Here is a 56,342-nt window from a genome sequence, read left to right as displayed (position 1 = left end):
CCAGCGCGGGGTGAGGTAATGGCGGTGGGTCAGCCGGGTTTCGCCCTGCCCCGGGCCATCCAGCATCAGCGCGTCGATACCACGCGCCGCGAGCGCTTCCCCGACGCTGTCGAAATCCATGGCCCAGCCTTCGACGCCACCGACGACGACGGCCGAGCCGACGGCGGGACCGTCGCTGGCCAGGAGCCAGCCGGCCAGCGGGCCACCCGGGGTCTCGATCGTGACCCGTTCACGGTCACCGCTCAGCTCGGCGGCCCTGGCGTACTGCTCGGCGGCGTCGCCGAAGATCGTCCGCCGCTCGTCGGTGTCGGCGAGCATCATGATCTGGCTTATCCGCAGCAAGGCCGACGAACGGCGCAGATACGCGATCCGGGTCGGCCGGGGAGCGGGGCCGGCGTCATCGGCGCGCCGCAAACACGTGCCGGCGAGTTCGGTCGCGGCCTCCTGCCAGCGCTGCCCGCCGAGCACCCTGGCCCGCAGTTCGACCGCATCGGAGTAGTCCACGCCGTAGCCCATCGTGCGTTCGAGCGAGAACTGGCGCAGCGCGGCCTGCGACTCGGCGGGCAGTGCCGCGAGGGCCTCTTCGGTCTCAATGCGTCGCCCCGTATGCTCCCGCCGCACGATCGCCAACTCTTCGACGGCTTGTGACTGCGTCGTCATTCCTGATGCTCCTCGTTGTCGGGGCCATACCCTGCTGTGACCGAAGGCACGATCGGGCTCGCGATTCCATCCTCGGGTCCGGCCGGAATTCCGTCCAATACCAGTTCTGACCAGTGGACATAGGCCGCGCCTATCGTGTTACGGTCGGCGCCGTGCGCCTGCGCCAGCTGGAATACTTCGTCGCGATCTGCGAATCCGGTTCGTTCAGCGCGGCCGCGAACGAGTTGCTGGTCGCGCAGCCTTCGCTCTCGCAGCAGGTCAGGGCGTTGGAGGGCGAACTGGGCGCGGAGCTGCTGGAGCGTGGCCGGCAGGGAGTGGCGCTCACGGCCGCGGGCCGGGTCTTCCTGCCCAAGGCGCGAGCTGTACTGGCGGCGGTGGACGAGGCCCGAAAATCGGTGACCGACCTGGTGGGCGGGTTCGTCGGGGAACTGCACGTGCTCACGGTCCGGTCGGTGGCGTCCGGGGTGCTGCCCGCGGGAATCGTGCGCTGGCACGACGAATATCCCGCTACGGTGCTGCGCCTGCACGACTACTCCCACCGTCGTGACCTCGAGGCCGCGATGCGCGCCGGGCAAGGGGATCTGGCCATCGGACCGCGGCCGCGGGATTGGGACGGTCCCGTCGAAACGCTCGGTTTCGAAAGCCTGGTGGTGGCTGGTCGCGGGCCGTACGACACGCCGCGGGCCTCGGTGGCCGAACTCGGCGCCGCCAAGTGGGTCCACTTCGAATCCGAACAAGGGATGTCGGAAGTGCTCGAGTGGGCGGCCCGCTCGCTCGGGTTCACCCCGCGGGTCGTGGCGCGGGTCGGACAGGTCGCCGCCGCGCTGCGCCTGGCGGTCGAGGGAATCGGATACACGATCATCCCCGCCAACGCCGTCCCGCACGGCTGGAGTCAGCACGTGCGCCCGCTGGAACCGACGCTGTACCGGGAAATGACCGCGTACGGCCGCGGTCCGATGGTCCAGCTCGCGCGGCGGTTCGTGGATCTGCTGACGTCCGTGGAGCTGCCTTTGGTCACGCCGGAGGAGCTGCCGTCGGACGCGCTCGTCTGCTGAGCTGTTCAATGGGGGCCGGCTGCGCGATGCGCGGCCAGCGGGTCGAAGCCGAAGTCGCCGTCCGGATCGCGCCACACCGAATGCGCGTGGTTGGCGCCGCGTTGGGTGTTGTCGTATTCGACGAGTAAGCGCGGCCCGGTGAGCCGGTAGTAGTGCGGTTTGCCCGGCGCGAGGTCACCGGCCCAGGCCAGATGCACGAGATCGAGGTTGTGGTCGTCGAGGTAGTGCCGGCGATGCGCCTCCGCGATCGGAAGCGGGGCGCGATCGGTGTACGTCGCGAGCAGTTTCCGCAACAGCCCACGCTGCTCGGCGGTCAGCTCGACGCCGGCGACGCCCTGGGGTTCGGAAGGCAGCGCGAGCAGGGCGTGGTCCGCGTCGGTGTAGCCGGACCCGCTTTCGGCGGCTTCGTCGATCCGATCGACCTGCGCGGCCAGCCGTGGTGTCGGCAGCCGGCCGCGGAACAGGTTCTGCATGTGCATCATCCGGTCCCCGGCGCGGATACGGGCGCGGTTTCCGGAAACGATGTCCGAGATCGCGCGCGGGTGCAGGAGCGCGCGGGCGCGTCCGGCCGGCGGCAGGGACTCCATCAGGCTGCGCGCCAGATCCTCCGCGCCGCCGATGGGACGCAACGTCCCGCCGAGCAACGGCGACGCCGCGGGGTCCGCCCCGAGAAACGATGGCGTCGCCGACGCGATCCGCCCGTCACGCACCAGAAGATTTACCGACAGGTGGTGCCCGCCGACGCGCCAGCCCCAGGTGGGATCGCCGGGCCGGCCGAACACGCGGACCCAGTACAGGCCCGGATCACGGCCCCGTTCCCGGCCCCAGTCGACCTGCCATCCCTCGAGCTCGTCGAGGATGTTCTCCAGGCCCATCACGACACACGCGGTCGTATAGGCCTGCCGCGTCATTCCGGTGGCCAGCAGCCGCATCGCGAGGCTTTGCTGGCGCGGGGCCAGTTCGCGCAGCGCGACCCCGCCGTGGTCGGTCGGCGTGTAGAACCACCGGACCCGCTCGGCCTCGACGGCGGGATCACCGAGCGGAGTTTGTTGTGCGCGGGCAAGGATTCCTGGCGCCAGTGAAGCCAGGAATTCGGACGCGATGGCTGCCATCTGTTCGACGGCCGAGTGTTCGTCCATGCTCGGGTCACCTCAGATTTCGCTGTCGGTGATATCCAGCATGACCTTGATCGCGTCCCCGCGCCGTTCGGCGTAGGTGTCGAACGCCTCGGACACTTCTTCGAGCGGAAAATGGTGCGTGACAAGGATTTCCGTGTCGAGGCGTCCTCGGGCGGCCAGCGAGACGGCACGCGCGAGGGAACCGGCGCCCTCACCGCGCACGGTGCGTAGCGTGATGTCGTTCATCACGGCGTGGTTGAGGTCGGTGGTCACGGATTCGCCGAAGAAGCCGACGAGCACGATCGTGCCGCCACGCCTGGTCATGCGCAGTGCTTCGTCGACGGCGGGCGCCGCACCGGAACACTCCAGCACGACATCGGCGCCTTCCCCAGCGGTGGCTTCGCGGATCAGCGCGACGGCATCGTCGTCATGCGTGTTCAGGGCGAGGCCGGCACCCAGCGCCCGACCGAGTTTCAGCCGGGATTCCCTGGTGCCCACCAACGCGACCAGCTCCGCGCCGAGCTCCTTCGCGACCTGCGTGGCGAGCAACCCGATCGGCCCCGGACCGAGGATGGCGACCCGGGCGCCGACCAACAGGCTGCCCAGCACGTCGAAGGCGTGCATGACGGTGCCCACCGTGGTCAGCACGACGCCGGCGTCGAAGCTCAGGTGATCAGGGAGGCGATGCAGGGTCGAGACGTGGTTGAGGGCGTAGTCGGCGAAGCCTCCGTTGACGGTCATCCCCTGGGTGCGGTGCCCTTTTTCGCGACGACCACTGTTCAGGCAGGCCGTGTAGGACCCGGAAAGGCAGTTGGCACAACGCATGCAGCCTCGGTGCGCCTCGGTGACCACCCGGTCGCCGATCCGGAATTCGTCCACTGTGGACCCGACGGCCACCACGCGGCCGGCGTATTCGTGGCCCGGCACGAAGGTTCCGGGCGGCGGGCCGCCGTCCGGGAAGAACGCCCGGCTGCGGATCTTGAGGTCGGTACCGCACAACGACGCGCGATGCACCCGCACCAGCACGTCCTCGGGTCCCGGTTCCGGGACGGGCAGTTCACGTACGCTGATCCGGCCGGGGTCGGCCAGCACGGCCGCCCGCATCACGCCCGGGATCGCGGCCATCGGCGGTCCTCACTTTCGGTTTGCGGTTCGCACCAGTTTGCGTGCGGTGTTTCCGTGGTGTCCAAGACGATTCGCCCCGGGGCTCGATAGCCGTTTCCTATGGCCGCGGCGAGAGTTTGATATTTGCGCCCCGAACCTACGAAGCGCTTTGGTGGAACGGGAAAGCGGAAGGAGTTCGATGGATCTGGGTATCGCGGAACGGGTCGCGCTGGTGCACGGCGCCGGTGGCGGGCTTGGTGGTGCGGCCGCCGTCCGGCTCGCCGGGGAGGGCGCCGTCCTGGCGGTCGCCGACGTGCGGGCGGAGGCGGCGGAGGCCACGGCCGAGGTGATTCGTGGCAAGGGTGGGCGTGTCCTCGCGCTGGAATGGGACCTGGGTGACCTTTCCACGATCGAGCCGAACATCGGGCGGATCGAGGATGAACTCGGGCCGGTGGACATCCTGGTGAACAACACCGGTGGCCCGCCGCCGACCGCGGCGCTCGGCAATTCCCCGACCGCGTGGACCGAGCATTTCCGGTCCATGGTGCTTTCGGTGATCTCGATCGCGGACCGGGTGGTCCCGGGAATGCGTGACCGCGGCTGGGGGCGAGTGGTGACCAGCACGAGTTCCGGTGTGGTGGCACCGATTCCGAACCTTGGTCTGTCCAATTCCCTGCGGGCCGCGTTGGTGGGCTGGTCGAAGACGCTGGCCCGCGAGGTCGGCCGGGACGGCGTCACCACGAACATCGTCGTGCCGGGACGGATCGGCACCAACCGGATCCGGGCACTCGACGAGAGCAAGGCGGCGCGCGAAGGCAAGGCTGTGGACCAGGTCGCCGACGAAAGCACGGCGTCGATCCCGCTCGGCCGGTATGGCGACCCCGCGGAATATGCCGCGGTCGTGACTTTTCTCGCGAGCGCACCGGCTTCCTACGTCACCGGCACCCTCGTGCGGGTCGACGGCGGCCTGATTCCCAGTATCTGAGTGGAGTGACGTTGATCGACAGGACCAGCCATGGTGTGTACACGATCATGCCGACGCCCTTTCATTCCGGCGGCGAGGTGGATCTGGATTCGCTGCGCCGTCTCGTCGACTTCTACGAGGCCGCCGGGGTGGACGGGCTCACGGTGCTGGGGCAGTTGGGCGAAGCGCCGAAGCTGACGCACGCCGAGTCGGTGGAAATCGTGCGCGTTGTTCTCGACCGGACCCGGCTGCCGGTGGTCGTCGGCGTGTCCGCACCGGGTTTCGGCGCGATGCGGACGCTGACCGAAGAAGTCATGTCCCTGGGCGCATCGGGGGTGATGATCGCGCCACCCGCGAATTTGCGGACCGACGACCAGATTGTCGGTTATTACACGCAAGCTGCCGCGGCGCTCGGTCCCGGCGTGCCCATTGTGGTGCAGGATTATCCGCTGACGTTTTCCGTCGTGATGTCGGTACCGGTGTTGTGCCGGATCGCGCGCGAGGTGCCTTCGGTGGTGATGCTCAAGCACGAGGACTGGCCGGGCCTGGAGAAGATCGGGGCGCTGCGGGCGGCGGAGGAAAAGGGCGAGCTCCCGCGACTGGCGATTCTGTGCGGAAACGGCGGCCTGTTCCTTGATTTCGAAATGCGCAGGGGAGCGGACGGTGCGATGACCGGATATTGTTTTCCCGAACTTCTGCTGGACGTCGTTCGCCTGGCCGGGGAAAAGCGGACGGAGGAATTGCACGATATCTTCGACGCGCATCTGCCGTTGATCCGCTATGAGCAGCAACCGGGGGTCGGGCTGGCGGTCCGCAAGCACGTCTTGCGGCGGCGGGGTCTTCTTGCCAGTGACACCCAACGGAAGCCGGGCCGTTCGCTGAGCGCGGTCGAACGTGACGACGTGGACCTGTTGCTGGCACGCCTTGCCCGGCGCGATTCACGGGCACGGTTATGATGCCGCGGTGGTCGATACGAACGAAGCGTCGCTGAGCGCCACAGTCAAGGCATATGACGACATCGCGCCCGAATACATCGAGTTCATCGGGGACGGGCTCGCTTCGCTTCCGTTCGATCATTCGGTGCTCGCCGCTTTCGCGGGACTGGTGCGGCAAGACGGGTCCGGCCTCGTAGGCGATCTGGGCTGCGGACCGGGATACATCGCACGCCACTTGCGGGATCTGGGAATCGACGTATTCGGCGTCGACCTTTCGACACGATTCATCGAGCACGCGCGCAGCCGTTATCCGGATATCGAGTTTTCCCTCGGCTCGATCGCTGCATTGGACACGGCGGACAATACACTTGGCGGGATCGTCTCGTGGTACTCGATCATCCATGCCCCACCCGCCGAAGTCCCCGGATATTTGGCGGAATTCCACCGGGTACTCGCGCTGGGCGGATACCTGCTGCTCGCGTTCTTCGAATCGGAAGGTGGCCCGGTGGCGCCGTACGACCACCGGGTCACCACGGCTTATCGCTGGCCGATCGACGGCTTGATGGAGGTGGCACGGGCCGCCGGATTCGCCGAAGTCGGCCGGATGCTACGCCGGCCGCTGGAGGGTGAACGCTTTCAGCGCGGCCACCTGATTCTCCGCAAGATCTAGCGAAGAGCCGCGCCACCGACGATTTCCGCGGCAATTCCGGGAATTGCGTCAGCGGTGCCAGTGGCGGCCGCCGCCGCGTGGCCAGTTCTGGTACGGGTTCTGGTAACCGCCCGGGTTGACCGGCCACACATACGTGCCCGCCGGCAGTTTCGGCGGGGCGACCCGCGGCGGCGCCGCTGCCGTCGGCTTCGCCGGTGCGGGCTTCGCCGTGCTCGGCAGTTTGCCCGTGAACCTGCCCTGGTCCGGCTGCTTCGCCGGGGCGGTCGCCGGGATTGCCGCCGTGCTCGCCGGCGCGGCGGAGGCAAGCGTCACGACCTGCGCCCCCACCGGAGCCGATGCCAGTAGCCGGCCGGACTCGGGGGTGTTGTTGCTCGGCACCGGACCGGCGGCCCGGTCGCCGCCATCGGAACCCGGCGGCTGCGCGTTCGTCAGTGCCCAGCCACCCGCCAGCACGGCACCCGCGAACGCGAGCCCGGCAATCTTGAGACCGGCCCGCGCCGGGCGGTTCTTCTCGGCACGCGGCTCGGCTTCGAGCAGTGCGGCGACCGTGGTCTGGTCGTAGCGGTACTGGGTGGCGGTCTCGTCAACCGGCGGGAACGCCGGGAGGGTGCCTTCGAGCCCGCCGGGACGTGCGCGGCGGTGCGGGACCTGGCCGGTGCGGGCACCGTTGCGGGCCAGCAATTCGGCGACGGTGGTCGCCCCGGACGTGGCGTCGAGACTGTGGGTCGCTGTCGTCACGGAGCGTTGCCCTCCTCGTCCTTCGTCTGGGTGACCGCAGCTTAGCTGGCCGCGTCACCCTATCGTGGTCCGCGTCCCCGCGGGCAAGAGTTTCCGGGCGGAAATCCAGGCCCACGCGCATACTGGGCGCGTGCCCGGGGACTGGATCCTGCACGTCGACATCGACCAGTTCATCGCGGCTGTCGAGGTGGCGAGGCACCCGGAGCTGCGCGGACGCCCGGTGATCGTCGGCGGCGCCGGAGATCCGACCCAGCGGGGAGTTGTGGCGACAGCGTCGTACGAAGCACGCGAATTCGGTGTCCAATCCGGGCTGCCATTACGCACCGCGGCCAAGCGCTGCCCCGATGCGGTGTTCCTGCCGGTCGACAAACCGGCTTACGAAGAGGTGTCCGAGCGGGTCATGGCGACCGTGCGCCGGTTCCCCGTCGTGGTCGAGGTGCTCGGCTGGGACGAAGCCTTCGTCGGCGCGAGCACGGATGATCCCGAGGCGCTGGCCGCCGAAATCCGGCGTGCGGTCGCCGAGGACACCGGCATGTCGTGTTCGGTCGGCATCGGCGACAACCGGTTGCGCGCGAAGACCGCGACCGGGTTCGCCAAGCCGGCGGGCGTGTACCGGCTGACTCAGGACAACTGGTCCAAGGTGATGGACAGCCGTCCCACCGAGGCGTTGCAAGGCGTCGGCCACCGGACCCGGAAAAAGCTGGCCGAACTGGGCATCGAGACCGTCGGCGAGCTCGCCGTTGCCGACCGGGACGTGCTGGCCGCGCGGTTCGGGCCGACGATGGGGCCGTGGTACCGGCTGCTCGCGCGCGGCGTCGGTGACCGCGAGGTCAGCGCGACGCCCTACGTGCCGCGTTCCCGCAGCCGCGAGGTGACCTTCCAGCAGAACCTGACCGATCCCGCTCGGATCGCCGCTGAGGTCGCCGACCTGGCGCGCCGGGTCGCGGACGACGTCGTCGCCGAAGGGCGGCCGGCGGCGCGTGTCGCGGTGAAGATCCGGTTCGCGCCCTTCCTGACGCAGACCCGAAGTCTGACGCTGGAAGCGCCGACGAGCGATGCGGATGTCCTGCGGGCAGCGGCGTTGGCCGTGCTCGGCCGGTTCGAGGACAGCCGCCCGGTACGCCTGCTCGGCGTGCGCGCCGAGTTCGGGTGCTTTCCGCCTTTTGTCCGGAATACGCGAAAATCCCCGCCAACGGCGGCTGGTTAGTTGGTGATCACCCAAATAGGGTGCGGCCCATGGCACAGTCGTCAGCGGGCGCGCGTCAGCGCCTCACCTCCGATCAGCGGAACTCCTTCCTTGCCGCGGTGCTGGGCTGGACGATGGACGCGTTCGACTACTTCATCGTCGTGTTCGTCTACGCCGATATCGCCAAGAGCTTCGGGATGCAGAAGGCCGACGTCGTGTTCATCACGACCGCGACCCTCATCATGCGACCGGTCGGGGCCTTGCTGTTCGGGCTGTGGGCCGACCGGGTCGGCCGCCGGATTCCGCTGATGGTGGACGTCATTTTCTATTCGATCGTCGGTTTCCTGTGCGCGTTCGCGCCGAACTTCACGGTCTTGCTCATTCTGCGGCTGTTGTACGGCATCGGGATGGGTGGCGAATGGGGACTCGGCGCCGCGCTCGCAATGGAGAAGATTCCGGTGAAACGGCGCGGGTTCTTCTCCGGACTGTTGCAAGAAGGCTATTCCTTCGGCTATTTGCTGGCCTCGCTCGCGTCGCTGGTCATTCTCCACTGGGCGGGTCTTTCCTGGCGGTGGCTGTTCGCGTTGAGCATCGTCCCGGCGCTGATCAGTCTCATCATCCGCGCTCGCGTCAAGGAATCCGAGGTGTGGGAGAGCGCGCGGGAAAGGCTGCGCGTGACCCGTACGTCCATAAAGGACATTCTGCTCGACCCGAAGATCATCCGCCGGTTCATCTATCTCGTGCTGCTGATGACCGCGTTCAACTGGATGAGCCACGGCACGCAGGACGTCTACCCGACCTTCCTGTCCTCACACACCTCTGGTGGGGCAGGCCTTTCCACGACGACGGCGACCTGGATCGCGGTGGTCTACAACGTCGGAGCGATCACCGGTGGCCTGGTTTTCGGCTCGCTGTCGGAACGTTTCGGCCGTCGCTACACGATCGCGTTCTGTGCGGTGCTGGGATTGCCGATCGTGCCGTTGTTCGCGCTGTCGCAGACCGCGGCGCTGCTGTGCCTCGGTTCGTTCCTGATGCAGGTCGTCGTGCAGGGTGCGTGGGGCGTGATCCCGGCGCACCTGACCGAGATGTCGCCGGACGCGATCCGCGGTTTCTACCCCGGCGTGACCTACCAGCTGGGGAACTGCCTTGCCGCGTTCAACCTGCCGATCCAGGAAGGCCTCGCGGAAAGCCACGGTTACCCGTTCGCGCTGACCGTGACGATCATCCCGGTGCTGCTCGTGGTCACCGTGCTGACGCTGGTCGGCAAGGAGGCGAAGGGCATCAGCTTCGGGTCTTCGCAGGTTGCGTCGGCCCCGGTCACGACCGAAAGTTGAGGCATGGAAGCGACGCGGCTGGCCGAAGCGGTCCGGGCGGGCGAACTCGACCCGGTCCGGCTGACCGAGCGGGTACTCGACGGCATCGAGGCGGCCGACCGCGTCGTGGGCGCGTTCCGGAAGGTGCGGCCGGAGGCCGTCGCCGAGGCGCGGGAGCTGGCGCGACGGTCTGATCTGGCGCGGTTGCCACTGGCCGGAGTCCCGGTCGCCGTCAAGGATGTCACCGAGATCACCGGGGAGTACGCGTCCTCGGGTTCGGCGGCCACCACGACCGAACTGTCCACAGAGGACTCATTGGTGGTGCGGCGGCTACGTGCGGCGGGTGCCGTGATCGTCGGCATCACCAGGGTGCCCGAGCTGTGCTGCTGGCCGATGACCGATTCGCCGGACGGGATCGCGCGCAACCCGTGGCAGCCCGCGTACACCGCCGGCGGGTCGTCCGGTGGTAGCGCCGCCGCTGTGGCCGCGGGGCTGGTGCCGGTCGCGCACGGCACCGACGGGCTCGGCTCGATCCGGCTGCCCGCGGCGATGTGCGGGCTGGTCGGTATCAAGCCGGGCGCGGACCTGCTCGGCGAAGGGGGCTGGTACGGCATGTCGACGCACGGCAGCCTCGCCACGACCGTCGCCGATGCAGCGCTGTTGCTCGGGGTGCTGGCCGGTCGTCCAGACCTCGCGCGGGTCGGCGGGCCGGGCAGGCTGCGGGTCGCGGTGTCGAGCGAGGTGCCGTTGACCCGTGCGCCGGTGCCGAAACCGTTGCGGGACGCCGTTGATCGCGTCGCGGATGTGCTGACCGCTGCGGGCCACGCGGTCGAGCGTGCGACGCCGCGGTACGGAATCGAGCCGGCGCTGGGGATATTGGGCCGCTGGTTCGCGGGCCCGGCGGAGCACGCGGATGGTCTGGACAAGACGCTGTTGCAGCCGCGGACGCGGACGCACGTGCGAATCGGTGACACCCTGCGTAAGGCGCGGTTGATCCGGCCAGGCACGAAAAACCGTTGGCTGGCCAGGGCGGCGGAGTTTTTCGGGCGCTACGACATCCTGGTGACGCCGGCACTCGCCACGCTCCCGCCGAAAGCCGCCCGGTGGCACGAACGCTCCTGCCTCGCGAACGCCATCCCGTCGATCCGGCTGGCCGGCTTCGCGGGCCTGTGGAACCTGGCCGGCTACCCGGCGATCTCCGTCCCCGCCGCGCGGCACGGTCACGACCTGCCGATCGGGGTACAGCTGGTGGCCGGCCCCCAGGGGGAGGCCCGGCTCTTGGCACTGGCGGCCCAGCTGGAGGCGCACAACCCCTGGCCCCGGTTACCGGGTTAGGCGCGCGGCGTTCCCGGCAGGTCGCCGCCCTGCAGGGAACGTGCGCCCACGCCATCACCCCGACCCAATGGTCGAACCACTCACCGCGCTACGGCCGGCGAACCGCTACTTGTTCTTGAGCGATGCCGGCTGCACGGGCTCCTGCGCCGGTTTCGTCGGCGTGGCTTCCTTTTTCTCCACCGGCTTCACGACCTTCGTCGGTGCGGCGAACGTCGCCAGCGGCTTTTCCTGCGCGGGGTTCGTCGGCGCGTCCACCGGTGCGGGGCGGCTCATGTCCACCACCGACTCCTTGCGCAGCGGCGTCAGCGAAGCCTGGCTGCCCGCCAGCACGTCGTTGGCCTTGCGCAACCGCGAGAGTGCCTGTTCGCTCAGCGAGTTGAGCTGCTGCACCTTCCGGTTCGCCTCGTCCTCGCGGCGCTCGGCATCCGCCGTCGCCTCCGCGACGAGCCGCTTCGCCCGCGCTGTCGCCTCGTCGACCAGTCGCTTCGCCTCCGCCGTCGCCTCCGCGAGCCGGCGCTCGGCTTGGTTCTTGCTCGCCGTCTGCTGGTCGGCGATGTGCTTCTCGAGCGCGGCTCGCTGCGCGGTCATCGACGCCTCGAACTCGTGCTCGATGGTGCGCCGTTTGCGCTCCGCCTCGATGTCCAGCGCGGCCCGCCGGTGCGCCGCCTCCGTGGTCAGCTTGCGGACCTCGGCCTTCGTCGTCTCCAGCGCGTTCTTGTGCTCGGTGTCGAGCGCCTGCGCGGTGGTCTCGAGCTGGTCGATCAGCTTCTGGTACCGCTCACGCAGCTTGCTGGACACATCGGTGCTCGACGCCCAGTGCTCCTCCGCCGCGACCTGCGCCCGGGACACGATCTCCTCCGCACGCGCGTTCGCGAGGTCCACCGTGCGCTGCATCCGCTCGTCAAGATCCTCGAGCCGCTCCGGCGGCCGCTTCAACTCCTCGACCCGCGTGCGCAACCGCTGGATCTCGGCGCGGGCGTTCTCCAGTTCCCGGGACATCGTGCTCGCCTGCGCCATGGCCGCGTCACGATCGGCCATCAGACGGCGGAAATTCATCTCGACATGATCCAGGTACTGCAGCACCTGGCCACGGTCGAAACCGTGCCACGCCTGGTTGTAGTCGCGTTTCAGCGGGAGCAGGGCGTTGTCTCGCTCGGGAACCATGCCGACGAAGGTACCCGCGTACACGGTGTTAGCGCCGTCAGGTCAGTGTGTGTCCGTGCTCAATGGACTCACCCACTTGACTTACCAATGGAAGCCGCGGGTGAACTTGATCAACCGGGTCGCCGCTTTGGACAGATGGCGTTCACCCTTGCCGAGCTTGATCTCGCCGCTGCCGCCCGCCGCCGCCGAGTCCGGGAATATGCGGTAACCCTCGTACGCCACCGTATCCACGAGTCCCGGCAGGAACGTGTACGCGGCTTGGATGAGATAACCCTCCGGAGTGCCGATGTGCTTGGGCCGGTCCTTGAGTGCACGCACGACCATGTTCGCCGCCTGATCGGGTGATTTTGTAGGAAACGCGTCGTAGATCTTCGTCGGCCGGATCATCGGGGTGCGCACGAGCGGCATATGGATGGTGGTGAACGTGACGCCGTCGCCGTGGGTTTCGGTCGCGGCGATCTTGCTGAAATAGTCCAGCGCCGCCTTCGACGCGACATATGCGGAGAACCGGGGTGCGATGCCCTGCACACCGATCGACGAAACATTGACGATATGCCCGAACTTGCGTTCCGACATATGCGGCAGCACGGCCAGAATCAGTCGCACGGCACCGAAATAGTTGATGGCCATCGCGCGCTCGTAATCGTGGAACCGGTCGTACGACAGTTTGATCGACCGGCGGATCGACCGGCCCGCGTTGTTGACCAGCATGTCGATCCGGCCGTGCTCTTCGATGATCTGCTTGACCAGCTTGTTGATCGATTCCTCGTCGGTCAGATCCGCCGGGTACACCGACGCGCTGCCGCCGGCCGCGACGATCTCGTCGCGCACCTCCTCCAGTTCGTGCCGGCGGCGGGCCACGAGCAGCGGCACCGCGCCCTCGGCCGCGACCTTGAGCGCGGTGGCGCGGCCGATCCCCGACGAGGCGCCGGTGATGATCACGCGCCGCCCGTCGAGTTCGCCACGGGTGCCGTGCGTGCGGGCGCGGAACGGGTCGAGATGCTCGCGCCAATAGCGCCACAGCACGTCCGCGTACTTCTCCAGCCGCGGCACCTCCACGCCGCTGGACGCCAGTTCCTTGCGGGTCGCCGAGGAAGCGAACACCGACGGGAAGGAAAAGGTTTCGAGCAGCACCGGCGGAATGCCCAGCCGGGCAAGGAAAGCGTCACGCACCAAGGACACGCCGGGCACGTGCTCGCTCAGCTTCGCCAGTTGCAGGATGCCCTTCGAGACGCGTTTGTCGAGCTGCAGGTTGATCGTCGGCGCACCGGCGGCCTTCGCGAAGGCGTTGTACACCGACACGACGGACTGTGGCTTCGGGCTGACCAGGTGGAAGGTGCTGCCGTCGAGATTCGGTTTGCGCACCAGGGCGACGAGCGCCTTGGCCACGTAGTCGACCGGGACGATGTTGGTATCGCCCAGATCCGGCCCGGCGAGCGGCACGTTCGGTATCCGGTTGAGCTTGTCGATGGCCGTGAACAGGTAGTACGGACCGTCCACTTTGTCCATCTCGCCGGTCTCCGAGTGTCCGACCACGATGGCCGGACGGTAGACCCGCCACGCGACGTCGTGCTGCTCGCGAACCAGTCGCTCGGCCTCGAACTTCGTCCGGTGGTAGGCGGTGGGCAGCCGCTGGCCGGCGTCGAACATGTCCTCGGTGAACACGCCCTCGTGATCGCCGGCGACGGCGACGGACGACACGTGGTGCAGACAACCGGCGTGCACGTCGGCGGCGAGTTCGACGACCTTGCGGGTACCGTCCACATTGGCCTGAATGCTCGTCTCGTCGTCCGCGGTGATGTCGTAGAGCGCGGCGAGATGGATGAGATGATCGACCTTGCCGCGCAGCTCTTCGCGGGTCTGCTCGTCGACGCCGAGACGCTCGGCCGAAAGGTCACCGGTCACGAGCGCGACCTTCTCCGGATGCGGCCACCTCTGCACGAGTTCCGCGAGCCGCTCGCGGGAGGAGGCGCGGACCAGAAGATGGACCTGCTCGGTGTCCTCCTTGGCCAGCAGGAGCTCGGTGAACTGGCGGCCGATGAGGCCGGTGGCGCCGGTCACGAGATAGCCGGGCATGGTGCCGCCCTTCGGTTGCGTGCGTGCGAGACCTGTGGGGCCACATTGTGCTCGTCCCGCGGCCCGGGGACCACTACTAGCCTGGTACGGCGATCATGACGTCGGAAGAGTGGGTAAAGTCGCCTTTACTTGACGGGAACTGGTCGGCGGCCGCGGTCGTTGGACCTGTTGCAGGTGCCAGGAGATCCAGGAGGATCAAGGTGCGTTCCACAAGCAACCCCGCGTTCCGGAATTTGCCGGCGAACGCGGGTTACGGCCAGTACGGGCCGAACGTAGGTTTCAACCAGCCGCAGGGCGGCGTGCCCGGTTACGGCGGGCCGCAGGTGCCCACGGGTGCCGCCGACCGTCCGATGACGGTCGACGATGTGGTCATCAAGACCGGGCTTTCGCTCGGCACGGCCCTGGTCACCGGCGTGCTCGCGGCGATATGGGCACAGGGCCAGGCCGACACGCGGGCCACCGGTGCGCTCGTGGGCGTCATGTTCGTCGCCATGCTCATCGGTTTAGGGCTGGCGCTGGTGATGGTCTTCCGGCAGAAGCCCAGCGGTCCGATGACGTTGCTCTACTCGGCGGCCGAAGGTGTTTTCCTCGGTGTCATCACCGGGCTGTTCGAGATGCTCTACCCGGGTATCGCGCTCCAGGCGATCCTCGGCACCGCGGGCGTGTTCGTCGCGATGCTGGTGGTCTACAAGACCGGTGCGGTCAAGGTCACGCCGAAGCTGACCAAGTGGATCATCGGCGCCACCGCCGGCGTCATCATCCTGATGCTCGCGAACCTGCTGCTGTCGCTGTTCGGGGTGAACATGGGGCTGCGCGACGGCGGCGCGCTGGCGATCATCTTCAGCCTCGTGGTGATCGGGATCGCGGCGTTCAACTTCCTGCTCGACTTCGACATGGCCGACCGGATGATCCGGGAGGGCTACCCGTCGAAGTGGGCGTGGTTCGCCGCCTTCGGCCTGATGACCACGCTGGTCTGGCTGTACCTGGAAATCCTGCGGTTGCTGTCGTACCTGCAGAACGACTAGCGACCATCCGGAAGAAACAGAGGACGCTCATCACGGATGAGCGTCCTCTGTTGTCTTTCCGGCTCAGCTCAGGCGCTCGAGCACCATCGCCATGCCCTGCCCGCCGCCGACGCACATCGTCTCCAGGCCCCACTGCTTGTCGTGGTGCTGCAAGGAATTGATGAGCGTCGAGGTGATGCGGGCGCCGGTCATGCCGAACGGGTGGCCGACCGCGATCGCGCCGCCGTTGACGTTCAGCTTGTCCAGATCGATCCCGAGGTCCCGGTAGGACGGGATGACCTGCGCCGCGAACGCCTCGTTGATCTCGACAAGGTCGATGTCCGAAATGGACAGTCCGGCCTTGGCAAGCGCTTTCTTCGACGCCTCGACCGGCCCATAGCCCATGATCTCCGGCGACAGCCCGCTCACCCCGGTCGACACCACACGCGCAAGCGGGGTCAGGCCGAGCTCCTTCGCCTTGGTGTCGGACATGATGACCAGCGCCGCGGCACCGTCGTTGAGCGGGCAGCAGTTGCCGGCGGTGACCCGGCCGTCGGGGCGGAACACCGGCTTGAGCCCGGCCACACCCTCCAACGTCACGCCGGGGCGCGGGCCATCGTCCTTCGACACAACGGTGCCGTCGGGCAGCGTGACCGGCGTGATGTCCTTGGCCCAGAAGCCATCCGCGATGGCCTTCTCCGCCAGGTTCTGCGAGCGGACGCCGAATTCGTCCATCTCCTCGCGCGAGACGTTCTTCAACCGCGCCAAGTTCTCCGCGGTCTGGCCCATCGCGATATAGACGTCGGGCAGCAGGCCGGACTCGCGCGGGTCGGTCCAGGAATCCGCGCCCTCCGCCGCGACCTTCGCGGTACGGGCCTCGGCGTCGGCGAACAGCGGGTTCTGCGTGTCGGGCCAGGAATCCGAGCTGCCCTTGGCGAAGCGGGACACGGCCTCCACGCCCGCGGAGATGAACACGTCGCCCTCGCCCGCCTTGATGGCGTGCATCGCCATGCGGGTGGTCTGCAGGCTGGAAGAGCAGTACCGGGTGATGGTGCAGCCGGGCAGGTGGTCGTAGCCGAGCTCAACGGCGACGACGCGGCCCATGTTGAAGCCCGACTCGCCGCCGGGCAGGCCACAGCCCAGCATCAGGTCGTCGATGTCCTTCGGGTCCAGCTGCGGAACCTTGTCGAGCGCGGCCCGGACCATCTGCGTGGCGAGCTCGTCCGGGCGCAGGTTCACGAGTGATCCCTTGCCGGCCCGTCCGATGGGCGAGCGGGCGGTCGACACGATCACTGCTTCAGGCATGGCGGACACTCCTTCGGGTCAGACTAAGCGCGTGCTTAGCCACATCCTGCCTCTTTCCCGCCGCTGGGCAAACCCGGAAGCGACGTGGACCACGGTCCAGTCGCCGGTCCCTCGCCCACCGCCACCCTCAACGGAAGCTCTCCGAGCGGCTAGCCTTCCCCTTGTGGAGTACTACGAACACGTCATCGACCTGGTGGGCAACACTCCGCTGGTCAAGCTGAACGCGCTCACCGAGGGCCTGCAACCGCTGGTGCTGGCGAAGGTCGAGTACCTCAACCCCGGCGGCAGCGTGAAGGACCGCATCGCGCTGCGCATGGTGGAAGCTGCCGAGGCCTCCGGCGCGCTCAAGCCGGGTGGCACGATCGTCGAGCCGACCTCGGGCAACACCGGCGTCGGGCTCGCGATGGTCGCCCAGCGCAAGGGTTACCACTGCGTCTTCGTCTGCCCCGACAAGGTCAGCGAGGACAAGCGCAACGTGCTCAAGGCGTACGGCGCGCGCGTGGTCGTCTGCCCGACCGCGGTGCCGCCGGAACACCCCGACTCCTATTACTCGGTATCGGACCGGCTCGTCGAGGAGATCGACGGCGCGTGGAAGCCGAACCAGTACGCCAACCCGGAGAACCCGGCCAGCCACTACCACTCCACGGGGCCGGAGATCTGGCGGCAGACCGAAGGCCGGATCACGCACTTCGTCGCGGGCGTCGGCACCGGCGGCACCATCTCCGGTACCGGCAAGTACCTCAAGGAAGTCTCGGACGGGCAGGTCTCGGTCATCGGGGCGGACCCGGAGGGTTCGGTGTACTCCGGCGGCACCGGGCGGCCGTACCTCGTCGAAGGGGTCGGCGAGGATTTCTGGCCGCAGACCTACGACCGCGACATCGCCGACGAGATCATCGCGGTCTCCGACGCCGAGTCCTTCGACATCACCCGGCGGCTCGCGCTCGAAGAGGGGCTGCTCGTCGGCGGTTCGTGTGGGATGGCCGCAGCCGCCGCACTGCGCCTGGCGAAGCGGCTCGGCCCGGACGACGTCATCGTCGTGCTGCTGCCCGACGGTGGCCGCGGGTACCTGGGCAAGGTCTTCAACGACCAGTGGATGTCGGCGTTCGGCTTCCTGTCCCCGGACCGCTCGGGCGCCACGGTCGGCGACGTGCTGAGGGCGAAGACGGGCGCGCTGCCGGATCTTGTGCACACGCATCCGAACGAGACCGTCGCCGAGGCGGTGGCGATCCTGTCCGAGTTCGACGTCAGCCAGATGCCGGTGGTCAGCGCGGAGCCGCCGGTGATGGCGGCCGAGGTGGTCGGCGCGGTCATCGAACGAGATCTGCTCGAAGCGCTGTTCACCGGCAAGGCCAACCTCGCCGACCGGCTGGACCGGCACATGTCCGCGCCGCTGCCGACGATCGGGGCGAGTGAACCGGTCGGCGCCGCGATGAAAGCTCTCTCCAGCGCGGACGGCGCGCTGGTGCTGCTCGACGGGAAACCGGCCGGTGTGGTGACACGCCACGACTTGCTGGGCTTCCTGGCGGGCAGAAATGGGTAGACTTATCGTCCTTTTCGTCCGGGCCGTTACGAGCATCGTGACCGGGCATCCGCTAGCGTGTGCGCCCAGAGCACACACAGCCTTTCAAGGGGGTTCCAGGCCCACATGAGCGCTCCGCAGCCACCGAACCAACCCTGGGGTGGGGGGCAACAGCCGCCTCAGGGCCCGCCGAGTGGTTCACAACCGCAGCAAGACAGTCCGTTCGGTTCGTCGGAGCCGACTCAGGTCGTGCAGACCGGCCAGCAGCAGGGCGGCTCCTTCGGGGAGTCCGCCGAGCCGACCCAGGTCGTCCAGCCTGGCCAGCACGTTGAGCACACCGAAGGCGAGGCGAGCACCGGCGGGGAGTCGGCCGGTGACACCTCGGGCGCCAGCCCGGCCCCGTCGTCGATCCCGTACGCGCCGCCGCCGAGCGCCGCGGACAACCCGGCCGCGCTCGGTCAGCAGCCGGGCGCCTTCGGGCAGCCGCCGCAGGGCTTCGCGCAGCCGGGTCAGCCTCCTCAGCCGGGCCAGTTCGGGGCGCCTCCCGGCGGTTTCCCCGGTCAGCCGCCGCAGCCCGGTCCGTACGGTCAGCCGCCACAGGGCTTCGGGCAACCGGGTCAGCCCGGCGGGTTCGGCGGACCGCCCGGGTACGGCGGGGCCTACGGCGCGCCCGCCGGTGGCGGTGCCAACCCGCAGCAGCTGTTCGGCTGGATCGCGGCCGGTGTGGTCGCGGCACTCGGCCTTGCCGCCGCGATTCTCGCCTTCACGCTCATGGGCGATCTCAGTAGCGGCACGTCCGACTGTGAGAGTGCCGGGCTGAACCCGCAGTTCTGCGCCCAGCTCGCAGAGCAGGCGAGCGGCAAGATCACGCAGGGCTGGATCTACACCATCCTGATGGCGCTCGGTGCCCTTGCCGCTGTCGGCGGTGCGGTGTTGCTGTTCTTGAAGAACAAGATCGCGAGCTTCCTCACCGCGGGCGGCGGCGCGGTGCTGTTGATCGGGGCGCTCATCTTCCTCATCGCGCTGAGCAGCCCGACCCGGGTGGTGCTCAACCTGGTCTTCGGTGTGCTGATCGCCGCCGTCGGCGTGCTGGCGCTCCTCCCGCAGACGGCCCAGTTCGTGGGGCTCGGCGGAAGCCCCGGTCCCGGCGGACCGGGCGGCCCCGGCGGGTTCGGCGGTCCGCCCACCGGCGGGTACCCGGGCCAGCCCGGCGGGTTCGGTCAGCCGGCGCCGTACGGCCAGCCGCCGCAGGGTTACGGTCAGCCGCCGGCACCGCAGTACGGTCAGCAGCCCTACGGGCAGCCCCCGTATGGCCAGCAACCGGGCGGCCCGGCGCCGGGCAGTGGCGGTTTCCCGCCGCCGGGCGGTGGATTCCCGCCGAGTGGTGGGTTCCCGCAGCCGAATCCGTACGGCCAGCAGCCGGGTCCCTACGGTCAGCCCGGCCCGTACGGGCAACCGCCGCAGCAGCCGGGTCAGCCCGGACAGCCGCCGCAACAGTCCTGGTGACAGGCTGAAAACAGCTCGATGCCCCCGGCCGGAAGGCCGGGGGCATCACTGTTTTCCGGCGCCCGCGCGCGGTTAAAGTGACCGCACCAGCCGCGCTCTCCTCTGGGGGCACCGTGACCAACCTGTACGGCCGGCCCGCACGAGGGCCGGTCCCAGCGCGGCGACCCCGTGGCGTCACGGCGATTCTCGGTGGTCTGGCCGCGCTGGCGCTGGCCGGCGCGCTCGGCTACCTGCCGGTCAGGGTGTTCATCGACTTCGGTATCGACGACCTGCCGAAGGACGCCAAGATCGTCCTCGGGCTCTACTTCGGCGCTGCGTTGATCCTCTTGCTGGGGGCGCTCGGCACGTTGTTCCGCGCGGTCGCCGGGGCGGTGCTGCTCCTGATCGGCGCGCTCGCCACGATCGGCGCGGTCGTCACCGAGCCGCTGCTGCTCTATCCGGACTACTTCACGCAGTTCTTCGCCGCGATGTTCCGGTTCGAGCCGGAGAACGCCTTCGTACGGGTCGCGGCGACCGTCGGCGGGCCGGTTGTGCTGGTGCTGGCAGCACTTCCCGCGACATTCCGGTATCTGCGGTACGAGCCGGGCGACTACCCGAGTCCGGCGCAAACCCACCCAGAACGCAGCCACCCACCACCGGACTGGTAGGCCATGAGCTATGGAATCTCGGCCTTCGCGCGGTGGCGGTACCGGCATTCCCGCGGCGGTGCTCGCGTTGCTGGGCGGGATCTTTCACCTCGTCGGCGTCGCCGGCGGTTCGGTGATGCTCGCCGGGGACGGTGATCTTGGCCGCGCGTTGCTGACGTTCCTGCTGCACCTGATCGTCGCGGCGATGTTGATCATCGGCGGGGTGGGGCTGATTCTCGCCAAACCGTTCGGCCGTGCCTGCACCATCGCCGGCGCGGTACTGGCCCTGTTGCTGTACGTATCGGTGCTGGTCCTGGGCGCGTTCGGGGTCTACTTCCTCGGCCTGGGGGACCGGTCGCTGCCGATCGGCTGGACCGCGGTGCTGTGCGTGCCCGCCGTGGTGACGATCGTGCTGGCCGGGCTTCGGCCCACCGCACGATGGGTCACCAGCGGTTGGTCGTAACCTGGGCGGCATGACTGGAGACGCTTCCCGGTTCGGTTTCGGGACCCGTGCGATTCACGCAGGTCAGGACCCTGATCCCCGGACCGGTGCGGTCATCGTGCCGATTTACCAGACCTCCACCTACGCGCAGGACGGAGTCGGGGGCACGCGCGAGGGTGACTACGAGTACTCGCGTACCGCGAATCCGACCCGCACCGCGCTGGAGCAGCAGCTCGCCTCGCTGGAAGGGGCCCGGCACGGGCTCGCCTTCGCGTCGGGCATGGCGGCCACGGATGCCGTGCTCCGCACCACGCTGCGTCCCGGCGACCACCTGGTGCTCGGCAACGACGCGTACGGCGGCACGTTCCGGCTCATCGACAAGATCATGACGCACTGGGGTGTCACGTACACCGTCGCGAACCTCGCGGACGTCGACGCGGTGCGGGCCGCGGTCCGTCCGGAGACGAAGCTCGTGTGGTGCGAGACCCCGAGCAACCCGCTGCTCGGTATCGCCGATATCCCGGCGCTAGCCGCCGTCGCGCACGGCGCCGGGGCACGACTGGTCGTCGACAACACGTTCGCGACGCCGTACCTGCAAACCCCGCTCGGTCTCGGTGCCGACATCGTCGTGCACTCGACGACGAAGTATCTCGGCGGGCATTCCGACGTCGTCGGCGGTGCGGTGCTGACGAACGAGGACGAGCTGCGTGAGCAGTTGTTCTTCCTGCGCAATGGCGCGGGCGCGGTGCCAGGCCCGTTCGACGTGTGGCTGACGCTGCGCGGGGTCAAGACGCTCGCGGTCCGCATGGAGCGGCACTGCGACAACGCCGAACGGGTCGCCGAGGCGCTGGTCGCGCACCCGAAGGTCGCGCAGGTCTACTACCCGGGGCTGCCCGGGCACCCGGGGCACGAGACGGCCGCGAAGCAGATGCGGCGGTTCGGCGGGATGGTGTCGTTCCGGCATGTCGACGGCGAGCAGGCCGCGCTGGACACCTCGGCGCGCACGAAGCTGTTCATCCTGGCCGAGTCACTGGGCGGGATCGAGTCGCTGATCGAGCACCCCGGCCGGATGACCCACGCCAGCGTCGCCGGTTCGATGCTGGCTGTCCCCGCCGATTTGCTGCGCCTGTCCGTGGGGATCGAGGACGCCCAGGACCTGGTCGCCGACGTGCTCGAAGCGCTGGGTTAGAGAATGTATGCGAGTGGTTTGCGTAACGGTGCGGGTGGCGGAACCTGAGGCGGCCCCTGGCTCCGGGATCGCCTCCTCATGTATGCCGATACACCACGTCGGCGCTGTCCTCGCCAGGAACCACCTCAGAACCCGCGCCGGGGCCAGTTGCCTGCCCACCGCAAGCGGCTCCGCCGCTTAAGAAAAGAACCTAGGGGCGGTAGTTGCCGGAGAACTGCCCGGCGGTCGGATGCTGGGTGGTGTGCAGCTGCTCCAGCGTGGTCTGGTCCACGCAGCCACCGACGAGCTCCAGGTGGTTGTCGTGGCGGATGTACTGCGCGGGATCACCGCAGGTGGCGCGATCGACCGTGTAGAACGCGGCGCCGGTCAACGCCAGCGCGGAGGTGATCGCCGCGGCCAGAGGCAGCGCCCCGGCTGAACGACTGATCCGGCGAGAGCCGCCGTCCGCCCCGTTCCGCCTTCGCATCGTTACTCCCTGATTCCTGTCCCGGCCGGCTCCAGGGTACCGAAACCGCGTGAACCGCCGTGGCATCATCCCGTTATGCGATTGGTGAGCCCGGACCGGATCAGTGCGGCGCGCAAGCTGCTCGAGGGCGTCGTCCGGCTGACTCCCTTGGAACACGCGCGCGATCTGGAAAAGGTTCACACGACCGCGGTCCATCTCAAGTGTGAAAATCTCCAGCGCACCGGCTCGTTCAAGATCCGTGGCGCGTACACCCGGATCCACGGGCTCAGCCAGGAGGAACGCGGGCGCGGTGTGGTCGCCGCGAGCGCCGGTAACCACGCGCAGGGGGTGGCGCTCGCCGCATCGCTGCTCGGTATCAAGTCGACGGTTTTCATGCCGATGCGGGCGCCGTTGCCGAAGCTGGCCGCGACCCGCGGTTACGGCGCCGACGTGCACCTGCACGGCGAGGTCTTCGACGAGACACTCGCGGAGGCGGTGGCCTTCGCCGAGCAGACCGGCGCGGTGCTGATCCACCCCTTCGATCACGAGGACGTGATCGCCGGTCAGGGCACCGTGGGGCTCGAACTGCTCGAACAGGCACCGGACATGGGCACGGTCCTGGTGCCGGCCGGCGGCGGCGGTCTCGTCTCAGGTATCGCCGCCGCGGTGAAAGCGCAGCGGCCGGGCACGCGGGTCGTCGCCGTGCAGGCCGAAGGCGCGGCGGCGTTCGTCTCCTCGCTCGCAGCCGGGAAACCCGTGCGGCTGCGCCAATCCCACACGATGGCCGACGGGATCGCGGTCGGCGAGCCCGGCGCGCTCACGTTCGAGCATGTGAAAGCCCTGGTCGACGATGTCGTGACGGTGACAGAGGAATCGCTTTCCCGCGCGGTGCTGCTGTGCCTGGAACGGCGGAAGCAGGTGGTCGAGCCCGCGGGTGCGGCGGCCGTCGCGGCGCTGCTGCAGTACCCGGGCGAGTTCCCGGGCCCGATCGTCGGCGTCCTGTCCGGCGGCAACGTCGATCCGCTGCTGTTGCTGCAGATCATTCAGCACGGGATGACCGCGGGCGGGCGCTATCTTTCGTTGCGGTTGAAGGTGCCGGACCGGCCGGGCGTGCTCGCGACGGTGCTGTCGCGGATCAGTGAACTGGGGGCGAACGTGCTGAACGTGGAGCACTCCCGGGTGTCCGGCACGCTCGCACTCGGCGAGGTCGAGGTCGCGCTGAACCTGGAAACCCGTGGCTCGGAGCACTGCCGGGAAGTCACCACAGAGCTCGAAAATCTCGGCTACACCCTCGTCTCCGAACAGTCCTTTTAGGAAGATCCGTGGACGCACTCGACGCGAAGCTGCTGCTCCTGCTGACCGACGCGCCCCGGCTCGGGGTCCTCGAATGCGCGCGGCGCCTCGGTGTCGCACGCGGAACCGTGCAGGCACGACTCGACCGGCTCACCGAGCAGGGCGTGCTCGACGGGTTCCCGCCCCGGGTGGACCTGGCCGGGATCGGTTACGGGCTCACCGGGTTCGCGGTCATCGAGATCGCGCAGGGCAGCCGGGAAGAGGTCTCCGCCGGGCTCGCCGCGATCGAGCAGGTCTGCGAAGCACACGCGACGACCGGGCAGGGTGACCTGTTCGTGCGCATGGTCGCCCGCGATCACGAGGATCTGCAGTCCGTGATCGACCGGATCGTCGCGCTGCCGGGAGTGCGGCGTACCAACACTTCGCTGGCGCTGACCACGCCGATCCCGCTGCGCGTGCGCCCGCTGCTGGAGCGAATCGCTTACGACGACACGAAATCCAAGTAGCGCTTCGCCGAGCGCTGCACGATCTCCTCGCCGTCAGCGCGGATGACCGCGTCCCACCACGCGCCGTAGATCGCCTCGAACCGGTAGCCCGCAAGGATTTCCGCCGCGCGGCGGACGACCGGCGGCCGCTCCGGGATGAGATTCGGGTAGCTGTACATACTGTGCCAACGGTTACCAAGCCGGCCGGCAGTCACGGCGATCGCCGAAATGTAGCTCTGCTGGCGGTTGGTCGGCCCGGCCTACTTTCGGCCGGCTTGGTACTGCGACGAATTTGCGGTCCGGGATGACCTGCACGATGTCGCCGGACAGCAGCGTGCCCTGGCCTTGAGACCAGTGCAGCACGGTGCCGCCCGCGAAGTGCACGCCGAGGTTGACCAGCCTCAGGTCCTCGGTGAGCTGTTTGGTCTCACCGCTCCACCATTCGACGGCCGGATCGGGCCTGCCGAGCCATTCACGGTCCTTCTCGTGCAGGTAGACCGGCACATCGAAGGTGCGAGCCCAGTCGATCACCGTGGTGTAGTAGTGCGGATGACTGATCGCGATCCCGGTGATCCCGCCGTGCGCAGTGATCGTGGCGACCAGTTCGTCGTCGAGGTAGGCGACACAGTCCCACAGGAAGTTGCCGGACGCGGCCTTGACGAGCAACGCCCGCTGCCCGATCGCGAACTTCGGCTCGCACCCGACGCCGATGACGCCGGGCCCCTCCTCGCGCACGAGCCCGGTGTACTCACTGGCGCGCAAGGTATCGAGATCGGTCCACTGCTGACCGGACACTGGCACGTACTGGCGCTCGTCCGTACAGATCGGGCAGTCGGACCGAGGGGCGGCGTACTGCATGCCGCACGTTTGGCAGATGGGCAGCACGTTCATGACGGAACGCGAGTGCGAAGGCCGACCTCGCCATCAGGTGGAAAGGTCGGCCGTGCACTCAGCCGGTGTACGGAACAGCCTTGATCAGCTTGACTTTCTGCTTCTTGCCGTTGGGCAGCTCGTACTCGCGTGACTCGCCCTCCTTGGCACCGAGCAGGGCCTTACCCAGCGGTGATTCGGGGGAGTAGACGTCGAGCGCGCCTTCGGCACCCTCTTCGCGGGTGGCGAGCAGGAACTGCTCGTCCTCGTCGTCACCGGCGTAGCGAACGGTGAGGATCTTGCCCGGTTCCGCGATGCCGTCGTTGGCCGGCGCCTCGCCGACCTTGGCCGAGCGAAGCAGTTCCTGCAGGTGACGGATGCGGGCCTCCGCCTGTCCCTGCTCCTCACGGGCGGCGTGGTAGCCCCCGTTCTCCTTGAGGTCGCCTTCTTCCCTGCTGTCGTTGATGCGCGCGGCGATGACCGGACGATCCTCGATCAGTTTGTCGAGCTCGTTCTTGAGCCTGTCGAAGGCTTCTTGCGTCAGCCAGGTCACCTGGGTGTCGCTCACGGCCACCATCTCCTCGTCGTACCTGCCGGGCATGGGTATACAAGCCGGCAGCCTCACCGAAACCAGTTCGGCGAGGCTCGTGATAAAGGAAAAACACGGCCCTGTGGGCCGTGCCGGTAGACCAGGATAGCACGACGAGCGGGTGCGATACCGCTCGTTTCCGCTCGTCCCGGACGTTGGGCGCGGGATTCACCCCGTTGGCCGCTACCTACTTGACAAGTACGCAGGCACCTCGTAGGAGCAGCCGAAAACGTCCGCCGTGACGGGTGGGTCGATACTGCGCACCACGGTGGTCTGGCGGCTGTGGTTGTCCCCGGCCGGGACGAAGACCTCCTTGCGACCGCTTTCGGCGCCGGAAAGATCACGCAGACGCACGATGCAGACCCCGGGTTTCGCCGGATCGTCCCTGGTCACGTTGATGGTGACGGACATCGCGTTGCCCGGAAGTTCCGCGAACGAGACCCGTTCGGCGTCGATCGGCGCGGGCCCGAGGTTGAGGTAGGCGATCCACGCGACGGCAGCGCTGACCACCAGTGCGACCGCGGTGAACAGCCATCGCAGCCAGCGCTGGGGCGGGCGGCGTGCCGCGCCGTAGCGCCCTTCCGGCAGCGCACGCGTGGTCAACCCGGGCCTCCTGCTCCGTCTTGTCGTACCCCTGGGGACAATGGGTGTGGACCGAGTATCCGCCAGGGCCGGAATAGCTGTTGAGAAGGGGTCGTTGCGCCAATGATGGAAGATGACGCGCGGATTACCGAGCCCTTGCGGCTGATGGCGGTGCACGCCCATCCTGACGACGAGTCGAGCAAGGGCGCGGCGACGATGGCCAGGTACGTGGCCGAAGGCGCCGAGGTGATGGTGGTCAGCTGCACGGGTGGGGAAGCGGGCAGCGTGCTCAACCCCGCCATGGACCGGCCCGGCGTGCGCGAGAACATGCCGCAGATCCGCCGCGAGGAGATGGCGCGGGCCGCCGAAATCCTGGGTATCAAGCACCACTGGCTCGGCTTCGTCGACTCGGGTCTGCCCGAGGGTGATCCATTGCCGCCGCTACCCGAAGGGTGCTTCGCGCTGGTGCCGCTGGAGGAACCGGTCCGCGAGCTGGTGAAGGTGATGCGGGAGTTCCGTCCGCACGTGGTGCTGACCTATGACGAGAACGGCGGGTACCCGCACCCGGATCACATCCGCTGCCATGAGGTCTCGGTCGCGGCGTTCGACGCGGTCGCCGAGCCGGACCGGTTCCCCGAGGCCGGCGAGCCGTGGCAGCCGTTGAAGCTGTACTACATGCACGGGATGTCCCGCCTGCGGATGCAGCTGTTCCACGACGCGCTGCTCGAAGAGGGCCTGGAGTCGCCCTACGCCGAGTGGCTCGAGAAATGGGACCCGGAGCGTCCTGACGTGATGGAGCGGGTCACCACACGGGTCGACTGCGCCGACTACTTCAAGCTGCGGGACGAGGCGCTCAAGGCGCACGCCACGCAGATCGACCCGAACAGCCGCTGGTTCGCGGTGCCGCTGGAGATGCAGCGCCGGGTCTGGCCGACGGAGGACTACGAGCTGGTCCGCTCGCTTGTCGACAGCACGTTGCCGGAGGACGATCTGTTCGCAGGGGTACGGGAGAAGGTGACCGCATGAATCTCGCGTTGCCAGGTGCGGGCCCCGTCGCGACGACGGCGCTGGTCCTGGTGCAGCAGCCCGGTAACGGAGACAACGGCGGCCAGGGCGAGGACTTCGGCAAGTCCTCTCCGGTCGGTTTCCTGTTGCTGCTGGTGTTCCTGGTCGCTGTGGCGCTACTGGTGCGTTCGATGACCAAGCACCTCAAGCGGGTCCCGAAGACGTTCGACAAGGAAGAGGCCGCGGCGGGCGAACAGGAGAAGCAGCAGGAGAAGAGCGAGAAGAGCTCCTGACGATAAGTCCTGCAGATTCCCACTCCAAGTAGTAAAGTCCTGCTCATGGCATCCAGGCATGAGCAGGACAAGCCGGGACAGGGCCCGGCCCGCAAGGTGAGCGTGTCGTTGCGGGCGAGCAATGTGCGTGCCGTTCGTGAGCGCGTCGGCCAGCGCGGCTTTTCCGCCTATGTGGATGCCGCGGTCGAGCGGCAGGTCGAGCGGGATCTGCTCGTCGAGGCTCTGGCCGCGAACGAGGCGCGGGCCGGCCCCATCCCCCAGGAGTTCAGTGACGAGGCCGCGGCGGTGTTCCGCGAGGTCAAGTCGGCGCCCGAGCTGTCGAAAGAGGACTGATGGCGCGCGCGGTCGGCAGGCTCAGCGCCGGCACGATAGTGCTCGACAGCGAGGGGCTGTCGAAATGGTGTGCGGCGGACAGGCGGGTCACCGCGTTCGTGCGTGAGGCGCATGAGAACGATTTCCGGCTTGTCGTCAGCGCGCTCACACCGATCGAGGCGTGCGATGTGCGCACCAGAGACGACCAGCTTCGCTGGTATCTCTCGCGACTGAAAATCGAGCCGGTGACCGACGAGATCTCGTTCCGGGCCATCGACCTGCTGCGCGACGCCGGTCTGCACGGGCACAAGTACGCCATCGACGCGGTGGTCGCCGCGACGGCGCTGAGCGCGGCGAAGCCTGCCGTCGTGCTGACGTCCGACGCGGATGACATGCACAAGTTGTGCGGGAAGCGCGTGCGGATCGTCGAGTTGTAGCGGCCCCGCGCTGTGGGAGAGTGGGGTCATGAACCGGCTCGGCACCGCGACCTCGCCCTATCTCCTGCAGCACGCCGATAATCCGGTGGATTGGTGGCCGTGGAGCGAAGAAGCGCTGGCCGAGGCACGCCGCCGGGACGTGCCGATCGTGTTGTCCGTCGGCTACGCGGCCTGCCACTGGTGTCACGTGATGGCGCACGAATCGTTCGAGGACGCCGAGACCGCGCGGTTGATGAACCAGAACTTCGTCAACATCAAGGTGGACCGCGAGGAACGGCCGGATATCGACGCCGTGTACATGACCGCGACCCAGGCGATGACCGGCCAAGGCGGCTGGCCGATGACCTGTTTCCTTACCCCACAAGGAGAACCGTTCCACTGCGGCACGTACTACCCGCCGCAGCCGCGCCCCGGGATGGCCTCGTTCCGGCAGTTGCTCGGCGCGGTCGCGCAGGCTTGGCAAGACCGCCGCGAGGAACTGCGTGAGGGCGCGGGCCGCATCCTCCAGGAGCTCGCGAAGCAGACCGGGCCGTTGCCGGAGGCGGCCGTCGATACGCGCGTGCTCGCGGACGCGGTCGTGAAACTGGCCGCGGACGCCGATCGCGAACGTGGCGGATTCGGTGGTGCGCCGAAGTTTCCGCCGTCGATGACGCTGGAGTTCCTGCTGCGCCACCACGAGCGCACGGGTTCGGCCGAAGCACTGTCCTTAGTAGACGAATGTGCCGAGGCGATGTCCCGTGGCGGGATGTACGACCAGCTGGCCGGTGGGTTCGCGCGGTACTCGGTGGACGCGGACTGGGTGGTGCCGCATTTCGAAAAGATGTTGTACGACAACACTTTGCTGCTGCGGGTGTACACGCATCTCGCGCGGTTGACCGGTTCGCCGCGGGCGCTGACGGTGGCCAGGGCGACCGCTGGATTCCTGCTCGAGAGGCTCGGCACGGACGAAGGCGGGTTCGCCGCGTCGCTCGACGCGGACACCCAGGGCGTGGAAGGCCTGACCTACGTCTGGACGCCGGAGGAACTGGGCGTCGTCCTGGGTGCGGACGCCGAGTGGGCGGTGCGGTTGTTCGAGGTCACCGAGTCCGGCACGTTCGAGCAGGGCACGTCGGTGCTCCAGCTGCGGCGCGATCCCGATGACACGCAACGGTTCGAGCGGGTGCGCCGAGCACTCCTCGCCGTGCGCGACGAGCGGCCGCAGCCCGGCCGGGACGACAAGGTGATCGCCTCCTGGAACGGTCTGGCGATCACGGCGTTGTGCGAGGCGGGTGCCGCGCTGAACGAGCCGCGCTGGATCGACGCCGCGACGCGCGCTGCACTGGCGATCCTCGACATTCACGTCGTGGACGGGCGGCTGCGGCGAAGTTCGCGGCACGGTCAGGTCGGCGAGGCGGCCGGGGTACTCGAGGACTACGCGTGTTTCGCGGACGGTCTGCTCGCCCTCCATCAGGCGACCGGTGATACGCGCTGGCTCAGCGAAGCGACGAAGCTGCTCGACCTCGCACTCGAACGCTTCGCCGACAACGGTGCCCCCGGCGCCTACCACGACACGGCCGACGACGCGGAAGCGTTGGTACAGCGGCCTTCCGACCCGGCTGACAACGCGAGCCCGTCCGGCGCGTCGGCGCTCGCGAGCGCGCTGGCCACCGCGTCGGTGCTGGTCGGCTCCGACCGCGCGGCGGCTTACCGCGACGCGGCGGAGCAGGCGTTGACCCGCGTCGGGCAGTTGGCCGTGAAGGTGCCGCGATTCGCGGGCAACTGGCTTGCGGTCGCCGAAGCGCTGGCCACCGGACCCGTGCAGGTCGCTGTCGTCGGTGTCGATCCGGAAGCGTGGTCGCAGCTGCGGACCACCGCGGCGCGGCTGGTGCCCGGTGGCGGTGTTGTGCTGGCCGGCGAGCCGGACAGTGCGCCGCTGTTGGCTCAGCGCCCGCTCGTCGACGGCGCCGCCGCGGCCTACGTGTGCCACGGTTACGTCTGTGACCGCCCGGTGACCTCGCCGGACGCGCTGGAAGCAGCCCTCGCCCGCTGACTGCATTACGCCCTGGGCAAACGCACTCCACCTGTCGCTGGTATCGGCGTACCTTCTGTATTGATGTAATCATGTAATCGCGGAGGTTGCGATGCGAGGCTGGAAAGGACGCGGCGGGTGGCAACAGGCTGAGGTGCCCTCCGCCGAGGACGCGGCGGGCTGGTTCGCGGGCCGGTTGCCGGACGGATGGTTCACGGGCGCCCCGGAGATCACCGTCGATCGTGAAGAGATTCTGGTGGTCGGCGAACTGCCACCACTGACCGATGAATTCGCCGACGACGCGGCGCGTGCGGCGGCGGAGGCGGGCCGGATCAGCCGGTTCCGGGAGGAAACGCGCGAACGGCGCATCGAGATCGCGCGTCAGGCCGAGCACCGGTACCAGCGCAAGGTGGCGTGGGGCGCGCGGGTCGGGGACACCCGGGAGTTGTTCACCACGCTGTCCGTTCCCGTGATGACGCGGTTGCGGCAACCCGAACGGCAGGTGCTGGACACGCTCGTCGCCGCCGGTGTGGCGCGGTCAAGGTCCGAGGCGCTGGCCTGGGCCGTCCGGCTCGTCGGCCAGCATGCCGAGCAATGGTTGGGGCAGCTACGGGAAGCCATGTCCACTGTGGACGATTTGCGCGCCAAGGGACCGGATCTCGGCTGAACCCTGCGAACCGTCGCTGTGGCGCGAGGTCCGGGCGCGGCTCGGATGTGCATCACCTGCGCACTCAAGGCCGGGCTCAACGGTGTCGACTGCTGGATTACCTTGCGCACCAACGGAAACTGCGGTCGATCCAGGCGGCGCGGGAAGCGTGCGGTGGTGCAGTTACCAATCCGACCGAAAGTCGGCGGACACGGTCAGGTCGTGGGGACGGTACTCGAGCGGACAGCGCCGCGCAGCCCAGGTGGACGGAGTGGTGCGGTCGGCTTTCGTCGCGGCGATCTCGCGGTGCGACGATCCGGACGCCGCCGAACTGCTGGGCAAGGTGTGTGACCTGTACGCGTTGTCGAACATCGAGGAAGACCGCGCGTGTTCCTGGAACACGGCCGCATCACCTCCGCCCACGCGAAGTCCGTCACGTGAACTCGGACCGGTACTTGCCGTTGACGAGCTTGAGCCAGGTTTCGGCCCAGCTGCTGGAGATGGCGATCTCCTCGATTGCGCCAGTCGGGGGCGCACAGAATCTTGAATTCTTGGCGTGCCGCCGTATCGCCGTCGTTGACGCGGTTGCGAAGCTGCCTCAACCGGTCAATGACTTCGTCGACCGAGTCGTACCTGGTCCAGCCAACGTCGTGTTCGCCGGTGCGCAGGATGGACAGCAGATCGTCTATCAGATTGCAAACCCGGTCGCGGCGAGTCATCCGTCGATGCTTCCGCGACCACAAAACCCCAGCTAAGCGAACACCGCCAGCCAGATCGCGACGTAGTGCGATATCGCGGCCAGCACTGTGCAGGCGTGGAAATACTCGTGGTACCCGAAGATGTCCGGCCAGTGGTTGGGCCAGCGCGTGCCGTAGAAGATTGCGCCGATTGTGTAGAACAGGCCGCCGACGAGGAGCAGGACCAGGGCGGCGACGCCGGCGCTGCGGGCCAGTTCGGGCAGCACGAAGATGGCCACCCAGCCGAGCGCGATGTAGATCGGCACGCCCAGCCACCGTGGCGCGCCCGGCCACAGCATCTTCAACGCGACCCCGGCCAGCGCGCCGCCCCACACGATGCCGAGGATCCACCAGCCGGTCGGCTTTGACATGGTCACCACCGTGAACGGCGTGTAAGTCCCGGCGATGAACAGGAAGATCATCGAGTGATCCGCGCGCTTCATCCATTTGTACCCACGCGGGCTCCAGAACCGCCGGTGGTACAGCGCGCTCACCCCGAACACACCCATCACCGTCAGCCCGTACACCGACGTCGCGACCGCGGCGAGGCCGGACACCTTCGCGGCGGCCAGCGCGACCAGTGTCACGGCACCGGCGAGCGCCCCGAAGAACGACCAGAAATGGATATGACCGCGAAGGCGCGGGCGGGTGTCGACGGTGGGCGGCTCAGCAACGGTCACGCGAATGAGGCTACGGGATGTGCGGCGGCAGGTGCGATGTCGTTGTCCGTGGCGGTAACCACGTCGCCCTTGACTGGGACCACCCGGGCTTTCACCTGGTGGCAGCGGGCGCGGCGAATCACCATGCCGTGGTGAAATGCACCCCTTATCCGCGCCCGGGAGGCACATTATCGATCGCCCTCAGTGAGGAGCTTTTCATCCTGCCGGTGGGCTGCCGATGCCACGCCATTGCCGCTAGAGTCGGTAGGCGCGCCACAACGCGCACCTGATTTATTTCACGAAATTCACCCTCGCTCATTCAGGGGATTATTGCGCTCTTTTTCCTTTGGCTGAAGCGGCAAATCCAATGGGAGACAACGATGGCTGGACGTTTGAACAGACCTGCGGCCACGGACGGCGTGGTCGCTTACCAGGATTACGACAATCCGGAAATGTTTCATTACTTTCCCCTCCGTATTGACTCGGTTCTCGGTGAGACGCTGCGGAAATTCGAAGTCAAGTACTACGGCATCAACGCCCAGCCATACTGGGTCGACTACGGAAACTTGGTGTACAAGAGCTGTTGTGGCGGCATCTTGAAAGGCGCCGCCGTCGCCGACATGACCGCCGCCCAGCGTGCCAACATCACCGAGGAGATCCAGAAGCGATACAACATCAAGAAGCCCGTCCTGGTCCCGATCGTGCTGGACGACGTGACAGTGCAGCCGATCTTCGCCAAGCACATCGTCGAGTCCGGCACGGGTGGCACCGCGACCTTCCCCAATCAGGTGACCCTCGGGTCGCAGTTCAACTACGAGGTCGGCGCGAGCAACAGCCTGTTCGCCGAGCTGGTCGGCGCCGAACTCGCCACGGCGGAACCGGTACCCGAGTTCGCGGTGAACATCTACGGCACGGCCAGCCTCTACGCCGACCCCTGGGTGGCGGAGATCCACGCCGACCTGAGCAAGGTCTGGGAGTACACCCGCAGCCAGGTCAAGGTGGGTGCGAACATCGGCTGGTTCAATCTGGGCGTCGACGTCGACAAGATCACCCAGGAGCTCATTTCGAAGGGTATCGTCACCATAAAGTACCGCCAGGGAAGCGGCAGCAGCGAATTCGGCTGGCAGATGCTCAACAGCACCAAGGCCATGTTCGAGGCGATCAACAAACAGATCACCTCCGGTGAAGGATTGTTCAAGTTCGAGCCCAATCCGACGCCGCAGGAACCGTCGAAGGACGACAATTGGGCGGCCAAGCTGCTGCCGTTCACCGTCAATGTGAACACCAGCTACATCAGTAACTTCTTCAATCAGGAGATCACCTACGACGAGGTGGTTTCCTTCGAGGGGCAGCTCCCGGTATTGATGTCCAGCTCGATGTCACTGGCGATACCGTGCGGCGGGGAAAGTTCGAAGTTCTTCTACGACCTGCAGCTCAAAGAATCCGGCTGCGTGACGAAAGCGAAGAGCGACGGGCTCCAGAAGCGGATCACGACCGAGGTGGCCGCCAAGAACAAGGAGGTTCTGAGATATCTGGGATATGTGGAAAGTGGAAAGTGGACGCCGCAACAGTTCGGCGTGATGCTCGACCTGCTCAACACGATCACCCTGACCGAAACGCCGTCTTTCAAGGGCTACCACGACGACGGCACGCCCATTCTCGAGCTTGCGTCCGGTGAAGAGGTCAGGGAAATCCTCGCCGCGCTGGAACGGAACGTGGAGGATGGCGCCCTGCCGACCCCGCGTGAACCCCAGGCTCAGCCCGCCAAACGCCGGATCAAGCTCTGACGACAAGGAGACCAGCTATGTCGCCCACATCAGCACAGCGACTCCCGGTGACGCACCGCCTTCGCGTGGGGATGCCGTTCCCGCCCGACAAACGGCAGCGCGTCACCCAGACTTCCGCCTCGCCCTGGTGCACCACCGGGCTGGTGACCGCGACGTTCCCGGACGGGACCGAAGGCGAGTCCACGGGATTCGCGATCGGGGAGAGACACGTGGTGACAGCCGCACATGCCGTCTACGACAAGGATCTCGGCGGTCTGGCGACCAAAGTGAAGTTCCAACCGGGACGGGACGCCGCCAACCTCCCGTTCAACACGTTCACCGCGGCCAAGTGGCACGTGCTGGACGTCTACCGCGACAAGGACCTCACCCGGGACGACTACAGCCTGCTGGTGCTGAGCGCCTCGATGCCCGCCGCGGTCGGGCGATACCAGCTCACCGCGGCGGACGACTCGACGCTGCGCGGCAACGAATGGCAGATCGCCGGGTACCCGGACGACAAGACGCCGGAGAACTCGATGTGGTACGCCGCGGGGGCGCTCGCCGCGGTCGATCAGCACCTGCTGCAATACCGCATTTCCACGTCAGCGGGTCAAAGCGGTGCCGCCGTGGCCGGTTACCAGGCCGTCAGTGACACCAAGGCGGTGGGCATCCACAGCCGGGTCAACGACGATCGCACCGCGAACCTCGCGGTCCGGGTGACGCCGCAGGTCATCAAGCAGATCGAGGAGTGGAAGGCGAGGTAGTCCGCACCGTGCCGAGTGCCGTTGCCCGGTTGGACGTAGCCGCGGCCACGTCCAACCGGGCAACTGCGTACGCTTGTCCGACGTGAGCCTTCGCGCTATCGGGTCCCGCATCGTCTATACCGTCTACGGTCGGCGGCTGATCCAGCAGGCTGCCGGGCGGCACCCCCGCCATATCGCGATCATGCTCGACGGCAACCGCCGCTGGGCGCGCGAAGCCGGGTTCGCCGACGTCGCGGACGGCCATCGTGCGGGGGCGAAGAAGATCGCCGACTTCCTGTCCTGGTGCCGCGAGGCCGACGTCGAGGTCGTCACGTTGTGGCTGCTGTCGACCGACAACCTTTCCCGCGCGCACGAAGAGGTCGAGGCACTGCTGAAGATCATCGTCGATGTGGTCGACGAGCTCGCCGCGCCGGAGAACCCGTGGCGCCTGCGCATGGTCGGGGCGCTCGAGCTGCTGCCTGTCGACATGGCCCGCAGCCTCAAGTCCGCCGCCGCGCGCACCGAGGAGCGCGGGGGCATGGAGGTCAACATCGCCGTCGGCTACGGCGGCAGGCAGGAGATCGCCGACGCGGTCAAGAAACTTCTGCTGCAACAGGCCGACGAGGGCACTTCCATCCGCGAGCTGGCCAAGATCCTCGACGTGGACCACATTTCCGAGCACCTGTACACCTCGGGCCAGCCGGATCCGGATCTCATCATCCGAACATCGGGCGAACAGCGGCTTTCGGGTTTCTTGCTCTGGCAGTCCGCGCACTCGGAGTTCTGGTTCACCGAGGCTTACTGGCCCGCCTTCCGCCGGGTCGATTTCCTTCGTGCGCTGCGGGATTACGCCTGGCGGCACCGCCGGTTCGGTACTTGACATCACCGACCGTAGCCGGAAGGCCACGGTGCACTCCGCCATGAGTGAGATGACGAATTCGCGAATCACCTGCCTGGCTGCCTGCACGATCCGCGATTCGCAGGTAACTTCCGTGGTGATGGTTCGTGACCTTGCGGATCATCGCGGGAGGCCCTGGAGTGGCAGTAGTTGAGGGGACGACGGCGGTACCGGCCGTGACGTCGTTCGCGAAACGCACGAGGGGGCCGGCACCCGGCCCTCTTGGCCGCGCCCGCTGACGCAAGCCGGCGTCAGGGGATCGAACGGCCAGCCAGGGCGGTGCCCGGCCCAGCGAGTGCGGGCGTGGTGCCACGCCTAAGGGAGATGCCGTCGTGACTGCGCAGCGTTTGCCCCGAAAGGCCTCGACCGGTGCGGGAAGCACCGGAGAATCAGCGGCTGGTCCGCTATCCCCAGAAATCCAGCGGCACACTTACGTGCTCGACACCTCGGTCCTGCTCTCGGACCCGTGGGCTGTCACCAGGTTCGCCGAGCATGCCGTCGTGTTGCCACTGGTCGTGATCAGTGAACTGGAGGCGAAACGGCATCACCCCGAACTGGGCTGGTTCGCGCGGGAATCCCTGCGCCTGCTCGACGATCTGCGCCGCGTTCACGGCCGGCTGGACTCGCCGGTGCCGATCGGGGACGCCGGCGGCACCCTGCACGTCGAGCTGAACCACTCCGATCCCACCGTGCTGCCGCCCGGATTCCGGACCGATTCCAACGACCACCGGATTCTGGCCTGCGCGCTCAACCTCGCCGTCGAACGCAAGACGGTGACGCTCGTGACGAAGGACATTCCGTTGCGGGTCAAGGCCGGTGCGGTCGGGTTGGACGCGGACGCGTACCGCGCCCAGGAGGTCACGCCGTCCGGCTGGACCGGGATGGCGGACGTGGATGTGCCACAGGAGGCCATCGACGCGCTGTTCGCGGGCGGCACCATCGATCTTGCCGACTACGGTCAGCCCGACATCGGCGAACTGCCGTGTCACACCGGATTGCGGTTGCTCGGCGGCGGTTCGGCGGCGCTCGGGCGGCTCACTGCCGACAAGAAGGTGCGGCTGGTGCGCGGCGACCGCGAGGCATTCGGACTGCACGGCCGCTCCGCGGAGCAACGCGTCGCGCTCGACCTGTTGCTCGACCCCGACGTCGGGATCGTGTCACTGGGTGGCCGCGCGGGCACCGGCAAGTCGGCATTGGCACTGTGCGCCGGCCTGGAGTCGGTGATGGAACGCCGTGAGCACCGCAAAGTCGTGGTGTTCCGGCCGGTCTACGCCGTCGGCGGGCAGGATCTCGGGTATTTGCCCGGTTCCGAGAGCGAAAAGATGCAGCCGTGGGCGCAGGCGGTGTTCGACACCCTCGGCGCGCTCGTCAGCCAGGAGGTCCTCGACGAGGTCTTCGACCGCGGGATGCTGGAAGTGCTGCCGCTGACTCATATCCGCGGCCGCTCGCTGCACGACGCGTTCGTGATCGTGGACGAGGCGCAGTCCTTGGAGCGCAACGTGTTGCTCACCGTGCTGTCCCGGCTCGGCACCGCCTCGCGGGTGGTGTTGACGCATGACGTCGCGCAGCGCGACAACCTGCGCGTCGGGCGGCACGACGGGGTGTCCGCCGTCATCGAGAAGTTGAAGGGGCATCCGCTTTTCGCGCACGTCACGTTGACCCGCTCGGAGCGGTCACCGATCGCCGCGCTGGTCACCGAGATGCTGGAGGATCACGGCTGAGGTTCGCCGGCCGCCCCTCTCACCACCCGGACGGGAGTGGGCGGCCCTCGGCGAACCCGGCGGCGGACTGCACCCCGAGCACGGCGCGCTCGTGGAATTCCTCGGTGGTGCGGGCGCCGGCGTAGGTGAATGAGGACCGCACGCCCGCGCAGATCGAGTCCAGCAGGTCCTCGACGCCGGGCCGCGCCGGGTCGAGCAACATCCGTGACGAGGAAATGCCTTCCTCGAACAACGCCTTGCGGGCCCGGTCGAACACGTTGTCGGTGCGGGTCCGGCCGGCCACCGCCCGCTTCGACGCCATGCCGAAGGATTCCTTGTACGGGCGGCCGTTCTCGTCATAACGCAGGTCGCCGGGCGACTCGTGGGTCCCGGCGAACCAGGAGCCGACCATGGCCGCCGACGCGCCCGCGGCCAGCGCCAGCGCGACGTCGCGCGGGTGGCGGACCCCGCCGTCGGCCCACACGTGCTTGCCCAGTTCCCTTGCCGCGACGGCACATTCGGCGACCGCGGAGAACTGCGGGCGACCGACTCCGGTCATCATCCGCGTCGTGCACATCGCCCCGGGGCCGACCCCGACCTTGACCACGTCGGCGCCCGCCGCGATGAGATCTCGGGTGCCTTCGGCGGTGACCACGTTGCCGGCGACGACGGGCACGTGCGGCGAAACCGACCGCACGGCCTTGAGCGCGGCGATCATTTTCTCCTGGTGGCCGTGTGCCGTGTCCACCACGAGCACGTCCACGCCGGCTGCCAGTACGGCTTCCGCCTTCGCCGCGACATCACCGTTCACCCCGATCGCCGCGCCCACCCGCAAGTGGTTGTGCGCATCGACGGCGGGGGTGTAGATGCCGGCGCGCAGCGCGGCCGTCTGGGTCAGGACGCCGACGAGCTTGCCGTCCGCGTCGACACCGAGCGCGAGCCGGGCGCCCGCCGCGTGGAGGCGCTCGAAGACTTCGCGCGCGGGCGTGCCAAGGGGCAGCGTGACCGCGGGCGGTTCGGCGACTTCGGTCAGGCGGGCGAACCGGTCCACCCCGGCGCAAGCGTTTTCGTCCGCGATCCCGACCGGGCGGCCGTCGTCGTCGACCACCACGACGGCGCCGTGTGCGCGCTTGCCGACGAGGTTCAGGGCATCGGCGACGGCGTCGCTGCCGGTGAGCACGAGCGGCGTGTCCCACACGGTGTGGCGGCTCTTCACCCAGCCGACGATGTCGGCGACAGCGGCCGGATCCACGTCCTGCGGCAGTATCACGAGACCGCCGCGGCGGGCCACCGTCTCGGCCATCCGGCGGCCGGCGACGGCGGTCATGTTGGCGACGACGACCGGGATCGTCGCGCCGGTGCCGTCCACGGTGGAGAGGTCCACATCGAATCGCGACTCCACGTCCGAACGGTTCGGCACGAGGAACACGTCGTCGTAGGTGAGGTCGTGGGCAGGCCGGTGGCCAACGAGGAAGCGCACGAGTTCCCAGCGTAGGTCATGAGACGATGCGCGCATGCCGGAGCGCGATCGAGACGCCGAAGGCCGGGCCCGCAACGCGCGCCCGCGGGACGGGTTGGGCAGGCCGCTGCCGTACGGCTCACCGGGAGTGCCCCGGCAGCCGGAAGGCGTGGTGCGCACTCCCGACGAGACGCTCGCCGAGGCCCAGCGGCTGCTCGACGATGGCAAACCGTTCCATGCGCACGAGGTGTTCGAGGACGCGTGGAAGTCGACGGATGGGCCCGAGCGGGCGCTGTGGAAAGGACTCGCGCAGTTCGCCGTCGGCCTGACCCATGCGGCGCGCGGGAACGCCAAGGGTGCGGCTGCCCTGCTGGCCCGCGCCGCGGCGGCTCTCGAACCGTTCGCGCCCGAGGCACCGCATGGGATCGACGTCGCCGGGCTGGTGAACTGGGCGCGCAAGGGCGCTCAGGGCGAACCGCCCGCGCTCCGCGGCTGAACCGAGTCGCCAACCAACTAGATGGTTGGTACGATGGGGATCATGACCGGGAGCACGGAGGAGCGCATCCTGGCCGCCGCGACGGCCGAGTTCGCCGCGCACGGCTTCGGCGGCGCACGAGTCGACCGCATTGCGGCGGCCGCGGGGGCGAACAAGGAACGCATCTACGCGTACTTCGGTGGCAAGCAGCGCCTCTTCGCAGCGGTGCTCAAGGCGGCGGCGTCCCGACCCGACGGGTGGACTTCCCGTAGCGCGGCAGACCTACCCGCCACCACCGGCGACCTGTTCGACCTGGCGTTCGGCGCGCCGGAGATCGTGCGCCTGATCTCGTGGCGACGGCTGGAGGGCCCGGAGCTCGCGCGGTCCTCGAGTGAAACCGAGGCCTACCAAGAAAAAATCGAGCAGATCAAGGCGGCGCAGCGGGCCGGCCAGGTCGACGCGTCCTGGGACCCCGCCGACCTGATGGCGATCATCGGCGCACTGGCGGGCGCGTGGTCCGGTGCGGACGCGGCGCTCGTGGACGTAGCCGAGGCCGGTGGTCCACCGGTCCACACGCGGCGCGCCGCGATCGAGGAAGCCATGCGCCGCATCGTCACTCCCCGAAACCCGACGTCAGCGGAGGGCCGCCCGCGCACCGCCGCCCGAAAAGGAGACAAGCATGGCCACAATCGACGTGGAGACCACTAGCGGCACGATCCGGGGTGAGCTGAGCGACGGGACGGCCGCCTTCAAGGGCATTCCGTACGCGGAGCCGCCGTTCGGGCCGAACCTCTTCAAGCCACCGGTGCCGCGTACCCGCTGGGACGGCGTGCGCGATTGCACTGCCTACGGCCCGCGCTGCCCGCAGCCATCCTTGGGCATCTTCGCCGACCTCGAAGACGGCGAGGACTGCCTGTCGGTCAACGTATGGGCGCCTGAAGGCGCGTCCGGCCGACCGGTTCTGTTCTGGATTCACGGCGGTGGCTTCACCCTCGGCTCGAACGCCGAGCCCGGCTCCGACGGCAGCGCGTTCGCCCGCGACGGGGCGGTGCTCGTCAGCTGCAACTACCGGCTCGGTGCGTTCGGGTTCCTGCACGCCGGGCACCTCGACGACGCCTACACGGCCGCGTCGGGCGCCTACGGACTCGCCGACCAGATTGCCGCGCTGCGCTGGACCCGCGAGAACATCGCGAACTTCGGGGGAAACCCGGACAACATCACGATCTTCGGGTCCTCGGCCGGTGCCACGTTCGTCAACGAGCTGCTCGGCTGTCCCTCCGCACAGGGGCTGTTCCACCGGGCGGTGTCGCAGAGCGCGCCTGGCGCGCCGGTGTTCGGCTTCCCCGCCGGCAACGCCGAGCCCGTCGCCGAACTCGTCCTCGCCAAACTTGGCGTCACGGCCGCTGACCTGCCCTCGGTACCGTCGGCACGTTTCCTCGAGGCACAGACCGAACTGATCGACGAGATCCGGCGCGGCGAGCATCCCGAGTGCGGACGGACGTCACTGCCGTTCGTGCCGTTCACCGGTGGCGACCTGATGCCCCGCCCCGCGGCGGAGGCCATCGCCGATGGCGTCGGCGCGGACGTCGCGCTCGTAATCGGCACCAACCGCGACGAGTGCACCCTCTACCAGTTGATGGCCGAGATGCCGGGTCCAGTGGACGTGGCCCCGCCGAAATGGGGCGCGGATCCCGCGCTACAGCAACGGATCCGCGACGTGTACGACCGGAGCCTGGAACCCGGCTCGGCGATCGGGGCGCAGATCGCGATGGACACCGACCGGGTCTTCCGCATCCCGTCGCTGCGGATCGCCGAAGCGCACCACCGTGCCGGTGGTTCCACCCGCGTGTACCAGTTCGCCTGGCGCAGCACCGCTTGCGACGGACGCGTCGGCGCCAGCCACGGCCTCGAAGTCCCCTTCGTGTTCGACGACTTCAGCCTGCCCATCACCAAGTCGATGCTCGGCGACGACGTGCCAGGGAGCCTGACCGAAGAGCTGCACGGCTCCTGGATCTCCTTCGCCACCAACGGTGATCCCGCCGCCACCGGCGCCGTCCCCGCCTGGCCGGAGTACGAGCCCGGCTCCCGGCAGACGATGGTGTTCGACGAGAAGACCGCCGTCGTGGCCGACCCGGACGGCGAGCGGCGAGCGAGCTGGCACAACGTGTCACTGCGCCACTGAACGGTCAGGTGGCGGGCACGTTCGCCTTCTCCGCGCCGATGGTGGTGGACTCGCCGTGTCCGGTGTGGACCACCGTGTCGTCCGGCAACGCGAACAGCTTGGTGCGGATGGATTTCACGATCGTCGGGTGATCGGAGTAGGAGCGGCCGGTGGCACCCGGACCGCCGGAGAACAGGGTGTCCCCGGTGAACACGATCCCGAGCTCAGGGGCGTAGAGGCAGACCGCGCCGGGCGCGTGGCCCGGGGTGTGCAGCACGGTCAGCCCGGTGCCCGCGACGGTCAGCGTCTGTCCGTCCGCCAGCTCCCCGTCCGGCGCGGTATCCGGATGCGTCAGATTCCACAGCACCCGGTCGGCGGGATGCAGCAGGATCGGCGCGCCGGTGCGCTCGGCCACCGCGGGCGCGGCGTTGACGTGATCGTTGTGTGCGTGCGTGCAGATGATCGCACGGACCTCGCGGTCACCCACCGCACTCACGATCGCGTCCGCGTCGTGTGCCGCGTCGATGACGAAGACCTCGCTCTCGTCCCCGAGCAGCCATACGTTGTTGTCGACGTCCCACGTGCCGCCGTCGAGTTCGAACACACCCGAGGTGACCACGTTCCGCACTGTTGCCGTCATGGCGGTGACCTTACGACTCGCTGGAACGGGCCCAGATGTTCAGACCCGAATCGGTGGCGTACTTGTCGATCTCGGTGAGCTCGTCACCGGTCAGCTCGGGCCCCCGCAGGGCGGCGATATTCTGCTCCAGTTGCCGCACCGAGGACGCGCCGATGAGCGCCGAGGTGACGCGCGGGTCGCGCAACAGCCACGTCAGCGCGAGCTGGGCGAGTGACTGGCCGCGCCGCTGCGCGATGTCGTTGAGCGCGCGAAGCTTGTCCACATTGCGCTCAACCGCCTCCGGGGCGAGCGATTTCCCTTGTGTGGCACGGGAACCCTGGGGGATACCGGAGAGGTACTTGTCGGTGAGCAGACCTTGTGCGAGCGGGGCGAATCCGATGCACCCCGCGCCCTCCTCGGCGAGCACGTCGAGCAAACCGTCCTCCTCGATCCACCGGTTCAGCATCGAGTAGGAGGGCTGGTGGATCAGCAGCGGCACGCCCTGTTGCCGCAGCAGCGCGGCGGCCTCGCGTGTGCGGTGCGCGTTGTACGAGGAGATCCCGACGTACTGCGCTTTTCCTTGCTGCACGGCGGAAACGAGCGCACCCATGGTTTCTTCGAGCGGCGTGTCGGGGTCGAACCGGTGTGCGTAGAAGATGTCGACGTAATCCAGGTCCATCCGCTGGAGCGACTGGTCGAGGCTCGCGAGCAGGTACTTGCGCGAACCCCCGTCGCCATAAGGGCCGGGCCACATGTCGTAACCCGCCTTGGTGGAAATGATCAGCTCATCCCGGTACGGGCGGAAATCCTGCGCGAGCAGCTTGCCGAAATTGGCTTCCGCTGAGCCGTAGGGCGGCCCGTAGTTGTTGGCGAGGTCGAAATGTGTGACCCCGAGGTCGAAGGCGCGGCGAAGGATCGCACGCTGCGTCTCGAGTGGCCGGTCGTCACCGAAGTTGTGCCACAGGCCCAGGGAAATCGCCGGCAGCTTGAGGCCGCTGCGACCGGTGCGCCGGTAGGCCATCTCATCGTAGCGGCCGGCACTCGCAAGATAGGACGTCACGGTTTGCAGGGTAGTACCGTGCCGCCCGTTAACCAGGCGGTCATCCGCTGGACGAGTACGGGTGGAAGCGTGCGGGGTATGTGCATCGATTGCGGGGTAGGCGTGTCCCGTCGTGGATTTCTGGCCGCTGCCGGGGCTGGTGCGGGGCTGGCACTCACGCCGGTGGCGTTCGCCGGAGCGGCCGAAGGTCAGGTCCAGACCAAGGTGCTCGCCGGTCACTTCGACCAGGGCGTGCCGGATTTCGTGTACCTGCCGGTGCAGGTGCCGCCGGGAGTCAGCCAGATTTCGGTGGTCTACAGCTACGACAAGCCGCCGGTGCCCGCCGGAACGCCCGCGAATTCTTGTGACATCGGGATTTTCGATGCGCGCGGCACTCGGCTCGGCGGCGAAGGTTTCCGCGGCTGGTCCGGCGGTTTCCGGGACCGGTTCTCGATCAGCCGCACCGAGGCGACGCCCGGGTACCTACCGGGCGAGGTGATGCCCGGCACCTGGAACATCGTGCTCGGGCCGTACCAGGTCGCGCCGCAGGGGATGGACTACCGCGTCGAGGTGACGCTGACCTACGGCCCGGCTGGCGAGCCGTTCAAGCCGGATTACCCGCCGGCGAAGGCCCGCGGGCGTGCGCGCGCGTGGTACCGCGGAGACTGCCACCTGCACACCGTGTACTCCGACGGCAGGCGGCTGCCGGCCGAGGTCGCGGCGGGTGCGCGGGAGGCGAAGCTCGACTTCATCACCTCGACCGACCACAACACCTCGTCGTCGCACGGGGTGTGGGGCGAGTTCGCCGGCCCGGATCTGCTGATCATGCTGGGCGAGGAGATCACCACCCGCAACGGGCACTGGCTCGGCCTCGGTCTGAACCCGGGGCAGTTCGTCGACTGGCGTTACCGCTCGACGGACAATGTGATCGACGACTACACCCGGGCGATCCGCCGGGTGGGCGGGTTGTGCGTCGCCGCGCATCCGTACTGTCCGTGGATCGCGTGCAACTTCAAGTTCGGCTACGACGAGTTCGATGTGGTCGAGGTGTGGAACGGCCCGTGGTCGTGGGACGACGACGCGACAGTGTCCACATGGGACAACAAACTGGTGGAAGCCGTGCGTGGCAAGGAACGTTGGTTGCCCGCGATGGGCAACAGCGATGCGCACAACCCGGGTAACGTGATCGGGTTGCCGCAGAACGTCGTGCTCGCCGACGAGCTCAGCCGGGACGCGATCCTGGCGGGGATCAAAGCGGGCCGGAACTGGATCGCCGAGTCGGCCGGCGTCGAGCTGACCTTCGCGGCCACCGGTCCGCGCGGCCGGCTCGCGGGCATCGGCGACCGGCTGAATGTCGCGGACGGGGACAAGATCGCGGTGCGGCTGGATGTCAAAGGTGTGCCGAACGGGACCGTCCGGTTCATCACCGACGAGGGCCAGATCCTGCAGACGAGCCTGCCCGCGAGCGGCACCGGCAGCGCGACGTGGCTGACCACACCCGCGGTGTCGAAGTACATCCGCGCCGAGGTGCGGCACCCACTGGCGGACGGTACAGCCGGCGCCCCCGCGCTCTCGCCGGCGCTGAACTTCGGCCCCATGGCAGCGATGACGAACCCGATCTTCCTAGGCCGCTGACCGCGCTTTCGGTGGTTGTTTTGCCCGGTGTGGCGTGGGGCCCGTGCCTCCCGGCTGCGGCGACATGGTCTTCCGCGCGGGAGGTGGCCAGGGGACGCGCCCCATGGCACCCACGTCCGGGCAGATGTTCCGCCCAGCTTGGGGGTTCCCCCTTGGGTGGCGCACCTGGCCTACACGGTCGGCATCACCCTTTCAATGTGGCGCGGACGGCGTCGATGGTGTCGGCTTCACCGGGGTCCTTGTCCGGGCGGTACCGGACCACACGGGCGAAGCGCAACGCCACGCCGCCGGGATAGCGGGAACTGACCTGTGCGCCGTCGAGTTCGATCTCGACCACCAGCTCCGGCCGCACGTACACCGTCCAGTTGTCACGCCGGGATTCGATCTCCTGGAAGGTTTTCGTCTGCCAGGCGAGCAGTTCGTCGGTGAGACCCTTGAACGTCTTGCCGACCATGATCGGTGGCCCGCCGTCGGGATCGCGTGCGCCGAGGTGCAGATTGGACAGATACCCGGTGCGCCGTCCGTGCCCCCATTCCGCGGCCAGTACCACGAGATCCAGTGTGTGCACCGGCTTGACCTTGAGCCACGCGCGCCCGCGCCGGCCCGCCGCATACACCGAGTCCAGCGATTTGACCATCACCCCCTCATGTCCCGCGGCCAGCGCCGAGTCGAGGATCGCCGACGGATCGGCCGGCTCCGTCTGGCCCGGGATCAGGTGCTCACCGGCCACCGAACGCAGCGCGGCGTTACGTTCGCGCAGCGGCGCGTCGAGCAGATCCATGCCGTCCAGGTGCAGGCAGTCGAAGAAATACGGCCGCAGCAACAACGCCCGCACCTGCTCGTCACGCGTGCTGCCGAACCGGCTCATCGTCTCCTGGAATGGGCGGGGCCGCCCGTCGTCGGTGAGCGCGAGTGTTTCGCCGTCCAGCACGACGGACTCGCATGGCAGCGCGCGCACCAGCTCAACCAGTTCGCCGACATTCCCGGTGATCTCACGCAACGTCCTGGTGTAGACCCGGACCTGGTCACCAACACGATGCACCTGGACGCGTGCACCGTCCATTTTGTACTCGACGATGGCCGCCGGAAGTTCCCGTATCGCCTCGTCGAGCGACTCGGCGGGGGAGGCGAGCATCGGTCGCAACGGCCTGCCCAGCCGCAACCTGAACGCACCCAGCGCCGCCTCACCGCCGGTGACCGCCGCCTGCGCCGTCACCGGAAGCTGCCCGGACAGCATGAACGCGCGTCGCACCGCTTCGCCGGGCACCTCGGCCGCGGCCGCGATCGCGTCGATCATCACCCCTTCCAGTGCGCCTTGCCGTAGCTCCCCGGTGAGCAAACGGAACAGGAAATACTGCTCGTCTTCTGTGGCGCGAGCGAATAACCCGTGCAGCGCCTCGGCGCGGCGTTTCGCCGATCCGCTGCCCGCTATGCCCGCGACCTCACCGAGCGCGGCGTCCACCTCCGCGACGGTGAGCGTGGGCCCGCGGGCGGCCGGTGCGCCGAGCTCGGCCAGCGTGCGCCAGCCCGTACCGATCCGCCCCTGGCTTGGCTGACCGGTGAGGAAGGCGACGACGGCCGGCAGCTCACCCTGCCCGGCGCGGTTGATCAGCCCGGCCAGCGTCGCGATCTTGGCCTTGCGCGAGCGCGTGGCGGCGAGCTCGGCGGAGGCGTTGACGACGTCGGCGAGGAACATGTCGCCATCATGCCCCGGGGGTACGACAATTTCGCGGGGACGAGAACGAGCGCCACCCCGGTGAGACAAATTCCCAGGCCCAGCAGCCCCAGCGCGGTGACTTGCTGACCGAACATGAGCCAGGCGAGCAGCATGGTGGTCGGCGGGGTGAGGTAGAGCAGGGTCGACACCGTGGTCAATGACGTCCGGCGCAGCAGCAGCCAGTAGCAGGTGTAGCCGCCGAAGGTCGGCAGCACCACGACCCAGGCGATGGCCCACCAGAACCTGCCGTTGTCCGGCGGGGTGAGCGTCCCGGTCGCCGCCGCCAGCGCGGTGAACACCACGGCACTCGTCGCGTACTGGATGACGAGCGCGTCGGTGACATCCGCCCGGGTCCGGCGGCCGAGCAGGCTCCCGGCGACGAGGGTGAGCATCCCGCCGAACGGGAGCAGGTACGCCCACCACGGTGTGCCGGGATGCCCGGCGAGATCACCGGAGACCACGACAGCGACACCCGCCAGACCGATGCCGAGGCCGATCCACTGCCGGACCGTGGCGCGGTCGATCACCGCGGAGACGATGGGCTGCAGGGCCGCGATGAGCGCCATCGTGCCGGCCGCGACGCCCAGCGCGGCGGCCTCATACACGCCGAACAGGTAGCAGCACTGGGACAGTAGGGCCACCACGACCTGGGACTTGAGCTGCGCCCGTTTCGGCCGCCGCCAGAGCAGCAGCAGCGCGGCCGCGAAGAGGAACCGCCAGGCCAGCACGGTGATGGCGCCCGCGGAGCCGGCGCCGAGCGTCGCACCGATGAACCCGGAGCTCCACAGCAGCACGAACCCGGCACCCAGCATCACCGTCCACATCGGACCTCCAGGTATACAGACCTGTTTACCTCGGCTAGCGTAGCTATACAGACCGGTATATTGTCAAGTCGTGAAGACGTTGACGCCGGCGGCGCAGCGGGTACTGGACGTTGCCGCGGAGTTGTTCTACGCCAAGGGAATCCACGCGGTCGGGGTGGACACGATCGCGGCCGCGGCCGGCGTGACGAAGAAGACCTTGTACGACCGGTTCGGGTCGAAGGACGAACTCGTCGGTCAGTACCTGGCGCAGCGGGACAAGCGGTGGCGTGCGCACGTGTACGAAGTGGTGGCGGGCAGCCCGCGGACCAATCCGGTGCGGAAACCGTTGCTGGTGTTCGATGCGCTGGAAGAGTGGCTGGCGCGCGAGAGTGAGCGTGGCTGCGGTTTCGTCAACGCCCACGCCGAGCTGCCCGACAAGGATCATCCGGGCCGTCGCGTAATCGAGGCGCAGAAGGCGTGGCAGCTGGCGTATTTCCGCGAACTGGTGGCCGGTCTGCGAAACCCGGCCCGGCTGGCGGAGTCGCTCTACATCCTGCTGGAGGGCGCGACGGTCGCGGAGTCACTGGGGGTGGTGCCCGGCGCGGTGGCGAACGCCAAACGCCTCGCGCGGCAGTTGCTGGAGGACGCGGCGTCAACCGCGCCCCGGCGCTAGCCGCTCGAGGCGAGCCTTTCGGCGGTGCGCAGTGCCTCCGTCAGCTCCTCGCGCGCCCGGAACACCCGCGACCGGATCGTGCCGACCGCGCAGTCGCAGACCTCGGCCGCTTCGGCGTAGGACAGCCCGGCCACCTGGGTCAGCACGAACGCGTCCCGGCGTTCGGCATCCAGCTCCAGGATCAACCGCCGCAGTGCCACCATGCGTCCAGGATCCGGGGTGTAGGCGCCATTCTGCTCGGCTGCCGCGATCCAGTCCTCGGTCTGGGCGGTGACCGGGCGGCGCCGCGTGGTGCGCAGGTGATCCGCGGCGACGCGCTTCCCGATCGCCAGCAACCACATCCGCGCCGGTGACCGGCCCTCGTACCCCTCCAGCGCGGCGAACGCGCGCAGGTACGTCTCCTGCGTCAAATCCTCGGCGACCCCGGGGTTCGAAAGGTAACTCAGCAACCTGTGCAGCTGCCGCTGAGTCGCCGCGACGAACCGTTCCGCGGCCGCTGTGTCACCCCGGGAGGCTGCGAAGGCGTCCCGGGTGATCTCGTCGTCGTCCACTGCGACGTCCTTCCTGGAGCCCGCCCCCACTGACGATAACGGGCCCTGCGCGAGGCCGGTTCACCGCCGCTGGGAACTATTCAACCGTGCCCGGCGACGTGTATTACATGGACTGCTCAACCGCGCGCGAGGCGATCTCGGCGATGCTGGACGGCGAGGACCCCGGGGTCTCGCCGGCCGAGCTCGACGCGCACGTCGCGGGCTGTGCGGACTGCACCGCGTGGCAGCACGAAGCCGCGACGGTGAACCGGTTGGTGCGGATGGAAAAGGCGACCGAGACGCCTGACTTCGCCGGGGACGCCGCGATCAGGTTCGCGCCGCCGAGCCGGCCCGGTCCGGTCGACTGGCCGCGCTGGGCGCTCGTCCTCACCGCGATCGCGCAGTTCTCGATCGTGGTTGCGGAACTGTTCCTGCCGCAGCCCATGCCCGGCGGTATGCAGATCGAACCGGGATCGCACGTCGAGCACGAGGCGGTCGCGTTCAACTTCGCGGTCGGCGTCGCACTGCTCTGGGTCGCCTCGCGGCCGCGCAACGCGCGCACTCAGTTGCCGGTGTTGCTCAGCTTCACGCTCGTGCTCGCCGTTCTGTCCACTGTGGACTTCATCGGCGGCGAGGTCGGCTGGTACCGGCTGGCCAGTCACGTGCCGTTGCTGCTCGGGGTGTTGTGCACCGCGCTCATCGGCGCCCGGGAGGGCCGGTGGCCGTGGCCGGGCGGACGGGCGGACGGGCAGCGCACGAGTACGAAAACCCAGACGCGGCTCGGCCAGCCCGGTCACGCGCCGACGTCCCGGCAGGAGCGCCGCCCACCGGCCGCGCACCGGGACGTCGCGTGACTTACCAATCCGACCGAAAGTAGGCGGATACGGTCCGCAGCCCATCTGCCTATAGACACCAGTTTCCGCCATGACTGCCGTCGGATTGGTAACGACCGGCTCAGTACTTGCCGCCGCGTGCCATCCGCAGCACGTCGAGTGCTTCGTCGAGCTGTGCCTCGGTGAGCTTGCCCTGCTCGATGTAGCCGCGCTCGATGACGACTTCGCGAATCGTCTTGAGTTCCTTGAGAGCCTGCTTCGCGACCGCCGCGGCTTCTTCGTAGCCGATGTACTTGTTCAGCGGCGTCACGATCGACGGCGAGCCCTCGGCGTAGGCCATCGTGCGATCGGTGTTGACGGTGATCCCCGCGAACACCTTGTCCGCCAGCAACCGCGAAACCGCGGCGAGCAGCCGCGCGGACTCCAGCACGTTGCGGGCGATCACCGGCAAGTTCACGTTGAGCTGGAAGTTGCCCTGCGAGCCGGCGAAAGCCACGGCCGCGTCGTTGCCGATCACCTGCGCAACCACCTGTAGCGTCGCCTCCGGGATGACCGGGTTCACCTTGCCGGGCATGATCGACGAGCCCGGCTGCAGATCGGGCAGGGCCAGCTCGGCGAGCCCGGTGCGCGGGCCGGAACCCAGCCACCGCAGGTCGTTGGCGATCTTGGACAGCGACACCGCGACGGTCCGCAGGTGCGCCGAGGTCTCCACGACACCGTCCTGGCTCGCCTGTGCCTCGAAGTGGTTGCGGGCCTCGGTCAGCGGCAGGCCGGTCACGCGGGCGAGTTCCCCGGCCACCGCGGCACCGAAACCGCCGGGTGCGTTCAGCCCGGAACCCACGGCGGTGCCGCCGATCGGGAGTTCGCCGAGCCGTGGCAGACCCGCCTGCAGGCGCTCGATGCCATACCGGATCTGCGCCGCCCAGGCACCGGCCTCCTGCCCGAGCGTGATCGGCACGGCGTCCATGAGGTGCGTGCGGCCGGATTTCACCACGTCCTGCCACTCGGCGGCGCGCCGCTCGATCGTGCCGGCGAGGTGATCGAGCGCGGGGATCACGTCGGTCAGCACCGCTTCGGTCGCGGCGACGTGGATCGTGGTGGGGAACGTGTCGTTCGACGACTGCGACGCGTTGACGTGGTCGTTCGGGTGCACTTCGGTGCCGAGCTTGCGGCTCGCCAACGTCGCGATGACCTCGTTGGCGTTCATATTGGACGAGGTGCCGGACCCGGTCTGGAACACGTCGATCGGGAAATGCTTGTCGTGCCGGCCTTCGGCGACCTCGTCGGCGGCCTCCGCGATCGCCTCGGCGAGCTCCGGCTTGAGCACCCCCAGCTGGGCGTTGACGCGGGCCGCGGCGGCTTTCAGCAGACCCAGCGCGCGGATCTGGGCGCGTTCGAGACCGCGGCCGGAGATCGGGAAGTTCTCGACGGCTCGCTGGGTCTGCGCCCGGTACAGCGCGTCGACGGGCACCTTGACCTCGCCCATCGTGTCGTGTTCGATCCGGTATTCCTGTTCAGCCATAACGCCAGTTTCGCGCAGCACGGTCGCGTTCGCCTCGTGTGCTTGGGCACGCGATGTGGCTACGATCCAGGTGCTGGAGATCACCGGCTGAAGGGCGGTACCCCCCGATGGATCTTTCCGTCGACCTGCTCATCGTCGGCGCCGGGCCGACTGGTCTGTTCGCTGCCTACTACGCCGGGTTCCGCGGGCTGTCGATGGCCGTCGTCGACTCGCTGCCCGAGGCCGGTGGCCAGGTCACCGCGATGTACCCGGAAAAGATGATCTACGACGTCGGCGGGTTCCCTGCGGTGCGCGGGCGCGATCTCATCAAAGGCCTGGTTGAGCAGGCGGCGCCGTGGGAGCCGCGATACCTGTTGGGGCGCAAGGCGGAAACCTTGCGTGACGGGTCGCAAGGGGTGGACGTGGTGCTCGACGGCGGTGACGTCGTGCACGCCGGCGCAGTGCTGATCACCGCGGGGATCGGCGAGTTCACCCCGCGGCCACTGCCGGCCGGGGACGGCTGGCTGGGGCGCGGGATGGTGCATTTCGTGCCGTCGCTGGACGCGCATGCCGGGCAGGACGTGGTGGTGGTCGGTGGCGGGGACTCCGCGTTCGACTGGGTGCTCGCCCTGCATCCGGTCGCGGCGAGCGTGACGCTGGTGCACCGGCGCGCGAAGTTCCGGGCCGCGGAGTCCATCGTGCGTGAGGCGCAGGGGCTCGGCGTCCCGATGATCACCGACGCCGAGGTCACCGAGCTGCGCGACGATTCTTCGGGCACGCTGTGCGAGGTTGTGGTGAGTCCGAAGGGCGCCGATCCGGTGGTGTTGCCCGCGCAGGCCGTGGTGGCGGCCCTGGGTTTCACCGCGGACCTCGGGCCCATCGAGAACTGGGGACTCGAGATCGATCACCGCGCGATTCACGTCGACTCGACGATGGCGACCGCGCGACCACGGGTTTTTGCCGCGGGTGATGTCGCCGCCTATCCCGGAAAGGTCAAGCTGATCGCGACCGGTTTCGGCGAGGCGGCCACGGCCGTCAACAACATCGCGGTCGCCCTCGATCCCGACGCGCACCTGTTTCCCGGGCACTCCAGCAACGTGGAATGACCGTCAGGGTGCGGGCGTGGGCGTTGGGCTCGGCTGTGTGGGAGTCGGCGTCGGGCTGGACGGCGGTGACACCAGCTTCGTGATCCAGGCCGCGTAAGCGACAGCCGAGGTGTAGATCGACGGCGCCGTCGCGCACGTCGACGACTCGGCACCGGGCCGGCTGGTCACGCCCAGCAGCGCCCAGTGCCCGTCCATCTGCGTGAGCTCGGGTCCGCCGGAATCGCCGAAGCAGGCACCGGATTTGGCGTCCGGACTGTCGGTGCACAGCTCGACGCCGGGGTTGATCGGCGCGGTGCACCGGGCCGGGTCCACCAGCTGCGAATCCAGCTGCTGCAACATCGTGGGCCCGCCGCCGCAGCCGGGTGTCGGGCACGTCTGGCCCCAGCCGAGCAGGCGCACCGTGCTGCCGACCGCGGTGGCCGTGCCGAGCCGGATCGGGGCGGCGGTGACCGGCGCGGACACGTGCACCAGCGCGATGTCCCCGCCCGCGCCGGCCGAGTTGTAGTCGGGGCTGACGACTACCTTGTCGGGCTTGGCGAGCTCGCCGCCCTGGGTGCGGTCGTTGCTGCCGACGTGGGCGGTGAACGACGACGGGTCCCGCCCCTGCACGCAATGCGCGGCCGTGACCAGCCACGACGCGTCGAGCAGCGAGCCCCCGCAGAAGAACTCGCCGTCCGTGGTCTGCAACGCGGCAGCGAACGAGTATTGCTGATCGGCCTCGGTGCCGCCCACGATCCTGGGTTCGGCGGCCGACCCCGGCTGGACCACGAACAACACCGCCAGCAGACAGCAGGCGGCGCCGGCGAGCACTGCCCTCACGGCAATGGCGGCATGGGATCTTCGTCGCCGGGTGCCCCGTCGAAGTCGATCGAGGAGTAGGCGCGCAACTTGGTCAGCCGGTGGTAGCCATCGATCATGCGGACGGTGCCCGACTTCGACCGCATGACGATCGACTGCGTCGTCACGCCACCGGCGCGGTAGAGCGTGCCGCGCAACAGGTCCCCGTCGGTGACGCCGGTGGCGCAGAAGAACACGTTGTCCCCGCGCACCAGGTCGTCGTTCGTCAGGATCCGGTCGAGATCGTGCCCGGCGGCGATGGCCTTCTCCCGCTCGGCGTCATCCTTGGGCCACAACCGGGCCTGCAGCTCACCGCCGAGACACTTCATGGCGCAGGCCGCGATGATGCCCTCGGGTGTGCCACCGATGCCCAGCAGCAGATCGACGCCGGTGGTGGGGCGGGCCGCCGCGATCGCCCCCGCCACGTCACCGTCGGAGATGAACCGGATCCGGGCGCCGGCTTCGCGAACCTCCTTCACGAGCTGTTCGTGGCGCGGGCGGTCGAGGATGCACACGGTGACGTCGGAAACGCTGCTGTGCTTGGCTTTCGCGACCCGGCGGATGTTCTCCGCGACCGGCGCGGCCAGGTCGACCACCCCGGCGGCTTCCGGGCCCACGGCGAGTTTTTCCATGTAGAACACCGCGGACGGGTCGAACATCGCGCCGCGCTCGGCGACGGCGAGCACGGCCAGCGCGTTCGGCATTCCCTTGGCCATCAACGTGGTGCCGTCGATCGGGTCCACCGCGACGTCGCAGTCGGGGCCGTTGCCGTTGCCGACCTCTTCGCCGTTGTACAGCATGGGCGCTTCGTCCTTCTCGCCCTCACCGATGACGACAACGCCGCGCATGGAGACGGTGGAGATGAGCTGGCGCATCGCGTCGACGGCGGCACCGTCGCCGGCGTTCTTGTCGCCCTTGCCGACCCAGCGGCCCGCCGCCATCGCCGCGGCTTCGGTGACGCGCACCAGCTCCATCGCCAGGTTGCGGTCCGGCGCTTCTTTTCTGCTCGCGGACGGGGTGTTCGACATGGGTTCCTCCCGGTTCGGTGCTGGGCGGAGGTCGATTCTCTCAGACCGCGCCCTCACCGGGGGGTATTCCCGGGCATGGGGAACCTCACTCAGCGTCCTCGGCTTCGTCCTCAACCGATTTCAGCGCTGTCTCGATGCGCTCGCGCGCACCTTCGAGATGACGCTCGCAGACCTTGGCGAGGTGCTCGCCTTTCTCCCACAGCGCGAGTGACTGCTCGAGCGACAAGCCTCCTGTCTCGAGCTCACGCACTACCTCGACGAGCTGGTCACGGGCCTGTTCATAGCCGAGCTCTGTGTTTTCCGCGGCCTCGCTCACTGGTGCAGACTAGCGCGCTCGCCAGCGCGTGGTCGTAGCCCATGAACGCGTGTGCGAACTCGCTGCCGTCGCCATCGGTGATGGCTTCCTCGATGCACCCCTGTGCCCGCGCGACGCGTTCGCGGTAGGTGGACCCCTGGCTGAACCACCACTTGGTGCCGACGTAGACGGAGGTTGCTTCGGACAGCCGGCGTAGCCGGGTTTCCAGGCCGCATCGGGTCGCTTCGGCGCCGGCCAGTAGCGAGGCCCAGCAGACATCGGCGGTCCGGTCGGCTTCGGTGGCGCGGTGCAGCACGGTGTGTGCTCCGGCGTGCACTGCCGCGTCGGTGGTGAGCGGCAGGAACGTGGGGCTGCGCACTTCCTACTCTCCAGGCTCGACGGTCCGGGCGACCGCGTGCACGGCGCCGTCGACGACGCGCACGCGCAGCGGAGTTCCGTCCGCCACTTCAGAGATGGATCGCAGTACCTGAAGGTTGCCTTGGTCGTCGGGATATTGCACGACGGTGTAGCCGCGCGCCATCGTCGCCGCGGGGCCGAGCGCGGTGAGCCGGGCCCGCGCGGACGCGACGGCGGCTTGCTCGTGGGACAGCGTGTTGAGCATCGCCCGGCGGCCGCGCTCGCGGTGCAGTTCGACGTCGTCCGCGCGGCGGTTGATCGGTCCGATCGGGTCGGCGAGTACGGGGCGGCTGCACAGCTGGTTCAGCAGGCGGGCCTGGGTGTCGACCCAGCCGTGCAGGGCGCGCCGGGCGCGGTCGCGTAGCTGGTGGACGCGGGCGGCTTCTTCCCGGACGTCGGGGACGATCCGTTTCCCGGCATCGGTCGGCGTCGAGCAACGGAGGTCGGCGACGTAGTCGAGCAGCGGGCTGTCGGGTTCGTGGCCGATCGCGCTGACGACGGGGGTACGCGCGGCCGAGACGGCCCGGCACAGGGCTTCGTCGGAGAAGGGCAGCAGGTCTTCGACGCTGCCGCCGCCGCGGGCGATGACGATGACGTCGATATTCGGGTCGGAGTCCAGAATGGACAGTGCCTTGCGGATCTGGGGGACGGCGGTGGGGCCCTGCACGGCGGTGTTGATGACCTGGATGGGCGCGGCCGGCCAGCGGTTGTGCGCGTTGACGAGCACGTCGTGCTCGGCGGCGGACGCCCGGCCGGTGATGAGGCCGATCCCCTTGGGAAGGAAGGGAAGTTTACGTTTGCGGGCGGGCGCGAACAGCCCTTCGGCGTCGAGAAGCCGGCGGAGGCGTTCGATGCGCGCGAGCAGTTCCCCGATCCCGACGGCGCGGATTTCGGCGGCGCGCAAGCTGATGGTGCCGCGCCCGAGGAAGAACGTCGGCTTGGCGAACACGACGACGCTTGCGCCATCCCGCAACGGTGGCTCGATGGCGCGCACGAGCCGCATCGGTGCGGTGACGGTCATGGACACGTCGGCGGACGGGTCGCGCAACGTGAGGAAGGCGGTCTGCGTGCCGGGGCGTGCGGAGATCTGGGTGACCTGGCCCTCGACCCACACCGCACCAAGCCGGTGAATCCAGTCGGCGATTTTCCGCGCCACAGTCCGGACCGGCCACGGGTTTTCAGCCGTGGTCTGGTCCCTGCCGGCAGCCGATTCTGTGCTCACGAGATGGGCCCCCTTGCCCTCACGGTCCGGTTGCCCGCCCCCGCAAACGGCCGGTCTGAGGTGGTCGTCGCAGTGGTATGGATTCCAGGCGCCCGGCGCCCACCGGTTGCCGCGGTCCGGCGGCTGACCGGTAGCCGACCTATGGGGGCACTGTTGTCAGCGGCGACGTTGTCGACGTGACAGTCGTCCGTTGGCCGGCGTCCGGCGGTGTGTTTTTCGGGCCGGTCTCCCGTGATGTGATCGTCCAGTGCCCGGTCTCCAGCGGTAGTCGCTTTGGCGGGGCGGCTTTCCGGTGACTCGGTGTGTTTGCCGGCGATGTGTCTCGGGCGTGGCCGGTGTGGGGGTTTCACCAGGCTGCGGTGCTGCCGGCGTGCCGGTCGGGTGGCAGTCATGTGACGGGTGCGGCGCGAGTTCTCAGCGCTCACTGGCCGCCGGCGCCGTTGTCGCCTTCGGACAGTCGCCTGATGTTGCTGATCCGCCGCGCGAGCATCCCGACGAAAGACGGCCGGTTCTCGTGCGTGCGCTCGTACGTGAGTAGCTCCTCGAGCTCATCGAGCGTGAAGCGCCGCAGCCGGGCGCGTAGCTGCGGCAGGCTGAGCTCGTCGTAGTTGGCCA

The 56,342-nt window shown here is 68.4% G+C and carries 57 protein-coding genes and 1 pseudogene (2 of these 58 running past the window's edge); 33 read left to right on the top strand and 25 right to left on the bottom strand.

The features are described from left to right. A protein-coding gene (locus tag GKO32_RS09740) for an alpha/beta hydrolase (protein ID WP_154756447.1) crosses the window boundary here: on the bottom strand, window positions 1-660 show its 5' portion. 498 nt of this gene lie to the left of the window's left edge; the window shows 660 of its 1,158 coding nt (coding positions 1-660); its start codon is at window positions 658-660; its stop codon lies beyond the left edge, outside the window. A gap of 152 nt (window positions 661-812) precedes the next feature. Between GKO32_RS09740 and GKO32_RS09735 the strand changes: the two genes are divergently transcribed. Beyond that, window positions 813-1,715 carry a LysR family transcriptional regulator gene (locus GKO32_RS09735; protein WP_154756446.1) on the top strand — a complete coding sequence of 301 codons (903 nt, stop codon included), beginning with the start codon at window positions 813-815 and terminating at the stop codon, window positions 1,713-1,715. A gap of 5 nt (window positions 1,716-1,720) precedes the next feature. On the opposite strand, the gene GKO32_RS09730 is transcribed toward GKO32_RS09735, so the two are convergent. Beyond that, window positions 1,721-2,854, bottom strand: coding sequence for a DUF3500 domain-containing protein (locus tag GKO32_RS09730; RefSeq protein WP_208024343.1), 1,134 nt, complete (start codon window positions 2,852-2,854; stop codon window positions 1,721-1,723). Between the two features lie 12 nt (window positions 2,855-2,866). After that, entirely contained in the window at window positions 2,867-3,958 is a 1,092-nt protein-coding gene (locus tag GKO32_RS09725; RefSeq protein WP_154756445.1) for a zinc-dependent alcohol dehydrogenase, read from the bottom strand. A 178-nt stretch (window positions 3,959-4,136) separates the two neighbouring features. Between GKO32_RS09725 and GKO32_RS09720 the strand changes: the two genes are divergently transcribed. The 3 genes from GKO32_RS09720 to GKO32_RS09710 are packed head-to-tail and all read left to right on the top strand — an operon-like array spanning window position 4,137 to window position 6,506. Next, the gene (locus GKO32_RS09720) at window positions 4,137-4,922 is read left to right on the top strand and encodes an SDR family oxidoreductase (protein WP_154756444.1); all 786 of its coding nucleotides are present in this window, start codon (window positions 4,137-4,139) and stop codon (window positions 4,920-4,922) included. Window positions 4,923-4,933: 11 nt separating this feature from the next. Next, window positions 4,934-5,857, top strand: a complete 924-nt coding sequence (locus tag GKO32_RS09715; RefSeq protein WP_208024342.1) for a dihydrodipicolinate synthase family protein — start codon at window positions 4,934-4,936, stop codon at window positions 5,855-5,857. A gap of 7 nt (window positions 5,858-5,864) precedes the next feature. Further along, complete coding sequence (locus GKO32_RS09710; RefSeq protein WP_312867751.1) at window positions 5,865-6,506, top strand: class I SAM-dependent methyltransferase; 642 nt, start codon at window positions 5,865-5,867, stop codon at window positions 6,504-6,506. A 48-nt stretch (window positions 6,507-6,554) separates the two neighbouring features. Here the strand turns inward: GKO32_RS09710 and GKO32_RS09705 are convergent, their stop codons facing one another. Then, entirely contained in the window at window positions 6,555-7,244 is a 690-nt protein-coding gene (locus tag GKO32_RS09705; protein ID WP_154756443.1) for a hypothetical protein, read from the bottom strand. A gap of 130 nt (window positions 7,245-7,374) precedes the next feature. On the opposite strand from GKO32_RS09705, the gene GKO32_RS09700 reads away from it, so the two are divergent. From GKO32_RS09700 to GKO32_RS09690, 3 genes are read left to right on the top strand one after another with little or no spacing between them, the layout of a single operon-like run. Next, window positions 7,375-8,451 (top strand): DNA polymerase IV, encoded by a 1,077-nt coding sequence (locus tag GKO32_RS09700; protein WP_312867750.1) that lies wholly within the window; start codon window positions 7,375-7,377, stop codon window positions 8,449-8,451. A 29-nt stretch (window positions 8,452-8,480) separates the two neighbouring features. Further along, window positions 8,481-9,764 (top strand): MFS transporter, encoded by a 1,284-nt coding sequence (locus tag GKO32_RS09695; RefSeq protein ID WP_154756442.1) that lies wholly within the window; start codon window positions 8,481-8,483, stop codon window positions 9,762-9,764. Between the two features lie 3 nt (window positions 9,765-9,767). Continuing rightward, window positions 9,768-11,078: an amidase family protein gene (locus tag GKO32_RS09690; RefSeq protein ID WP_154756441.1), complete on the top strand. Its 1,311-nt coding sequence runs from the start codon at window positions 9,768-9,770 to the stop codon at window positions 11,076-11,078. Window positions 11,079-11,183: 105 nt separating this feature from the next. On the opposite strand, the gene GKO32_RS09685 is transcribed toward GKO32_RS09690, so the two are convergent. Together GKO32_RS09685 and GKO32_RS09680 are read right to left on the bottom strand one after the other, a co-directional pair. Then, entirely contained in the window at window positions 11,184-12,242 is a 1,059-nt protein-coding gene (locus tag GKO32_RS09685; protein WP_208024341.1) for a coiled-coil domain-containing protein, read from the bottom strand. Window positions 12,243-12,323: 81 nt separating this feature from the next. Next, complete coding sequence (locus GKO32_RS09680; RefSeq protein WP_154756440.1) at window positions 12,324-14,318, bottom strand: SDR family oxidoreductase; 1,995 nt, start codon at window positions 14,316-14,318, stop codon at window positions 12,324-12,326. 200 nt (window positions 14,319-14,518) lie between these two features. Here GKO32_RS09680 and GKO32_RS09675 point away from each other — a divergent pair, with 200 nt between their 5' ends. Continuing rightward, window positions 14,519-15,343 carry a Bax inhibitor-1/YccA family protein gene (locus GKO32_RS09675; RefSeq protein WP_312867749.1) on the top strand — a complete coding sequence of 275 codons (825 nt, stop codon included), beginning with the start codon at window positions 14,519-14,521 and terminating at the stop codon, window positions 15,341-15,343. A 63-nt stretch (window positions 15,344-15,406) separates the two neighbouring features. Here GKO32_RS09675 and GKO32_RS09670 read toward each other — a convergent pair whose 3' ends face one another. Then, on the bottom strand, window positions 15,407-16,627 hold the full coding sequence (locus GKO32_RS09670) for an acetyl-CoA C-acetyltransferase (RefSeq protein ID WP_154756438.1): 1,221 nt from the start codon (window positions 16,625-16,627) through the stop codon (window positions 15,407-15,409). Window positions 16,628-16,790: 163 nt separating this feature from the next. On the opposite strand from GKO32_RS09670, the gene GKO32_RS09665 reads away from it, so the two are divergent. From GKO32_RS09665 to GKO32_RS09645, 5 genes are all read left to right on the top strand, one after another. Beyond that, entirely contained in the window at window positions 16,791-18,167 is a 1,377-nt protein-coding gene (locus tag GKO32_RS09665) for a cystathionine beta-synthase (RefSeq protein ID WP_312867748.1), read from the top strand. Window positions 18,168-18,395: 228 nt separating this feature from the next. Beyond that, the gene (locus tag GKO32_RS09660) at window positions 18,396-19,652 is read left to right on the top strand and encodes a phage holin family protein (protein ID WP_312867747.1); all 1,257 of its coding nucleotides are present in this window, start codon (window positions 18,396-18,398) and stop codon (window positions 19,650-19,652) included. A 113-nt stretch (window positions 19,653-19,765) separates the two neighbouring features. Continuing rightward, complete coding sequence (locus GKO32_RS09655; protein WP_312867746.1) at window positions 19,766-20,299, top strand: hypothetical protein; 534 nt, start codon at window positions 19,766-19,768, stop codon at window positions 20,297-20,299. Window positions 20,300-20,309: 10 nt separating this feature from the next. Continuing rightward, entirely contained in the window at window positions 20,310-20,741 is a 432-nt protein-coding gene (locus tag GKO32_RS09650) for a hypothetical protein (RefSeq protein ID WP_154756435.1), read from the top strand. 10 nt (window positions 20,742-20,751) lie between these two features. Continuing rightward, window positions 20,752-21,909 carry a cystathionine gamma-synthase gene (locus tag GKO32_RS09645; RefSeq protein WP_154756434.1) on the top strand — a complete coding sequence of 386 codons (1,158 nt, stop codon included), beginning with the start codon at window positions 20,752-20,754 and terminating at the stop codon, window positions 21,907-21,909. A 190-nt stretch (window positions 21,910-22,099) separates the two neighbouring features. Here GKO32_RS09645 and GKO32_RS09640 read toward each other — a convergent pair whose 3' ends face one another. After that, the gene (locus tag GKO32_RS09640) at window positions 22,100-22,375 is read right to left on the bottom strand and encodes a hypothetical protein (protein ID WP_154756433.1); all 276 of its coding nucleotides are present in this window, start codon (window positions 22,373-22,375) and stop codon (window positions 22,100-22,102) included. A gap of 75 nt (window positions 22,376-22,450) precedes the next feature. Here GKO32_RS09640 and ilvA point away from each other — a divergent pair, with 75 nt between their 5' ends. Together ilvA and GKO32_RS09630 are read left to right on the top strand one after the other, a co-directional pair. Further along, window positions 22,451-23,668, top strand: coding sequence for a threonine ammonia-lyase (gene ilvA, locus GKO32_RS09635; protein ID WP_154756432.1), 1,218 nt, complete (start codon window positions 22,451-22,453; stop codon window positions 23,666-23,668). An 8-nt stretch (window positions 23,669-23,676) separates the two neighbouring features. Continuing rightward, window positions 23,677-24,153, top strand: a complete 477-nt coding sequence (locus GKO32_RS09630) for an Lrp/AsnC family transcriptional regulator (RefSeq protein ID WP_312867745.1) — start codon at window positions 23,677-23,679, stop codon at window positions 24,151-24,153. Here GKO32_RS09630 and GKO32_RS09620 read toward each other — a convergent pair. The 3 genes and pseudogenes from GKO32_RS09620 to GKO32_RS09610 form a co-directional block, all read right to left on the bottom strand. Further along, window positions 24,129-25,023, bottom strand: a pseudogene (locus tag GKO32_RS09620) (MBL fold metallo-hydrolase). The gene GKO32_RS09630 and the pseudogene GKO32_RS09620 sit on opposite strands and share 25 nt — an antisense overlap. A gap of 58 nt (window positions 25,024-25,081) precedes the next feature. Further along, window positions 25,082-25,579, bottom strand: a complete 498-nt coding sequence (gene greA, locus GKO32_RS09615) for a transcription elongation factor GreA (RefSeq protein WP_154756506.1) — start codon at window positions 25,577-25,579, stop codon at window positions 25,082-25,084. 195 nt (window positions 25,580-25,774) lie between these two features. After that, on the bottom strand, window positions 25,775-26,194 hold the full coding sequence (locus GKO32_RS09610; RefSeq protein ID WP_246243389.1) for a DUF4307 domain-containing protein: 420 nt from the start codon (window positions 26,192-26,194) through the stop codon (window positions 25,775-25,777). A gap of 102 nt (window positions 26,195-26,296) precedes the next feature. On the opposite strand from GKO32_RS09610, the gene mca reads away from it, so the two are divergent. From mca to GKO32_RS09575, 7 genes are all read left to right on the top strand, one after another. Next, window positions 26,297-27,199, top strand: coding sequence for a mycothiol conjugate amidase Mca (mca, locus tag GKO32_RS09605; RefSeq protein ID WP_154756429.1), 903 nt, complete (start codon window positions 26,297-26,299; stop codon window positions 27,197-27,199). After that, on the top strand, window positions 27,196-27,471 hold the full coding sequence (locus GKO32_RS09600; protein WP_154756428.1) for a hypothetical protein: 276 nt from the start codon (window positions 27,196-27,198) through the stop codon (window positions 27,469-27,471). Before mca ends, GKO32_RS09600 begins: the two co-directional genes overlap by 4 nt. Window positions 27,472-27,516: 45 nt before the next feature. Continuing rightward, the gene (locus GKO32_RS09595; protein WP_154756427.1) at window positions 27,517-27,804 is read left to right on the top strand and encodes a hypothetical protein; all 288 of its coding nucleotides are present in this window, start codon (window positions 27,517-27,519) and stop codon (window positions 27,802-27,804) included. Further along, on the top strand, window positions 27,804-28,220 hold the full coding sequence (locus tag GKO32_RS09590; protein ID WP_154756426.1) for a PIN domain-containing protein: 417 nt from the start codon (window positions 27,804-27,806) through the stop codon (window positions 28,218-28,220). Before GKO32_RS09595 ends, GKO32_RS09590 begins: the two co-directional genes overlap by 1 nt. Before the next feature lie 28 nt (window positions 28,221-28,248). Beyond that, on the top strand, window positions 28,249-30,249 hold the full coding sequence (locus GKO32_RS09585; protein ID WP_154756425.1) for a thioredoxin domain-containing protein: 2,001 nt from the start codon (window positions 28,249-28,251) through the stop codon (window positions 30,247-30,249). Between the two features lie 91 nt (window positions 30,250-30,340). Next, window positions 30,341-30,895 (top strand): ATP-binding transcription factor AbmR, encoded by a 555-nt coding sequence (abmR, locus tag GKO32_RS09580; protein WP_154756424.1) that lies wholly within the window; start codon window positions 30,341-30,343, stop codon window positions 30,893-30,895. Between the two features lie 449 nt (window positions 30,896-31,344). After that, window positions 31,345-31,629 (top strand): hypothetical protein, encoded by a 285-nt coding sequence (locus GKO32_RS09575; RefSeq protein ID WP_154756423.1) that lies wholly within the window; start codon window positions 31,345-31,347, stop codon window positions 31,627-31,629. Here GKO32_RS09575 and trhA read toward each other — a convergent pair. Then, complete coding sequence (gene trhA, locus GKO32_RS09570; RefSeq protein ID WP_312867744.1) at window positions 31,626-32,291, bottom strand: PAQR family membrane homeostasis protein TrhA; 666 nt, start codon at window positions 32,289-32,291, stop codon at window positions 31,626-31,628. The two genes, GKO32_RS09575 and trhA, sit on opposite strands and share 4 nt — an antisense overlap. A gap of 359 nt (window positions 32,292-32,650) precedes the next feature. On the opposite strand from trhA, the gene GKO32_RS09565 reads away from it, so the two are divergent. The 4 genes from GKO32_RS09565 to phoH2 all read left to right on the top strand — a co-directional run bounded on the left by GKO32_RS09565 (window position 32,651) and on the right by phoH2 (window position 37,398). After that, window positions 32,651-34,057: a hypothetical protein gene (locus GKO32_RS09565; protein WP_154756422.1), complete on the top strand. Its 1,407-nt coding sequence runs from the start codon at window positions 32,651-32,653 to the stop codon at window positions 34,055-34,057. A gap of 17 nt (window positions 34,058-34,074) precedes the next feature. Then, window positions 34,075-34,800 carry a trypsin-like serine peptidase gene (locus GKO32_RS09560; RefSeq protein WP_154756421.1) on the top strand — a complete coding sequence of 242 codons (726 nt, stop codon included), beginning with the start codon at window positions 34,075-34,077 and terminating at the stop codon, window positions 34,798-34,800. Between the two features lie 82 nt (window positions 34,801-34,882). After that, a complete protein-coding gene (locus tag GKO32_RS09555; protein WP_312867743.1) occupies window positions 34,883-35,659 on the top strand; it encodes an isoprenyl transferase in 777 nt (258 codons plus the stop codon). Between the two features lie 452 nt (window positions 35,660-36,111). Next, window positions 36,112-37,398 carry an RNA 5'-3' helicase PhoH2 gene (phoH2, locus tag GKO32_RS09550; protein WP_376765942.1) on the top strand — a complete coding sequence of 429 codons (1,287 nt, stop codon included), beginning with the start codon at window positions 36,112-36,114 and terminating at the stop codon, window positions 37,396-37,398. Window positions 37,399-37,417: 19 nt separating this feature from the next. On the opposite strand, the gene guaB1 is transcribed toward phoH2, so the two are convergent. Then, window positions 37,418-38,857 (bottom strand): GMP reductase, encoded by a 1,440-nt coding sequence (gene guaB1 / locus GKO32_RS09545; protein WP_312867742.1) that lies wholly within the window; start codon window positions 38,855-38,857, stop codon window positions 37,418-37,420. A gap of 34 nt (window positions 38,858-38,891) precedes the next feature. Here guaB1 and GKO32_RS09540 point away from each other — a divergent pair, with 34 nt between their 5' ends. The 3 genes from GKO32_RS09540 to GKO32_RS09530 are packed head-to-tail and all read left to right on the top strand — an operon-like array spanning window position 38,892 to window position 41,493. After that, entirely contained in the window at window positions 38,892-39,332 is a 441-nt protein-coding gene (locus tag GKO32_RS09540; RefSeq protein ID WP_154756418.1) for a DUF309 domain-containing protein, read from the top strand. A gap of 42 nt (window positions 39,333-39,374) precedes the next feature. Then, window positions 39,375-40,019 (top strand): TetR/AcrR family transcriptional regulator, encoded by a 645-nt coding sequence (locus GKO32_RS09535; protein WP_166459457.1) that lies wholly within the window; start codon window positions 39,375-39,377, stop codon window positions 40,017-40,019. Then, window positions 39,991-41,493: a carboxylesterase/lipase family protein gene (locus GKO32_RS09530; RefSeq protein WP_154756416.1), complete on the top strand. Its 1,503-nt coding sequence runs from the start codon at window positions 39,991-39,993 to the stop codon at window positions 41,491-41,493. The genes GKO32_RS09535 and GKO32_RS09530 overlap by 29 nt, the downstream gene beginning before the upstream one ends. Window positions 41,494-41,497: 4 nt before the next feature. Here the strand turns inward: GKO32_RS09530 and GKO32_RS09525 are convergent, their stop codons facing one another. Together GKO32_RS09525 and mgrA are read right to left on the bottom strand one after the other, a co-directional pair. Beyond that, window positions 41,498-42,112 (bottom strand): MBL fold metallo-hydrolase, encoded by a 615-nt coding sequence (locus GKO32_RS09525; RefSeq protein WP_154756415.1) that lies wholly within the window; start codon window positions 42,110-42,112, stop codon window positions 41,498-41,500. Between the two features lie 10 nt (window positions 42,113-42,122). After that, a complete protein-coding gene (gene mgrA, locus GKO32_RS09520; RefSeq protein ID WP_312867741.1) occupies window positions 42,123-43,151 on the bottom strand; it encodes an L-glyceraldehyde 3-phosphate reductase in 1,029 nt (342 codons plus the stop codon). A gap of 102 nt (window positions 43,152-43,253) precedes the next feature. On the opposite strand from mgrA, the gene GKO32_RS09515 reads away from it, so the two are divergent. Then, window positions 43,254-44,765 (top strand): CehA/McbA family metallohydrolase, encoded by a 1,512-nt coding sequence (locus GKO32_RS09515; RefSeq protein ID WP_312867740.1) that lies wholly within the window; start codon window positions 43,254-43,256, stop codon window positions 44,763-44,765. A 184-nt stretch (window positions 44,766-44,949) separates the two neighbouring features. Here the strand turns inward: GKO32_RS09515 and GKO32_RS09510 are convergent, their stop codons facing one another. Next, window positions 44,950-46,461 (bottom strand): ATP-dependent DNA ligase, encoded by a 1,512-nt coding sequence (locus GKO32_RS09510; RefSeq protein WP_154756414.1) that lies wholly within the window; start codon window positions 46,459-46,461, stop codon window positions 44,950-44,952. Further along, the gene (locus GKO32_RS09505; RefSeq protein ID WP_154756413.1) at window positions 46,374-47,306 is read right to left on the bottom strand and encodes a DMT family transporter; all 933 of its coding nucleotides are present in this window, start codon (window positions 47,304-47,306) and stop codon (window positions 46,374-46,376) included. The genes GKO32_RS09510 and GKO32_RS09505 overlap by 88 nt, the downstream gene beginning before the upstream one ends. Before the next feature lie 70 nt (window positions 47,307-47,376). Between GKO32_RS09505 and GKO32_RS09500 the strand changes: the two genes are divergently transcribed. Then, the gene (locus GKO32_RS09500) at window positions 47,377-47,958 is read left to right on the top strand and encodes a TetR/AcrR family transcriptional regulator (RefSeq protein ID WP_312867739.1); all 582 of its coding nucleotides are present in this window, start codon (window positions 47,377-47,379) and stop codon (window positions 47,956-47,958) included. On the opposite strand, the gene GKO32_RS09495 is transcribed toward GKO32_RS09500, so the two are convergent. Beyond that, window positions 47,955-48,509: a sigma-70 family RNA polymerase sigma factor gene (locus GKO32_RS09495; protein WP_312867738.1), complete on the bottom strand. Its 555-nt coding sequence runs from the start codon at window positions 48,507-48,509 to the stop codon at window positions 47,955-47,957. The two genes, GKO32_RS09500 and GKO32_RS09495, sit on opposite strands and share 4 nt — an antisense overlap. Before the next feature lie 86 nt (window positions 48,510-48,595). On the opposite strand from GKO32_RS09495, the gene GKO32_RS09490 reads away from it, so the two are divergent. Beyond that, a complete protein-coding gene (locus GKO32_RS09490) occupies window positions 48,596-49,342 on the top strand; it encodes a zf-HC2 domain-containing protein (RefSeq protein ID WP_312867737.1) in 747 nt (248 codons plus the stop codon). A 100-nt stretch (window positions 49,343-49,442) separates the two neighbouring features. Here the strand turns inward: GKO32_RS09490 and GKO32_RS09485 are convergent, their stop codons facing one another. Next, entirely contained in the window at window positions 49,443-50,843 is a 1,401-nt protein-coding gene (locus GKO32_RS09485) for a class II fumarate hydratase (protein ID WP_154756412.1), read from the bottom strand. Window positions 50,844-50,950: 107 nt separating this feature from the next. Here GKO32_RS09485 and GKO32_RS09480 point away from each other — a divergent pair, with 107 nt between their 5' ends. Then, entirely contained in the window at window positions 50,951-51,928 is a 978-nt protein-coding gene (locus GKO32_RS09480; protein ID WP_154756411.1) for an NAD(P)/FAD-dependent oxidoreductase, read from the top strand. Between the two features lie 3 nt (window positions 51,929-51,931). On the opposite strand, the gene GKO32_RS09475 is transcribed toward GKO32_RS09480, so the two are convergent. From GKO32_RS09475 to GKO32_RS09450, 6 genes are all read right to left on the bottom strand, one after another. Next, window positions 51,932-52,738 (bottom strand): S1 family peptidase, encoded by an 807-nt coding sequence (locus tag GKO32_RS09475; protein ID WP_376765941.1) that lies wholly within the window; start codon window positions 52,736-52,738, stop codon window positions 51,932-51,934. 5 nt (window positions 52,739-52,743) lie between these two features. After that, window positions 52,744-53,793, bottom strand: coding sequence for a class II fructose-bisphosphatase (glpX, locus tag GKO32_RS09470; protein ID WP_154756410.1), 1,050 nt, complete (start codon window positions 53,791-53,793; stop codon window positions 52,744-52,746). An 85-nt stretch (window positions 53,794-53,878) separates the two neighbouring features. After that, window positions 53,879-54,109: an exodeoxyribonuclease VII small subunit gene (locus GKO32_RS09465; RefSeq protein ID WP_312867735.1), complete on the bottom strand. Its 231-nt coding sequence runs from the start codon at window positions 54,107-54,109 to the stop codon at window positions 53,879-53,881. Next, on the bottom strand, window positions 54,072-54,467 hold the full coding sequence (locus GKO32_RS09460; protein ID WP_312867734.1) for a hypothetical protein: 396 nt from the start codon (window positions 54,465-54,467) through the stop codon (window positions 54,072-54,074). The genes GKO32_RS09465 and GKO32_RS09460 overlap by 38 nt, the downstream gene beginning before the upstream one ends. 3 nt (window positions 54,468-54,470) lie before the next feature. Continuing rightward, on the bottom strand, window positions 54,471-55,727 hold the full coding sequence (gene xseA / locus GKO32_RS09455; protein WP_312867733.1) for an exodeoxyribonuclease VII large subunit: 1,257 nt from the start codon (window positions 55,725-55,727) through the stop codon (window positions 54,471-54,473). Between the two features lie 421 nt (window positions 55,728-56,148). After that, window positions 56,149-56,342 carry the end of a lipid droplet-associated protein gene (locus tag GKO32_RS09450; protein ID WP_154756409.1) on the bottom strand. The gene runs 478 nt beyond the window's last position, so the window shows 194 of its 672 coding nt (coding positions 479-672); the start codon falls outside the window, past its right edge; the stop codon is at window positions 56,149-56,151.

It is taken from the genome of Amycolatopsis pithecellobii, assembly GCF_009707865.1.
GTDB classification, from domain to species: domain Bacteria; phylum Actinomycetota; class Actinomycetes; order Mycobacteriales; family Pseudonocardiaceae; genus Amycolatopsis_E; species Amycolatopsis_E pithecellobii.
This window is presented reverse-complemented; position numbering and strand designations above follow the sequence as displayed.

Bases quoted from the DNA above. Each gene is read 5' to 3' on its own strand.
- GKO32_RS09730 (WP_208024343.1), bottom strand. From the start codon at position 2,854: ATGGACGAACACTCGGCCGTCGAACAGATGGCAGCCATCGCGTCCGAA.
- GKO32_RS09725 (WP_154756445.1), bottom strand. From the start codon at position 3,958: ATGGCCGCGATCCCGGGCGTGATGCGGGCGGCCGTGCTGGCCGACCCC.
- GKO32_RS09720 (WP_154756444.1), top strand. From the start codon at position 4,137: ATGGATCTGGGTATCGCGGAACGGGTCGCGCTGGTGCACGGCGCCGGT.
- GKO32_RS09695 (WP_154756442.1), top strand. From the start codon at position 8,481: ATGGCACAGTCGTCAGCGGGCGCGCGTCAGCGCCTCACCTCCGATCAG.
- GKO32_RS09690 (WP_154756441.1), top strand. From the start codon at position 9,768: ATGGAAGCGACGCGGCTGGCCGAAGCGGTCCGGGCGGGCGAACTCGAC.
- GKO32_RS09685 (WP_208024341.1), bottom strand. From the start codon at position 12,242: ATGGTTCCCGAGCGAGACAACGCCCTGCTCCCGCTGAAACGCGACTAC.
- GKO32_RS09680 (WP_154756440.1), bottom strand. From the start codon at position 14,318: ATGCCCGGCTATCTCGTGACCGGCGCCACCGGCCTCATCGGCCGCCAG.
- GKO32_RS09670 (WP_154756438.1), bottom strand. From the start codon at position 16,627: ATGCCTGAAGCAGTGATCGTGTCGACCGCCCGCTCGCCCATCGGACGG.
- GKO32_RS09650 (WP_154756435.1), top strand. From the start codon at position 20,310: ATGGAATCTCGGCCTTCGCGCGGTGGCGGTACCGGCATTCCCGCGGCG.
- GKO32_RS09645 (WP_154756434.1), top strand. From the start codon at position 20,752: ATGACTGGAGACGCTTCCCGGTTCGGTTTCGGGACCCGTGCGATTCAC.
- GKO32_RS09640 (WP_154756433.1), bottom strand. From the start codon at position 22,375: ATGCGAAGGCGGAACGGGGCGGACGGCGGCTCTCGCCGGATCAGTCGT.
- ilvA (WP_154756432.1), top strand. From the start codon at position 22,451: ATGCGATTGGTGAGCCCGGACCGGATCAGTGCGGCGCGCAAGCTGCTC.
- greA (WP_154756506.1), bottom strand. From the start codon at position 25,579: ATGGTGGCCGTGAGCGACACCCAGGTGACCTGGCTGACGCAAGAAGCC.
- mca (WP_154756429.1), top strand. From the start codon at position 26,297: ATGATGGAAGATGACGCGCGGATTACCGAGCCCTTGCGGCTGATGGCG.
- GKO32_RS09600 (WP_154756428.1), top strand. From the start codon at position 27,196: ATGAATCTCGCGTTGCCAGGTGCGGGCCCCGTCGCGACGACGGCGCTG.
- GKO32_RS09595 (WP_154756427.1), top strand. From the start codon at position 27,517: ATGGCATCCAGGCATGAGCAGGACAAGCCGGGACAGGGCCCGGCCCGC.
- GKO32_RS09590 (WP_154756426.1), top strand. From the start codon at position 27,804: ATGGCGCGCGCGGTCGGCAGGCTCAGCGCCGGCACGATAGTGCTCGAC.
- GKO32_RS09585 (WP_154756425.1), top strand. From the start codon at position 28,249: ATGAACCGGCTCGGCACCGCGACCTCGCCCTATCTCCTGCAGCACGCC.
- abmR (WP_154756424.1), top strand. From the start codon at position 30,341: ATGCGAGGCTGGAAAGGACGCGGCGGGTGGCAACAGGCTGAGGTGCCC.
- GKO32_RS09565 (WP_154756422.1), top strand. From the start codon at position 32,651: ATGGCTGGACGTTTGAACAGACCTGCGGCCACGGACGGCGTGGTCGCT.
- GKO32_RS09560 (WP_154756421.1), top strand. From the start codon at position 34,075: ATGTCGCCCACATCAGCACAGCGACTCCCGGTGACGCACCGCCTTCGC.
- GKO32_RS09540 (WP_154756418.1), top strand. From the start codon at position 38,892: ATGCCGGAGCGCGATCGAGACGCCGAAGGCCGGGCCCGCAACGCGCGC.
- GKO32_RS09535 (WP_166459457.1), top strand. From the start codon at position 39,375: ATGACCGGGAGCACGGAGGAGCGCATCCTGGCCGCCGCGACGGCCGAG.
- GKO32_RS09530 (WP_154756416.1), top strand. From the start codon at position 39,991: ATGGCCACAATCGACGTGGAGACCACTAGCGGCACGATCCGGGGTGAG.
- GKO32_RS09525 (WP_154756415.1), bottom strand. From the start codon at position 42,112: ATGACGGCAACAGTGCGGAACGTGGTCACCTCGGGTGTGTTCGAACTC.
- GKO32_RS09510 (WP_154756414.1), bottom strand. From the start codon at position 46,461: ATGTTCCTCGCCGACGTCGTCAACGCCTCCGCCGAGCTCGCCGCCACG.
- GKO32_RS09505 (WP_154756413.1), bottom strand. From the start codon at position 47,306: ATGTGGACGGTGATGCTGGGTGCCGGGTTCGTGCTGCTGTGGAGCTCC.
- GKO32_RS09485 (WP_154756412.1), bottom strand. From the start codon at position 50,843: ATGGCTGAACAGGAATACCGGATCGAACACGACACGATGGGCGAGGTC.
- GKO32_RS09480 (WP_154756411.1), top strand. From the start codon at position 50,951: ATGGATCTTTCCGTCGACCTGCTCATCGTCGGCGCCGGGCCGACTGGT.
- glpX (WP_154756410.1), bottom strand. From the start codon at position 53,793: ATGTCGAACACCCCGTCCGCGAGCAGAAAAGAAGCGCCGGACCGCAAC.